General features: G+C 62.4%; 55 protein-coding genes and 1 tRNA gene (1 of these 56 cut by a window edge). 16 read left to right on the forward strand and 40 right to left on the reverse strand.

The window, feature by feature from the left end; translation table 11 throughout:
• Positions 1 to 72: 72 nt before the first annotated feature.
• A complete protein-coding gene (locus P0D87_RS30605) occupies positions 73 to 1,188 on the reverse strand; it encodes an AI-2E family transporter (RefSeq protein WP_258196196.1) in 1,116 nt (371 codons plus the stop codon).
• A 268-nt stretch (positions 1,189 to 1,456) separates the two neighbouring features.
• Between P0D87_RS30605 and P0D87_RS30610 the strand changes: the two genes are divergently transcribed.
• From P0D87_RS30610 to P0D87_RS30625, 4 genes are all read left to right on the forward strand, one after another.
• Entirely contained in the window at positions 1,457 to 2,671 is a 1,215-nt protein-coding gene (locus P0D87_RS30610) for a DUF2863 family protein (RefSeq protein ID WP_053857828.1), read from the forward strand.
• Positions 2,672 to 2,876: 205 nt separating this feature from the next.
• The gene (locus P0D87_RS30615) at positions 2,877 to 3,758 is read left to right on the forward strand and encodes a response regulator transcription factor (protein WP_029969763.1); all 882 of its coding nucleotides are present in this window, start codon (positions 2,877 to 2,879) and stop codon (positions 3,756 to 3,758) included.
• A 107-nt stretch (positions 3,759 to 3,865) separates the two neighbouring features.
• Positions 3,866 to 4,540 (forward strand): energy-coupling factor ABC transporter permease, encoded by a 675-nt coding sequence (locus P0D87_RS30620; protein WP_029969765.1) that lies wholly within the window; start codon positions 3,866 to 3,868, stop codon positions 4,538 to 4,540.
• A gap of 202 nt (positions 4,541 to 4,742) precedes the next feature.
• Complete coding sequence (locus P0D87_RS30625) at positions 4,743 to 5,372, forward strand: BspC domain-containing protein (RefSeq protein WP_029969766.1); 630 nt, start codon at positions 4,743 to 4,745, stop codon at positions 5,370 to 5,372.
• A gap of 208 nt (positions 5,373 to 5,580) precedes the next feature.
• Here P0D87_RS30625 and P0D87_RS30630 read toward each other — a convergent pair whose 3' ends face one another.
• A complete protein-coding gene (locus tag P0D87_RS30630; protein ID WP_053857827.1) occupies positions 5,581 to 6,744 on the reverse strand; it encodes a M14 family metallopeptidase in 1,164 nt (387 codons plus the stop codon).
• A 50-nt stretch (positions 6,745 to 6,794) separates the two neighbouring features.
• On the reverse strand, positions 6,795 to 7,577 hold the full coding sequence (gene yaaA / locus P0D87_RS30635) for a peroxide stress protein YaaA (protein ID WP_053857826.1): 783 nt from the start codon (positions 7,575 to 7,577) through the stop codon (positions 6,795 to 6,797).
• Positions 7,578 to 7,634: 57 nt separating this feature from the next.
• Here yaaA and P0D87_RS30640 point away from each other — a divergent pair, with 57 nt between their 5' ends.
• Both P0D87_RS30640 and P0D87_RS30645 read left to right on the forward strand, forming a co-directional pair.
• The gene (locus tag P0D87_RS30640) at positions 7,635 to 8,162 is read left to right on the forward strand and encodes a putative toxin-antitoxin system toxin component, PIN family (RefSeq protein WP_053857825.1); all 528 of its coding nucleotides are present in this window, start codon (positions 7,635 to 7,637) and stop codon (positions 8,160 to 8,162) included.
• A 122-nt stretch (positions 8,163 to 8,284) separates the two neighbouring features.
• Positions 8,285 to 9,457, forward strand: a complete 1,173-nt coding sequence (locus P0D87_RS30645; RefSeq protein ID WP_029969769.1) for a pyridoxal phosphate-dependent aminotransferase — start codon at positions 8,285 to 8,287, stop codon at positions 9,455 to 9,457.
• A gap of 145 nt (positions 9,458 to 9,602) precedes the next feature.
• Here P0D87_RS30645 and P0D87_RS30650 read toward each other — a convergent pair whose 3' ends face one another.
• Positions 9,603 to 10,250 (reverse strand): glutathione S-transferase family protein, encoded by a 648-nt coding sequence (locus P0D87_RS30650; protein ID WP_006052875.1) that lies wholly within the window; start codon positions 10,248 to 10,250, stop codon positions 9,603 to 9,605.
• 125 nt (positions 10,251 to 10,375) lie between these two features.
• On the opposite strand from P0D87_RS30650, the gene P0D87_RS30655 reads away from it, so the two are divergent.
• The 6 genes from P0D87_RS30655 to P0D87_RS30680 all read left to right on the forward strand — a co-directional run bounded on the left by P0D87_RS30655 (position 10,376) and on the right by P0D87_RS30680 (position 16,787).
• Positions 10,376 to 11,932: a 3-hydroxyacyl-CoA dehydrogenase gene (locus P0D87_RS30655; protein ID WP_053858989.1), complete on the forward strand. Its 1,557-nt coding sequence runs from the start codon at positions 10,376 to 10,378 to the stop codon at positions 11,930 to 11,932.
• Positions 11,929 to 12,717: an oxepin-CoA hydrolase, alternative type gene (locus tag P0D87_RS30660; protein WP_006052877.1), complete on the forward strand. Its 789-nt coding sequence runs from the start codon at positions 11,929 to 11,931 to the stop codon at positions 12,715 to 12,717. Before P0D87_RS30655 ends, P0D87_RS30660 begins: the two co-directional genes overlap by 4 nt.
• 9 nt (positions 12,718 to 12,726) lie before the next feature.
• Positions 12,727 to 13,443 (forward strand): histidine phosphatase family protein, encoded by a 717-nt coding sequence (locus P0D87_RS30665; RefSeq protein WP_006052878.1) that lies wholly within the window; start codon positions 12,727 to 12,729, stop codon positions 13,441 to 13,443.
• Positions 13,444 to 13,463: 20 nt separating this feature from the next.
• On the forward strand, positions 13,464 to 14,570 hold the full coding sequence (locus P0D87_RS30670) for a phosphotransferase (RefSeq protein WP_053857824.1): 1,107 nt from the start codon (positions 13,464 to 13,466) through the stop codon (positions 14,568 to 14,570).
• Positions 14,571 to 14,664: 94 nt separating this feature from the next.
• Entirely contained in the window at positions 14,665 to 15,924 is a 1,260-nt protein-coding gene (locus P0D87_RS30675; RefSeq protein ID WP_053857823.1) for an acyl-CoA dehydrogenase family protein, read from the forward strand.
• 161 nt (positions 15,925 to 16,085) lie between these two features.
• On the forward strand, positions 16,086 to 16,787 hold the full coding sequence (locus tag P0D87_RS30680; RefSeq protein WP_053857822.1) for a glutathione binding-like protein: 702 nt from the start codon (positions 16,086 to 16,088) through the stop codon (positions 16,785 to 16,787).
• Positions 16,788 to 16,908: 121 nt separating this feature from the next.
• Here the strand turns inward: P0D87_RS30680 and P0D87_RS30685 are convergent, their stop codons facing one another.
• From P0D87_RS30685 to P0D87_RS30830, 30 genes are all read right to left on the reverse strand, one after another.
• Positions 16,909 to 17,388 carry a MaoC family dehydratase gene (locus P0D87_RS30685; RefSeq protein ID WP_053857821.1) on the reverse strand — a complete coding sequence of 160 codons (480 nt, stop codon included), beginning with the start codon at positions 17,386 to 17,388 and terminating at the stop codon, positions 16,909 to 16,911.
• Positions 17,385 to 17,843 (reverse strand): MaoC family dehydratase, encoded by a 459-nt coding sequence (locus P0D87_RS30690; RefSeq protein ID WP_006052883.1) that lies wholly within the window; start codon positions 17,841 to 17,843, stop codon positions 17,385 to 17,387. The genes P0D87_RS30685 and P0D87_RS30690 overlap by 4 nt, the downstream gene beginning before the upstream one ends.
• Positions 17,844 to 17,879: 36 nt before the next feature.
• Positions 17,880 to 19,007 carry an acyl-CoA dehydrogenase family protein gene (locus tag P0D87_RS30695; protein ID WP_053857820.1) on the reverse strand — a complete coding sequence of 376 codons (1,128 nt, stop codon included), beginning with the start codon at positions 19,005 to 19,007 and terminating at the stop codon, positions 17,880 to 17,882.
• Between the two features lie 10 nt (positions 19,008 to 19,017).
• Positions 19,018 to 20,214, reverse strand: a complete 1,197-nt coding sequence (locus P0D87_RS30700) for an acyl-CoA dehydrogenase family protein (RefSeq protein WP_053857819.1) — start codon at positions 20,212 to 20,214, stop codon at positions 19,018 to 19,020.
• 48 nt (positions 20,215 to 20,262) lie between these two features.
• The gene (locus tag P0D87_RS30705; RefSeq protein ID WP_029969785.1) at positions 20,263 to 20,694 is read right to left on the reverse strand and encodes a DUF1178 family protein; all 432 of its coding nucleotides are present in this window, start codon (positions 20,692 to 20,694) and stop codon (positions 20,263 to 20,265) included.
• A 266-nt stretch (positions 20,695 to 20,960) separates the two neighbouring features.
• The gene (locus tag P0D87_RS30710) at positions 20,961 to 21,485 is read right to left on the reverse strand and encodes a helix-turn-helix transcriptional regulator (RefSeq protein WP_053857818.1); all 525 of its coding nucleotides are present in this window, start codon (positions 21,483 to 21,485) and stop codon (positions 20,961 to 20,963) included.
• A 38-nt stretch (positions 21,486 to 21,523) separates the two neighbouring features.
• A complete protein-coding gene (locus tag P0D87_RS30715) occupies positions 21,524 to 21,781 on the reverse strand; it encodes a hypothetical protein (protein WP_006052888.1) in 258 nt (85 codons plus the stop codon).
• Between the two features lie 331 nt (positions 21,782 to 22,112).
• On the reverse strand, positions 22,113 to 22,697 hold the full coding sequence (locus tag P0D87_RS30720; protein WP_006052889.1) for an NUDIX domain-containing protein: 585 nt from the start codon (positions 22,695 to 22,697) through the stop codon (positions 22,113 to 22,115).
• 43 nt (positions 22,698 to 22,740) lie between these two features.
• Complete coding sequence (locus P0D87_RS30725; RefSeq protein ID WP_006052890.1) at positions 22,741 to 23,037, reverse strand: DUF2818 family protein; 297 nt, start codon at positions 23,035 to 23,037, stop codon at positions 22,741 to 22,743.
• On the reverse strand, positions 23,037 to 24,509 hold the full coding sequence (gene nuoN / locus P0D87_RS30730) for an NADH-quinone oxidoreductase subunit NuoN (RefSeq protein ID WP_006052891.1): 1,473 nt from the start codon (positions 24,507 to 24,509) through the stop codon (positions 23,037 to 23,039). Before nuoN ends, P0D87_RS30725 begins: the two co-directional genes overlap by 1 nt.
• Positions 24,510 to 24,531: 22 nt before the next feature.
• Positions 24,532 to 26,022: an NADH-quinone oxidoreductase subunit M gene (locus tag P0D87_RS30735; RefSeq protein WP_029969790.1), complete on the reverse strand. Its 1,491-nt coding sequence runs from the start codon at positions 26,020 to 26,022 to the stop codon at positions 24,532 to 24,534.
• 14 nt (positions 26,023 to 26,036) lie between these two features.
• Entirely contained in the window at positions 26,037 to 28,115 is a 2,079-nt protein-coding gene (gene nuoL / locus P0D87_RS30740; RefSeq protein ID WP_029969791.1) for an NADH-quinone oxidoreductase subunit L, read from the reverse strand.
• 17 nt (positions 28,116 to 28,132) lie between these two features.
• Positions 28,133 to 28,438, reverse strand: coding sequence for an NADH-quinone oxidoreductase subunit NuoK (gene nuoK / locus P0D87_RS30745; protein ID WP_006052894.1), 306 nt, complete (start codon positions 28,436 to 28,438; stop codon positions 28,133 to 28,135).
• Positions 28,439 to 28,458: 20 nt separating this feature from the next.
• A complete protein-coding gene (locus P0D87_RS30750; RefSeq protein WP_006052895.1) occupies positions 28,459 to 29,145 on the reverse strand; it encodes an NADH-quinone oxidoreductase subunit J in 687 nt (228 codons plus the stop codon).
• 203 nt (positions 29,146 to 29,348) lie between these two features.
• The gene (gene nuoI / locus P0D87_RS30755; RefSeq protein WP_027801274.1) at positions 29,349 to 29,837 is read right to left on the reverse strand and encodes an NADH-quinone oxidoreductase subunit NuoI; all 489 of its coding nucleotides are present in this window, start codon (positions 29,835 to 29,837) and stop codon (positions 29,349 to 29,351) included.
• 15 nt (positions 29,838 to 29,852) lie between these two features.
• Positions 29,853 to 30,917, reverse strand: a complete 1,065-nt coding sequence (nuoH, locus tag P0D87_RS30760) for an NADH-quinone oxidoreductase subunit NuoH (protein WP_006052897.1) — start codon at positions 30,915 to 30,917, stop codon at positions 29,853 to 29,855.
• Positions 30,918 to 33,251, reverse strand: coding sequence for an NADH-quinone oxidoreductase subunit NuoG (gene nuoG, locus P0D87_RS30765; RefSeq protein ID WP_053857817.1), 2,334 nt, complete (start codon positions 33,249 to 33,251; stop codon positions 30,918 to 30,920).
• A 187-nt stretch (positions 33,252 to 33,438) separates the two neighbouring features.
• On the reverse strand, positions 33,439 to 34,767 hold the full coding sequence (gene nuoF, locus P0D87_RS30770; protein WP_006052899.1) for an NADH-quinone oxidoreductase subunit NuoF: 1,329 nt from the start codon (positions 34,765 to 34,767) through the stop codon (positions 33,439 to 33,441).
• A complete protein-coding gene (gene nuoE, locus P0D87_RS30775; protein ID WP_006052900.1) occupies positions 34,764 to 35,249 on the reverse strand; it encodes an NADH-quinone oxidoreductase subunit NuoE in 486 nt (161 codons plus the stop codon). Before nuoE ends, nuoF begins: the two co-directional genes overlap by 4 nt.
• A gap of 132 nt (positions 35,250 to 35,381) precedes the next feature.
• Positions 35,382 to 36,635 (reverse strand): NADH-quinone oxidoreductase subunit D, encoded by a 1,254-nt coding sequence (locus P0D87_RS30780; RefSeq protein WP_006052901.1) that lies wholly within the window; start codon positions 36,633 to 36,635, stop codon positions 35,382 to 35,384.
• Positions 36,636 to 36,644: 9 nt separating this feature from the next.
• Entirely contained in the window at positions 36,645 to 37,247 is a 603-nt protein-coding gene (locus P0D87_RS30785; RefSeq protein WP_006052902.1) for an NADH-quinone oxidoreductase subunit C, read from the reverse strand.
• Positions 37,248 to 37,268: 21 nt separating this feature from the next.
• A complete protein-coding gene (locus P0D87_RS30790) occupies positions 37,269 to 37,748 on the reverse strand; it encodes a NuoB/complex I 20 kDa subunit family protein (RefSeq protein ID WP_006052903.1) in 480 nt (159 codons plus the stop codon).
• 63 nt (positions 37,749 to 37,811) lie between these two features.
• The gene (locus tag P0D87_RS30795; RefSeq protein WP_029969798.1) at positions 37,812 to 38,171 is read right to left on the reverse strand and encodes an NADH-quinone oxidoreductase subunit A; all 360 of its coding nucleotides are present in this window, start codon (positions 38,169 to 38,171) and stop codon (positions 37,812 to 37,814) included.
• A 159-nt stretch (positions 38,172 to 38,330) separates the two neighbouring features.
• Positions 38,331 to 38,415 (reverse strand) — tRNA-Leu (locus tag P0D87_RS30800).
• 114 nt (positions 38,416 to 38,529) lie between these two features.
• Positions 38,530 to 38,916: a preprotein translocase subunit SecG gene (gene secG, locus P0D87_RS30805; RefSeq protein WP_006052905.1), complete on the reverse strand. Its 387-nt coding sequence runs from the start codon at positions 38,914 to 38,916 to the stop codon at positions 38,530 to 38,532.
• A gap of 79 nt (positions 38,917 to 38,995) precedes the next feature.
• The gene (gene tpiA / locus P0D87_RS30810; protein WP_053857816.1) at positions 38,996 to 39,775 is read right to left on the reverse strand and encodes a triose-phosphate isomerase; all 780 of its coding nucleotides are present in this window, start codon (positions 39,773 to 39,775) and stop codon (positions 38,996 to 38,998) included.
• A gap of 162 nt (positions 39,776 to 39,937) precedes the next feature.
• On the reverse strand, positions 39,938 to 40,954 hold the full coding sequence (locus P0D87_RS30815) for an NAD(P)H-quinone oxidoreductase (RefSeq protein WP_053857815.1): 1,017 nt from the start codon (positions 40,952 to 40,954) through the stop codon (positions 39,938 to 39,940).
• A gap of 256 nt (positions 40,955 to 41,210) precedes the next feature.
• A complete protein-coding gene (gene pnp / locus P0D87_RS30820; RefSeq protein WP_029969803.1) occupies positions 41,211 to 43,358 on the reverse strand; it encodes a polyribonucleotide nucleotidyltransferase in 2,148 nt (715 codons plus the stop codon).
• A gap of 390 nt (positions 43,359 to 43,748) precedes the next feature.
• A complete protein-coding gene (gene rpsO / locus P0D87_RS30825) occupies positions 43,749 to 44,021 on the reverse strand; it encodes a 30S ribosomal protein S15 (protein ID WP_006048211.1) in 273 nt (90 codons plus the stop codon).
• Positions 44,022 to 44,261: 240 nt separating this feature from the next.
• The gene (locus tag P0D87_RS30830; RefSeq protein WP_053858988.1) at positions 44,262 to 45,506 is read right to left on the reverse strand and encodes a branched-chain amino acid ABC transporter substrate-binding protein; all 1,245 of its coding nucleotides are present in this window, start codon (positions 45,504 to 45,506) and stop codon (positions 44,262 to 44,264) included.
• Between P0D87_RS30830 and P0D87_RS30835 the strand changes: the two genes are divergently transcribed.
• The 4 genes from P0D87_RS30835 (at position 45,415) to P0D87_RS30850 (ending at position 48,853) form a co-directional block, all read left to right on the forward strand.
• Positions 45,415 to 45,618, forward strand: a complete 204-nt coding sequence (locus tag P0D87_RS30835; protein ID WP_321175815.1) for a hypothetical protein — start codon at positions 45,415 to 45,417, stop codon at positions 45,616 to 45,618. The two genes, P0D87_RS30830 and P0D87_RS30835, sit on opposite strands and share 92 nt — an antisense overlap.
• Before the next feature lie 130 nt (positions 45,619 to 45,748).
• Positions 45,749 to 46,306 carry a hypothetical protein gene (locus P0D87_RS30840; RefSeq protein ID WP_114156022.1) on the forward strand — a complete coding sequence of 186 codons (558 nt, stop codon included), beginning with the start codon at positions 45,749 to 45,751 and terminating at the stop codon, positions 46,304 to 46,306.
• A gap of 238 nt (positions 46,307 to 46,544) precedes the next feature.
• Entirely contained in the window at positions 46,545 to 47,180 is a 636-nt protein-coding gene (locus tag P0D87_RS30845; protein ID WP_006048214.1) for a carbonic anhydrase, read from the forward strand.
• A 104-nt stretch (positions 47,181 to 47,284) separates the two neighbouring features.
• A complete protein-coding gene (locus P0D87_RS30850; protein WP_053857813.1) occupies positions 47,285 to 48,853 on the forward strand; it encodes a SulP family inorganic anion transporter in 1,569 nt (522 codons plus the stop codon).
• A 114-nt stretch (positions 48,854 to 48,967) separates the two neighbouring features.
• Here the strand turns inward: P0D87_RS30850 and P0D87_RS30855 are convergent, their stop codons facing one another.
• The 6 genes from P0D87_RS30855 to P0D87_RS30880 form a co-directional block, all read right to left on the reverse strand.
• A complete protein-coding gene (locus tag P0D87_RS30855) occupies positions 48,968 to 50,515 on the reverse strand; it encodes a 2-isopropylmalate synthase (RefSeq protein ID WP_053857812.1) in 1,548 nt (515 codons plus the stop codon).
• A 452-nt stretch (positions 50,516 to 50,967) separates the two neighbouring features.
• On the reverse strand, positions 50,968 to 51,837 hold the full coding sequence (gene pssA / locus P0D87_RS30860) for a CDP-diacylglycerol--serine O-phosphatidyltransferase (protein WP_006048217.1): 870 nt from the start codon (positions 51,835 to 51,837) through the stop codon (positions 50,968 to 50,970).
• A gap of 24 nt (positions 51,838 to 51,861) precedes the next feature.
• Positions 51,862 to 52,500, reverse strand: coding sequence for a phosphatidylserine decarboxylase (locus P0D87_RS30865; protein WP_053857811.1), 639 nt, complete (start codon positions 52,498 to 52,500; stop codon positions 51,862 to 51,864).
• A gap of 134 nt (positions 52,501 to 52,634) precedes the next feature.
• Complete coding sequence (gene ilvC / locus P0D87_RS30870) at positions 52,635 to 53,651, reverse strand: ketol-acid reductoisomerase (RefSeq protein ID WP_006048219.1); 1,017 nt, start codon at positions 53,649 to 53,651, stop codon at positions 52,635 to 52,637.
• A 109-nt stretch (positions 53,652 to 53,760) separates the two neighbouring features.
• Positions 53,761 to 54,252 (reverse strand): acetolactate synthase small subunit, encoded by a 492-nt coding sequence (gene ilvN / locus P0D87_RS30875; protein ID WP_025602412.1) that lies wholly within the window; start codon positions 54,250 to 54,252, stop codon positions 53,761 to 53,763.
• Between the two features lie 112 nt (positions 54,253 to 54,364).
• Positions 54,365 to 55,972, reverse strand: the 3' portion of a protein-coding gene (locus P0D87_RS30880; protein WP_006048221.1) for an acetolactate synthase 3 catalytic subunit. 156 nt of this gene lie beyond the right edge of the window; only the last 1,608 of its 1,764 coding nucleotides appear in the window; the start codon falls outside the window, past its right edge; it ends in the stop codon at positions 54,365 to 54,367.

Consider the following 55,972-nt stretch of genomic DNA (forward strand, 5'->3'; position numbering starts at 1 on the left):
CGGCGTCCGGAGCACGAAAGAGCGAGATTCTAGCGAGCCGGCTGGCGCCTTGCAAGCGTTATCTGCATTTATTCAAGGCGCCTTTTCTATACGGCCAATTTCTTCCGCAACAGGCGGTTTGGCGTCCGGCCTCAATGCGCCCGCAGCGGATGCTCCGATGGTCCAGTCATGCAGCACCGTGTATGCAACCGCCAGCAGCGTCGGTCCGATGAAGACCCCGAGGAAGCCAAACGCGAATGCGCCGCCGAGAATGCCCAACATGACGAGAATCAACGGCATGTCGCTGTTCTTGCCGATGAGAATCGGCTTGATCACATTGTCCGACATGCCCACAGCGAGCACGCCCCACACAACCAGGAAAATCGCCCAGCCGGTTGCACCGCCGTGATAGAGCCAGATGGCCGCGGGCAGCCATACGATCACAGGCCCGCCCGGTATTACCGAGAGAAAAAACGTAGCCAGTCCCAACAATGCAGGCGCCGGCACACCAGCGATCCAGCAGCCGAAGCCAGCCAGAATGCCCTGAACAAGCGCCGTGCCCAGAATTCCGTAGACCACGCCCTTGACGGTGCTGCCCGCCAGCGCCAGCAGATAGTCGGCGCGCTCACCCGCGATACGCCGCATGCCTGCGTTCAGCCACGCGCCGGCGCCCTCTCCTCCGGTGTAAAAGAAGAAGGCCAATATGATACTTAACGCGAGCAGGCCGAGACCGTGAGTCACGGCAATCCCTGCGGCAAGGATCCACTTACCGGCCGGCGCCGCAAGCGTACGCAACTGCGCGATCAGTTCGGAATTGCTGCTTGTCAGACTTTCCCAGAAACTCTGGATGCTCGAACCGACCACGGGAATTCGCGCCACCCAGGGCGGCAAATCCGGCAAGCCTGCTTCGAACAACCGCTGGACCAGCGCGACTATGTCGTGGACGTGCGCGCCAAACGCAAACCCGGCGTAGACGAACGGTCCCAGCACCACAATCAGGATGATGAGCACGATCAACGTCGCCGCCAGCTTGCGCCTTCCGCCAACCGCCGCGGTCAGTCGCCGGTAGAGTCCCCACGAGCTGTAGCTGAGAATCGCGCCCCACAAGAGAGCGGTCGTAAAAGGCGCGAGAACCAGCAACGAGCCGCCCACCAGGATAATCAGGGCAAACACCGCCGCGAGACGTTCAATCAATTGGTCCGATTTCACCATGAATCTCCTGTTGCGCCAGACCGAGGCGGCGAGCACGGACGCGCGTCGACGCCCGTAAAAAGCGGTCAGTATATATAAGCGACTTCCGCTTCCCCGCCCTCTTATATTATTTGACGAAGTCCCAACACAACGTACGTCGCACGTACGGCGCAGGTCTGATTTTTCATGCGGAAACGTCCTAATCGATCCCGCGCTGCGTCCCGAATAATATGGCGCGGCGTAAACGACTAGAATATAAGGTTCTGTGCACCCAACTTCCGGATTTATGCGCTCGCGAATCGCCAAACGTCTCCCCCCCGATGCCGACAAACTTGTCGGTCTTTCGCTCGCGCTTTTCGCGTCGGGCAGCCGCACCGAAGACCGCTTCTGGGAAGCGAAACTCGACGCGCTGCTGGCCAAGATCGTGCGCAACGCCAACCAGACCACGCTCGACGCAGCGCTCGACCACCTGCAGCAGAATCATCCCGATGCCTACGGCGCGCTTGCCGACATGGCCGAAACGCACAGCGAGTCGTTCGTCATCGAGCATGAAGGCGTGGCCTATGAAGCGCTGTTGATCGCCGCGCCGATCCTCGCGTGGACGCGCTACATGATTCCGTCGGGTCCGCTCAAAGCCGACGCAGCCGACGCCCTGCGCGCGCATCTGCAGGCTCACGTGCTCGCGGCCAACACGCGCGTCGCCATGGCTCCGTTCCTGTATAGCATCGACCAGTTGCCGCGCCATCACGTCGAAACCTGGCGCATTGCACAGCAGCTTGCACAAGCAGCCATGGCCAGCGGCAATCTCAAACTCAACTTCGGCGAATTGCCGGAAACGTCGCCGATTCTTGCCGACCCGCGCTTCCTCCTGGCGGTGGTCGCGGCCCCGGTCGGCGAGCCGACCTTTCGCTGGCAGGAGGAGGAACACGGCAGCCGGATCGAGCGCGGCCAATGTCTCGAGCAATGGGCAACGCAGGGCGGCGCCAACCTGTCGCTCGTGCTGCCGGGCTGCGAATTCGAGTGTCTGTTGCCGGATGCGTACTACTCCGCATGTCGCGACGCTGACGAACGCGTGCGTCCTCACACCGTCCGGACCGCCGTGCGTTATCTATTCGACACAATTGGCGCAGCGCCGCAAGAACTGCGCGCGGTGGTTGCCGGCTTCGGCGAGCGCCGCATCGACGAATACCGCGTCGGCTTCACGCGCCGCGGCAGCAACGAGGTGATTTACGGCGTCGTGTGGCCGCTTTACGGCCGCGAAAACGGAGAAGCAGGCATCGACGAAGAGCCGCAGGAAACTGCGCCGCCGGACGCTCCGCTCGAAGAAATCGTCGCGCTGCTCAAGGAAACCGGCGTGACTGACGTGCGTCGTCACGCAGGCCGGTTCGAGCCTGAATATTGCGATGACTGCGGCGTGCCGCTCTACGCCGACCCGCTCGGCGAAATCGTTCACGCCGAAATGCCCGAAGACGCCGAGCCCGCGCAGCCGCACTTTCACTAGGCAAGCGCGCCGCCGGCGCGTTGCAGTCCATCAAAAGCCTCGCCCTGTGCGGGGCTTTTTCATATGTCATTCCTCTTATGCCTTTTGGACAGGCCGTCAAACCGAAGGGAATTTGTCATGATAGAGACGGCGACGCATCGCAACGCCTGGCACAACGCGAGGCGACTGCATCGCGCCAATTCGCCCGACACATCTGGAGACATGCATGCGATTCTCGATACTCAACTCAGACGCGGAACGACGCGACGGCCTCAAAGCGCTGTTGCGGCAAATCAACCGGCTCGCGCGCTTTAACGAAGCACAAGACTGGCGCCAGGCCGAACGCACGCTCAAGCGTCAGTGGCCCGACCTGTTCGTCATCGACTGGCAGGACTGGATGTCGGTCAAGGACGTGCGGCATCTGCTTAGCCACTATCCGGACCTACGCATCGCGGTGCTGACCGACAGGATTTCGCCGAAGGCGGTGAGCGAACTCATGGACGAGGGCGTGCGCGGCGTGGTGCCGCGCGAAACCGACCCGTGCCTGATCGTGCGCGCCTTTGAAATGGTGCTGCTCGGCGGGCACTATGTGCCGTCCGGCGCGCTGCCGCTCAAGCCGCCGCTGCCGGCAGACACGGCAATCCGCCCGTTCGACGAAAAGAGCCCGCCGCCGCGCCGCGTCAGGTTGTCGAACGGACTGTCGCCTCGCCAGCAGCAGATCATGCGCTGCGTCCATATGGGCAGCACCAACAAGATGATTGCGCGCACGCTCGGCATCAGCGAGGGCACCGTCAAGATCCATCTGACGAGCATATTCCAGCAACTCGGCGCACCCAATCGCGCGGCCGCGGTCGCGCTTTACAACGGCTGGCTGGCGAACCATTTACAAGTACTGCGCAATAAAGGACAGAGCCTGCTTCGTCCGGTCATGGGTCAAGCGGGCCTGGTGCCGCTGCGGCGCGCAGCACTGCGGCGCTTCGAATACCCGTTGTCGGCTAACGAGACGGCGGCGCCCTTGCCGATGGCAGCCGAGCCCGGCACGGCATACGACGACGGCGAATCCGCCGCCGACCTTCCGCCAGAGCCCGTCACCGAAGGTTCGTCGTGAGGTGACGGACCGCGCGCGAGCGTGATGCGCGATTTCTGCCAGCGCGTGCATCGGCTGGCATGGAATCCGCTCACACCTTTTGTCGTCCAACGAGTAATATGAGACTCATGGGTTTCCTCTACACACCGCTTCCATTCTGGATCGCTGTCGGTGGCTGGATCGCCACTGCGATAGTGGTCGCGCTCGCGCTGTGGAAAAATCCTTTCAAACGACTTCAGGACGGCACGTTGCAGCACGTGTGGCTGGCGATCATCGTCGCCGTGTCTGTGCTGTGGGCAAGCAACGCGTGGCTCGACGACGGCACGGTCATGCATCTGCTCGGCGCAACGCTCGTCGTCACGCTGTTCGACTGGGCCCTCGCACTGCTTGCAATGGCGGTGGTCACCGGCCTCGCGGGTCTCATCTTCGACGCACCGTGGCAAGGCATCGCGCTGACTTTTCTCGTGTTCGGCGCGGTGCCGGTCGGTATTTCCACGTTGCTTCAGCGGGCCAGTATTGCGTGGCTGCCACGCAATCTCTTCATGTTTATCTTCGGCCAGGGCTTTCTGTCGCCGGCTATTGCCGTTTCGCTCACGGCGGCCGCGGCGCTCGGCGTTCACGTTGCGCTCGCCGGCGGTTCCGCGACTGTCATACCGGCGGGCTACGCGCTCAGCGTGCTTCTGCTGGCCACGGGCGAAGCCTGGTTCACGGGAATGTCCACCGCATTGATCGCGGTCTACCGCCCTGCATGGGTCACCACTTATGATGTCCGGCGATACCGGCTCGGCGGACCGCGCACTTGAGCGCGACGCAAGGTCGTAGCGCGCGGCTCGTATGTGCGGCTCGCGTGCGAGTGAGCTTGCCGCGCCGTTGCCAGCGAACGCGCGCCTCGCATAACAAAGCCCCGCAAAATAGCGGTCGAAAAATAGTTGCGGCACGATTGAACTCAACCATGCCGCCAGGCATCTTACGTGCCTCACGTCTTATTAGCGTCTAACGAACTTGATGGATTGCACCAACGCACCGCGCCGATTACTGCGGCTGGTCGGCCGGTTGGCAAGTTTCGCAGCGAGCCTCTCGCTCGCTTGCACCGCGCCCGCATTCGCCGACCAACTCGAACAGCACAACGATCTCGTCAACAGATTTGTCAATGAAATGCGCGCCGACCCGCTCGTCGCGGATTGCGCCGCGCATGGCAATTTTGTCGCGAGCACGTCGACCGCCTTTGATCACGTCGAGTTTCCTCCCAGTTCGTTCGACAGCGCACACGCGTCGATCACGCCGTGGAACGATTCGTTCGACGAGGGCAAGCAGCGTGTCAAAGTCGACAACATCGTCACCGTGGAAGGACTCGGCATCCGTCAGAACGGCGCAGGCGACGCAGCGGATCTGAAGTTCCGTTGCGGCTACGTCGGCTCGCAGATGCTCGCGTTTAGCTGGAACGACCCGGTGCCGCCTACGCGCGCACGCAGCGTGGAGCAGCCGCAGTCGCGCGCGACGTCGGGCAAGCATCGCGGAAGCAAGGGCAAGCAGGCGGCAAGTGGCAAGAGTGCAAAGAAGAGCACGGCCAAATCGTCGAAGAGCACGTCGAGTAAATCGTCGAGCAAGAAAGCGCCGGTGAAGAAGAAGCACTGAGACGGAGAAAGCTCTGACAGCGCGCGTCCGATGCCGGCGATACGCCGCGTATGACGGTCGTCGGCAACATGGCATTACGACCGGCCATTTGCGAGCGTCCGCGCGAATCCAAACTCAGCACCCTACTGCTCCCCTGACCCGCCAATAAAAAAGGCACACACGCAATCCGTGTGTGCCCTTCCCTTCTATTGCAATTGCGCGCGGCGAATCAGCCAAACGTCTCCAGATGCCGCAAGATCGCTTGCAGCATCGACGCGCCGAGCGACGCGCTGCGCTCGCCGTTCCAGCCCACGCGTTCGTCGGGCAAGTTGGCGTTGTCCTTAAAGGGCATCTCGAGCGTCAGCGACAGGCAACCGAATTCATTGCCGATATATTTCGAAGCGAGCTTGAGCGCATCTTCGCGATACTTGCTCGCAGCATAGCCGTACTTGTCCTGAAAATCAGGACTTGCCTGCTTGAAGGCTTCGATAAACGCTTTCTGTTCCTCGCGTTGCCGCTCGGTGAATCCCGGCAGCATCTCGGAACCGGCCACGAAAACATACGGCAGCGCCTCATCGCCGTGAATGTCGAAGAACAGATCGCAGCCGGTTGCGTGAATCGCGTCGCGTACGACGAGCACCTCGGGACTGCGCGCGGCATCCGGCTCCATCCACTCGCGATTCAGATTCGCGCCCGCCGCGTTGGTGCGCAGATTGCCGCGCACGCTGCCGTCCGGATTCATGTTCGGCACGATGTGGAACACCGCGTGATCGTAGAGCTTGCGCGCAACCGGATCGCCCGCCCAATCGCCCCAGCCGACGAGCCGCTTCACGAGTCCTTCGATAAACCATTCGGCCATCGTCTCGCCCGGATGCTGACGCGCGATCAGCCAGATCTTTTTCTTCGGCATCTTCAGCATATCGCCGCTTTGCGGTGTGCCGAGCGTGAGCAGGGAAACCGGCCGGCCTTCGACGGTCGTGCCCAGTTCGGTCAGCGTGGCCTGCGGCATCTGTTGAACTGCGCCCAAAAATTCGGCGTGGCGCTCCTCGCTATACGGCTCGAAGTACGCGTAGTAAATGCGGTCGAACTCCGGCGTGTGGTCGATGGTGAGCACCCGGCCGTCATACGATGTAGGCACGCGAAACCAGTTCACGCGATCGTAACTGGCCACGGCCTGGTAGTCGCGCCAGCCTTCCGCGAACGCGCACGCCGCCGCATTTTCGAAAGTCATCACGCAGCGCTCGCCGGCCGCGCCCGAGAGCCGGAAGTAGAACCACTGCGCGAACTCCGCGTGGCTGTCCGGCCGAACGCGCAAGCGGATACTGCCCGCGCTCGCGCAAGACAGCACCTCGATCGCGCCTGCGTCGAAGTTGCTCGTAATCGATAAACTCATGATGTGGTTCCCTGCATGATTGTGCGGCGCTCCGTCGGGCGGCAGTCAGCTTAGTCAGCGACGCGGCGGCGAAATACGTAAGTGGAATCGTTCGACGCTTTAGCGTCGAATGCATAGCCTTCGGAGTCGAACGTCTTCAGTTGTTCAGGCTTGTCGACGCGGTTCTCGACCGCATAGCGCGCCATCAACCCGCGCGCGCGCTTCGCATGAAAACTGATGATCTTGTAGCGGCCGCCCTTCCAGTCTTCGAACACCGGCGTAATGACCGGCGCGTCCAGCAGCTTCGGCTTGACCGACCTGAAATATTCGCCCGACGCGCAATTCACGAGAACCCGCGAACCTGCGGCGCGCTTCTTCAACTGCGCGTTCAGCGCCTGCGTGATGCGCTCGCCCCAGAACGCGTACAGATCCTTGCCGCGCGGATTGGCGAGGCGCGTGCCCATCTCCAGACGGTACGGCTGCAGCAGATCGAGCGGACGCAGCAGGCCATACAGTCCCGACAACACGCGCACATGGTTCTGCGCAAAGTCCAGATCCGCCGACGACAAGGTCTTCGCGTTGAAGCCCTCGTACACGTCGCCGTTGAACGCGAGCACGGCCTGCTTCGCGTTGTCCGTGCCGAAGCGCGGCGACCACTGCGCGTAGCGCTCGTGATTGAGGTGCGCGAGCTGGTCGGAAATGCTCATCAGCGAGGCGATCTGTTGCGGCGACAAACGGCGTAGACCGCTGATCAATTCGGCGGCATCGTCGATGAAATCGGGGATCGTGTGCTTCTTGACGTGAGGCGGGGTGTCGTAGTCGAGCGATTTCGCCGGCGACAGAACGATTATCATAGAGGCTTGCAGGCACGCCGTGCCTGGCGGTCAAAGACGAAAGCCAGATTGTAACGAATGCCCGGTTCCCATGCCTCACGCGGCGCTTTGCGCGTCGTTCTCGATTCCAATGTCTGGATCGACATTCTCGTGTTCGACGATCCGCACACGCGGCCGATTCGCGCCGCGCTCGAAAGCGGCGCGCTCGCCGCGCTGATCGACGCCCGTTGCCTCGCCGAACTGACTTACGTGCTCGACTATCCGCAATTCGTCGAACGCAACGTGGACAAGTCCGCGGCGCTGGCGGTCGTCGCGCGGCTCGCGCAGCTTGTGGAGGTCGCAGCGCAGCCGGAAGACGCGCGGCCGCTGCCGAAATGCAAGGACCGCGACGATCAGAAATTTCTGGAACTCGCGCACGCAGCGCAAGCGCACTGGCTGATTTCGAAAGACCGCGCCGTGCTGAAACTGGCGAAGCGGATCGCGCGCGATTTCGGCTTTCAGATCGCACAGCCGGCGCCGTTCGCAGCTTCGCTAAGTGAGGCGCCTGGCGGTTCGGCAAGCGCTTCCACGAACCCGGCGACCCCAGCCGTGGAAACCCCGGTATAACCCTGGCCTCGCGGCCGTCGGCACACAGCAGCCGCGCACGCGGCGCCGCGATTCCCTACAATCAGGCTTCGCCGGTTTCAAACGATGCCTTCGCCCACTCACCCGTTTCGCCGAACAGCGCCATGAATGCACCGCACGACACGCCCATGAGTCCCTCGTTTCCCTCGCGCCTGCCGAACGTCGGCACCACGATCTTTACCGTGATGAGCGCGCTCGCCGCCGAGAAAGGTGCGGTGAACCTCGGCCAGGGCTTTCCCGACTTCGGCTGCGATCCGCGCATCGTGGATGCGGTCGCGAACGCGATGCGCGACGGCCACAACCAGTATCCGCCGATGGCAGGCGCCGCGCCGCTGCGCGCAGCCATCTCCGAGAAGATCGCCAACCTGTACGGACGCCGCTACGACGCGACGACGGAAATCACCGTCACCGCCGGCGCCACCCAGGCGCTGTTGACCGCGATCTTGTGCACGGTCCATCCTGGCGACGAAGTCATCGTGATCGAGCCGACCTATGACAGCTATCTTCCGTCGATCGAACTGGCCGGCGGCAAGCCGGTATTCGTCACGCTCGACGCGCCGGACTACGCGATCCCGTTCGACAAGCTCGCCGCCGCCATCACGCCGAAAACGCGGCTCCTGCTGATCAACACGCCGCACAATCCGACCGGCACGGTCTGGCGCGCCGACGACATGCGCAAGCTGCAAGACATCGTGCGCGGCACCAACGTGCTGATTCTGTCCGATGAAGTGTACGAGCACATGGTCTACGACGGCGCGCCGCACGAAAGCGTCGCCCGTTATCCGGAACTGGCGCAGCGCAGCTTCGTCGTGTCGAGCTTCGGCAAGACCTATCACGTAACGGGCTGGAAAGTCGGCTACGTGGCGGCGCCCGCAGCGCTGACAGCGGAATTCCGCAAAGTGCACCAGTTCAACGTGTTCACCGTGAACACGCCGATGCAGATCGGTCTGGCCGACTATATGAAAGACCCGGCGCCCTACCTGGAGCTCCCGGCGTTCTATCAGAAGAAGCGCGATTTTTTCCGCGCCGGTCTCGCGAATTCCCGCTTCAAGCTGCTGCCTTGCACGGGCACGTACTTCCAGTGCGTCGATTACTCGGCCATCAGCGATCTGCCCGAAGCCGAATTCGCGCAGTGGCTGACCGGCGAGATCGGCGTCGCGGCGATTCCGGTTTCCGCGTTCTATCACGAGGCGCATGAGTCCGGCGTCGTGCGCTTCTGTTTTGCAAAGCAGGAAAGCACGCTCGCCACGGCGCTCGAGCGGCTGGCGCGGCTCTAGCATGTCGCGTGCGATGCTGCGAACGAACCCACGTTCCTCGCCATCGCGCGTAGCGGCTAATGCGTGTGGTGCGCGGCGCGGCTCGCTTCATGTCGCGCGTTGCATTGTGCGTGACGTCGTTCCTTGCATTGCGCGCCGCGTTGCATCAAGCCGGACGCGACGCCGCGATATACGCCTTACGGTCCTCGGTCACGCGCTGCGCGGCGGGCCGTCCGTTGATCGCCTTCACATAGCTTTTCCAGTCCACGCCGGCATCGAGCAAAAAGTCGCGGCCGTAAATAGCCTGCGTCGTCATGCCGACAAGCGGCAAGCTCACGAAGCCCGCGGCGTCCGCGATACTGAACCGTTCGCCGCGCAAGTACGGCGCGAACTTCGCGATCCGCCTGAAGCCCGCGATGTGATGCGCAAGCAGCTTCTCGACGCGGCCCTTGGTCGCGTCGGTGACGGTGCCGCCGAAAAACGCTTCCTTGTACAGATTGCGCGCCGTCAGCTCCAGATGCACGTCGACGAACGTGATCAACTCGCGCTCCTTCGCGGCCTCCCACGGATCGGCGGAGAAAATCCGCTTGTCGGGAAAGCGCGCGGCCAGGTATTCGACAATGCATTGCGACTCGCAAAGATCGCCGTCTTCCGTCTGCAGGTAAGGCACTTTGCCAAGCGGCGAATGCGCGACGACGGCCTCGTCCTGGCTCGGCTGCACGAACACTTCCTCGAACTCGATGCCGTGTTCCAGCAGAACGAACTTCACCTTGTTGTAGTAGTTCGAAAGCGCGAATCCGCAGAGCTTGATCATCGTTGTCTCCTCATTGCTTCGGTAGGTGAGGCCGCCGGTCCGAGCAGAGGCGGCGGCCGCCGCGCAACCATCGAGTAATTGCACGAGCGTGCTATTCTAAAATAACCATGGAGTCGAGCAACATCATGACCTCTCGCAACTTCAGCATCGAGACTATCGGCATTGTCGGCAGCGGCGCGATGGGCCGCGGCATTGCGCAGATCGCGGCGCTCGCGGGCCTGAGCGTGCGCCTGTACGACACCAATCCGGCTGCTATCGGCGCCGCGCGCGACTACCTCGCCGAAACGTTCGCCAAACTGACCGCCAAGGGCAAGCTCGACGAAGCCCGCTCGCTTGCTGCGCTCGCCAACGTCAAGGCCGCGCATGCGATCAGCGAACTGGTGGACTGCGATCTCGTGATCGAAGCGATCGTCGAAAAACTCGACGTCAAGCAGGCGCTCTTTCGCGAGCTAGAGACTGTGGTCAGCGGGCGTTGCGTACTCGCGTCGAACACGTCGTCGCTGTCCATCACGGCGATTGCCGCGGGCTGTACCGACCCGTCGCGCGTGGTCGGCTATCACTTCTTCAATCCGGTCCCGCTGATGAAAGTCGTCGAAGTGATCGACGGCCTGCGCAGCGACCGCGAGGCGGGCGACGCGTTGATGGACCTCGCGCGCCGCATGGGCCACACACCGGTCCGCGCGAAAGACATGCCGGGCTTCATCGTCAATCACGCGGGCCGCGGCATGAACACCGAGGGCCTGCGCGTGGCCGGCGAAGGCGTGGCGAGCTTCGTCGACATCGACAGGATCATGCGTGAGCAAGCGGGCTTTCGTCTCGGCCCGTTCGAGCTGCTCGACCTGACTGCGCTCGACGTCTCGCACCCGGTGATGGAGTCGATCTACCATCAGTTCTATGAAGAGCCGCGCTTCACGCCCTCGCCCATCACCGGCACGCGGCTCGCGGGCGGACTGCTGGGACGCAAGACGGGCGAAGGGTTTTATCGCTACGAAGACGGCAAACAGCAGGTGCCCGCGGAGGCGCCCGCGCCCGCGGCGCTGCCAGGCAGCGTGTGGGTCAGCAAGCGTTACCCAGGAGCCTACGATGCCGTCGTGCAACTCATCAGCAAGGCGGGCGTGAAACTCGACGAAGGCGCGACGCCCGCCGCCGACTCGCTGATCGTCGTCACGCCGTTCGGCCACGACGCAAGCACGGCCGCCGTGGACGAAACGCTCGACGCGAGCCGCGTCGTCGCGATCGACGCGCTCTTTCCGCTCGTCGGCGCGCAACGCCGCACGCTGATGACAACACCCGCGACCACACGCGCCGCGCGCGATGCGGGTCACGCGCTCTTTGCCGCCGACGGCGTGCCCGTCACCGTGATCCGCGACTCGACAGGCCTCGTCGCGCAACGCGTGGTGGCCACGATCGTCAACATCGGCTGCGACATCGCGCAGAAACAGATCGCGACGCCGCAAGACATCGACCTCGCCGTGACGCTCGGCCTCGGCTATCCGCGCGGCCCGCTCGCACTCGGCGACGCGCTCGGCGCGGCAACCATCCTCACCATTCTGCGCAACATGTACGACGTGCTCGGCGATCCGCGCTACCGGCCATCGCCGTGGCTCGCGCGCCGCGCGCAACTCGGCATGTCGCTCACGCAATGCGACGCCGCCGACAACCCCACGGAGACACAATCATGAGCGCCGAACTGCTGACCTCGCGCCCGCCCGAAAGCGAATCGACGCTGGTCCTCACGCTGTCCAATCCCGGCGCTCGCAACGCGCTGCATCCCGACATGTACGCGGCCGGAATCGAAGCGCTCGATTCGGTGGAACGCGATCCGTCGATTCGCGCCGTCGTGATCGCGGGCGCGGACAATTTTTTTTGCGCAGGCGGCAATCTGAATCGCCTGCTCGAAAATCGCGCGAAAGATCCTTCCGTGCAGGCACAAAGCATCGACCTGCTTGCCGAGTGGATTTCGGCGCTGCGGTTTTCATCGAAACCGATTATTGCGGCCGTCGACGGCGCCGCAGCCGGCGCGGGCTTTTCGCTCGCGCTCGCGTGCGATCTGATCGTCGCTGGGGAAGACGCCAAATTCGTGATGTCGTATGCACGCGTCGGCCTCACGCCCGACGGCGGCGGCTCATGGTTCCTCGCGCAGGCCCTGCCTCGCCAACTCGCAACGGAAGTGCTGATCGAAGGCAAGCCGATCGGCGCCGCGCGTTTGCACGAAGTGGGCGTCGTCAACAAACTGGCGAAGCCGGGCACCGCGCGCGACGCCGCCGTTGCGTGGGCCGACGAACTCGGCAAGATCTCGCCCAATTCGGTCGCGCGCATCAAGACGCTGGTGTGCGCGGCCGGCACGCAGCCGCTTTCCACGCATCTGGTTGCGGAGCGCGATAACTTCGTCGCTTCGCTGCATCATCGCGAGGGGCTCGAGGGCATTTCCGCGTTCCTCGAAAAACGCGCTCCCGTGTACAAGTGAACAAGGATCATGGCCGCCTATCAGCTACCCAAGCGCCGCCGCATTTACCTGATGCGTCACGGCGACGTGACGTACTTCGACGACTCCGGCCGCACGATCGATCCTGAAACCGTGCCGTTGAACGCCAACGGCCGCGAACAGGCGAGCGCGGCGGGCCGCGTGTTCGCTGAGCAGCAGGTGCGCTTCGATCGCGTGATCGTCAGCGGCTTGCCGCGCACGATCGAAACCGCGCAGCGCGTGCTGGCCGAGACCGGTCAGCAGATCGAACTGGAGATCGAGCCGGCCTGGCAGGAGATTCGCGGCGGCAAGCTGCGGCAGATTCCGCTGCAAGACCTCGAAGCGGCGTTTCTCGGCGTGTTCGACGGTATCGTGCCGGAAAGCACGCGCTTTCTCGATGGCGAGACGATCGGCGAGTTGTTCGATCGCGTCGTGCCCGCGGTCGCCGCGTTGCGCGAAGACAGTTCGTGGGACACGGTGTTGCTGGTGCTGCACGGCGGCGTCAATCGCGCGATTCTGTCGCATGCGCTCACCGCGGGCGGCCGCACTTTCTTCGGGCATCTCGCGCAGGCCACGGGCTGCATCAATGCGCTCGACGTAGGCACCGCACCACGCGACTGGGTGCTGCGTGCAATCAACTATTCGCCGCCGTCGCCGCTGCATCGCGACATCCGCAATACGACGATGGAAATTCTCTACGCACAATTCATCCAATCCACGCGTAGCTGAAACCGAACCGGAGGAGACACATGGCGCAAGCGTCACACAGCGGCGAGCCGGAACAGCAAGCGGATTACTCGGCCTTCGAGGGCACGCGCCCCGTCAACGAGCGTCAGCGCTTTGACGGCGACGCGCTCACCGCGTGGCTCGCGCAACACGTCGACGGTTTTTCGGGGCCGCTCACGGTTGAGCAGTTCGCCGGCGGCCAGTCGAACCCGACCTTCAAACTGGTCACGCCCTCGCGGGCCTATGTGATGCGCGCGAAGCCCGGACCGGCGGCGAAATTGCTGCCGTCCGCGCATGCCGTCGAACGCGAATATCGCGTGATGCATGCGCTTGCCGACACGGACGTGCCCGTCGCCCGCATGCTCGCGTTGTGCGAGGACGAAAGCGTGATCGGCCGGGCCTTTTACGTGATGGAGTTCGTCGAAGGCCGCGTGTTATGGGATCAGTCGCTGCCGGGCATGAGCGCCAATGAACGAGCCGCAGTCTACGACGAAATGAATCGCGTGATCGCCGCTCTCCACAGCGTCGAGCCGGATAGCGTGGGTCTTTCGGACTACGGCAAGCCGGGCAACTACTTCGCGCGTCAGATCGGCCGCTGGAGCAAGCAGTATGTCGCGTCCGAAACCGAACCCATCGACGCGATGCAGCGCCTGATCGAATGGCTGCCGCAGCATATGCCGGCCGAGACGGGGCAACGCGCGTCGATCGTGCATGGCGATTATCGGCTCGATAACCTGATCTTCGATCGCAAGGAACCGAAAGTGCTTGCCGTGCTCGACTGGGAGTTGTCGACGCTCGGCGATCCGCTCGCGGACTTCGCCTATCACTGCATGGCGTGGCACGTCGATCCCGCGCAGTTTCGCGGCATCGCGGGTCTCGACTGGGCAGCGCTGGGCATTCCCGACGAGCAGCAGTACGTCGAGCGCTATTGCAAACGTACCGGCTTCGAGATTCGCGGCGACTGGAATTTTTACCTCGCCTACAACATGTTCCGTATCGCCGCGATTTTGCAGGGAATCATGAAGCGTGTCGTCGATGGCACGGCGGCGAGTGCACAAGCTCTGGATGCAGGCCGTCGCGCGAGACCGATGGCCGAGCTCGCCTGGCGTTACGCGCAGAAAGTGCGCTGATGACCGGCGCGGCCGCCGCGCTTCATCACGCTTGCATGCTTGCACTTCAGGCAACGCCCACATTGAATGTCGTCCGTTATCCGCGAGGTCATAGATGAATTTCGATTACACCCCGAAGGTTCAGGCGCTGCGCGAAAAGCTGCTCGCGTTTTTCGACGAGCACATTTATCCAAACGAGCACGCGTTCTACGCGGAGATCGCGCAAAACCGGCAAGACGGCAACGCGTGGCAGCCGACGCAACTGATCGAAGAACTCAAGCAGAAAGCGCGCGACGCGGGGCTCTGGAATCTGTTCCTGCCCGACTCCGTGCGCGGCGCCGGGCTCAGCAACCTCGAATACGCGCCGCTGTGCGAAATCATGGGCCGCGTGCCCTGGGCGCCCGAGGTGTTCAATTGCAATGCGCCCGACACCGGCAACATGGAAACGATCGAGCGCTACGGCAGCGAAGAGAACAAACGCGAATGGCTCGAGCCGCTTTTGCAAGGGCACATTCGTTCGGCATTTCTGATGACGGAGCCGGAAGTCGCTTCGTCGGATGCCACGAATATCCAGACCAGCATCGTGCGCGATGGCGACTATTACGTGATCAACGGGCACAAGTGGTGGTCTTCGGGCGCGGGCGATCCGCGTTGCAAGATCTACATCGTGATGGGCAAGACCGATCCCGATGCGCCGCGCCATCAACAGCAGTCAATGATCCTCGTTCCCGCCGACGCCACCGGCATCACGGTGCGCCGTCCGCTTTCCGTTTTCGGTTACGACGACGCGCCGCACGGCCACATGGAAATCACGCTCGAGAACGTGCGCGTGCCGGCGACCAACATGCTGCTCGGTGAAGGCCGCGGCTTCGAGATTGCGCAAGGGCGCCTCGGACCCGGACGCATCCACCATTGCATGCGTCTCATCGGCCTCGCGGAGCGCGCGCTCGAATTGATGTGCAAACGATCGCTGCAACGCGTCGCCTTCGGCAAGCCCGTGGCGATGCAAGGCGTGACGCAGGAGCGCATTGCAGAAGCGCGCTGCATGATCGAACAGGCGCGCCTGCTCACGCTCAAAACCGCGTACATGATGGACACGGTGGGCAACAAGAGCGCGCGCGGCGAAATTGCGATGATCAAGGTGGTCGCGCCTAACATGGCGTGTCAGGTGATCGATTGGGCGATCCAGGCGCACGGCGCCGGCGGCATCAGCGACGACTTCCCGCTCGCGTACGCTTATGCGTCGGCCCGAACGCTGCGTTTCGCCGACGGTCCCGATGAAGTGCATCGTAATGCGATCGCCAAGCTCGAACTCGCGCGTTTTATGGAGCCGGGCGCGGCGGCTCGCGTCGAGACGCCGGTTACGCGCGTTTGATGTCTTGCGTGCGGGAAGCTGTTTTTTTGCTCCGTTGGCGGCGGCGTTTCGACTGCGCGGCGGTCGTGGCCGTCGCCAGCAGCATCGTGCGATCTATGCTCTAATTTTCGCGAAGCGCGGCGCCCCGGTGGCGCCGCTGTCATAAACGAAAAGGAGCGAGGATGATCGACGTCTATAGCTGGGCGACCCCAAACGGCCACAAGGTCCATATCATGCTCGAGGAGACGGGCCTCGAGTACAACGTGCACGCAATCAACATCGGCGCCGGCGATCAGTTCAGCGCCGAATTTCTGGACATCAGCCCGAATAACAAGATTCCGGCCATTACGGATTCCGAAGGCCCACAAAGCGCGGACGGCAAACCGTTCGCGTTGTTCGAATCGGGCGCGATACTGATTTACCTCGCCGAAAAAACCGGCCGCTTTCTGCCGACCGAGCCGGCTGCCCGCTATTCAGTGCTGCAATGGCTGATGTTTCAGATGGGCGGACTCGGCCCCATGCTCGGGCAGACGCACCACTTTCGCATCTACGCGCCCGAGCCGATCGAATACGCGGTCAACCGCTACACGAACGAAACGCGTCGCCTGTATGGCGTGATGGATAAGCAACTCGGCAAGACGCAATATCTCGCCGGGAACGACTATACGATTGCCGACATCGCATCGTTTCCGTGGACGCGTTCATGGCAGAACCAGGGCGTCGAACTCGACGCATTTCCGAACGTGAAGCGATGGCATGAAGAGATCGCCGCGCGCCCGGCGGTTATGCGTGGTGTCGAAGTGCTCGCGTCCGCACGCAAACCGCTGATGGACGACAAGGCTAAAGAGGTGCTGTTCGGCGCGACGCAGTACGCGAAGCATTAGGACGTAGCTGCGGCGTGTGCCTCGTGCCGTCCGCCTTGCGCGCTTTTCTTTCGCGCAGAGAGGCGCGAGGCGGCTCGCATGCCGCCCGCGCCGTGTGCTTTCGAAGCGGCCCGTCGAACGCTCAGAAATAGTGGCGCGTGATGAACTCGGCGACACACACTGGCCGGTCAGCGCCCTGCCGCTCCACGGCCACATTCCATATCACTTGCACGCCCGCATTGTCGACATCTTCGACCGACGCGACAGCGAACTGCGCGCGCAATTGGGAGCCCACCAATACCGGCGACGTGAACCGCACGCGGTTCAATCCATAGTTGACGGCCATGCGTTGCTCGAGCCGTACCGTTTTTTGCAGCAGCGCCGGAATCAGCGAAAGCGTCATGAAACCGTGCGCAATCGCACCGCCGAATGGTGACTCACGCCGCGCGCGCTCCGGGTCGACGTGGATCCACTGCTGGTCGCCGGTGGCCTCGGCGAAACGATCGACACTCGGCTGGTCGATCGTCACCCAGTCGCTAACAAGCGCCGCTCCGCCGACGAGCGCACGCAGCGCCGCACTATCGCGGAACACGGCACCAGGCGACGCGCTCGGCGCAGTCATGATGAAGCGCCCGGATTGCGCAAGCCGAACAGGCCTTTGGAGCGCACCGTGATCACCGTCTCGCCATGCTGATTGATGCCCGCCCATTGCGTGGACACGATGCCGCGATCCGGCTTGCTCTCCGACACGCGCTTGTCGAGCACCGAGTTCGTCATGGTGATCGTGTCGCCGACGCGAACCGGCTTCAGCCAGCGTATTTCGTCGATGCCCGGCGAGCCCATCGACGTGGAGCCCGCCAGCGCGTTGCGCACCAGCATGCCCATCATGACCGAACAGGTGTGCCAGCCGCTCGCCACCAATCCGCGAAATGCGGACGCTTCGGCGGCGGCTTCGTCGACATGGAACGGTTGCGGGTCGAACTTCTGCGCGAACTCGACGATTTCCTCGCGCGTGAAAGTGTGCTTGCCGATTTCGGTCGTCGAGCCGACCGTCATGTCCTCGTAACTCAGACCCATCTCTTTATCTCCTGGCTGGCCGATTCGGTCGGCTAATCAAACTTCCGTGCTGATAAACGCAGGCAGCGCGGCAAACCGTGCGAGGTGATGATCGACATCGCCCAACGTGGTTTCAATGATAGCGAGACGTTTGAACAGATGCGCGGCGGCGACCTCGTTCGTCACGCCCATTCCGCCGTGCAACTGCACCGCCTGCTGGCCGACGAAACGCGCAGCCTGCCCCACGCGTACCTTGGCCGCGGAAATGGCGTGGCGGCGTTCGTCGACGTCTTCGCTCGAATAGCGCATGGCGGCAAGATAAGTGACCGAACGCGCCTGCTCGGCGTGAATCAGCATTTCGACCATGCGATGCTGCAATGCCTGAAAGCGCGCGATGGGTTGGCCGAACTGCTGGCGCGTCTTCGTGTAGTCGACGGTTGCGGCGTTCAATGCGTCGAGCGCGCCGAGCGCTTCCGCGCACAACAGCAGCGTGCCGTAGTCCGCGATGTGCTCGAGGGCCGCCGCGCCCGAGTGCGGCCCGCTCAAACGGCGTGCCGGCGTGCCGTTGAATTGCAGGGTTGCGGCGCGTTGTCCGTCGATGGTGCGGTAGTCGGTGAGGGTCACGCCTGCCGCATCGCGCGCGACGACGAAAAGTGCGATCTCGCCATTGGCACGCGCGGGCACGATCCAGTGATGCGCCTGCGCGCCATGTATCACGACCGATTTCGTACCCGTAAGCGTGTGCTGTTCACCTTGTCCGCTCGCGGTGGTCGCGACGTCGAACAGATCGTAGCGCGCCCGCGGTTCGTGGAATGCGACCGCGAGCTTGATCTCGCCTTGGGCCGCACGCTCGAGCAGCGACACGTCTTCGCCCTGGCCCGTCCCGGCAAGCCGCAATGCCTCGATGCCCACTGCCGTCGCCCAATAAGGCTCGACCACCAAAGCGCGGCCGAGCTCCTGCATGACCACGAGCATATCGACGGGTCCGCCGTTGAAACCGCCTTGCGCTTCGGGCACCGGCAATGCGGTCAGGCCCAACTCGGTGAAAGCTGCCCAGTGAGCGTCCGACACACCGGCATCCGAACGCACGATCGCCTGGCGCGCTTCGAAGCCGTAGCTCTTGTCCAGATAGCGGCGCAGCGCGTCGGCGAATTGTTGCTGCTCGTCGTTGAAAGTGAAGTCCATGCGCCGCTCCTCAAAGTCCGAGAATCATCTGCGCGATGATGTTCTTTTGAATTTCATTCGAGCCGCCGTAAATCGACGTCTTGCGGAAGTTGAAGTAATACGCGGCCAGAGGCGCGGCATCGTCGTCTCCGGCAATGCTGTGCTCGCGCTCGCCCTCGAGGAACGGCACGTCGAACGGAGCGGCGAGTGGCCCGACGGCCTCGACCATGAGTTCGGTCAACGCCTGCTGCACCTCCGTGCCCTTGATCTTCAGCATCGACGCTTCCGGTCCCGGTCCGCGTCCGCCTGCTTCGTTAGCGACCACGCGTTGCACGGTGACTTCGAGAGCCATCAGTTCGATCTCGAGATTCGCGACTTTTGCAGCGAATACCGGGTCATTCAAAAGGGGCTTGCCGTTCTTTTTCTGATCGAGCGCGAGGCGCTTCAGAAAAACCAGTTCGCGTTTCGACTGGCCGACGCGCGCAATGCCGGTGCGCTCATGCCCGAGCAGATATTTTGCGTAAGTCCAACCGCGATTTTCCTCGCCGATCAGATTCTCGACCGGCACCTTCACGTCTTCAAAGAAAACTTCGTTGACCTCGTGGTCTTCGTCGAGCGTGATGATCGGCCGGACGGTAATGCCCGGCGTTTTCATGTCGATGAGCAGGAACGAAATGCCCTCCTGCTTCTTCGCGCCGCTGTCGGTGCGTACGAGACAAAACATCATGTCCGCGTGCTGCCCCAACGTGGTCCAGGTTTTCTGCCCATTGACCATGTAATGATCGCCGACCCGTTCGGCACGCGTGCGCAGCGATGCGAGATCGGAACCGGAGCCCGGCTCTGAATAGCCCTGACACCACCAGTCAGTGCCGTCGAGAATGCGCGGCAGGTAATAGCGTTTCTGCGCCTCGTTGCCGTACTTCATAAGAACCGGCGCGACCATCGACACACCGAATGGCAACACTGTCGGCGCGCCGACACGGGCGCACTCTTCGTCCCAGATATGGCGCTGCGTGGCATCCCAGCCGGGACCGCCGTATTCTGTCGGCCACGCGACAACCGACCAGCCGCGCGTGCCCAGCAGCTTGTGCCAGTTGGCGAAGTCGTCGCGGTTCAAACGCTTGTGGTTGAGTACCTTCTCGCTGAGTTCGCGAGGCAGATTGGCTTCGAGCCAGGCGCGGATCTCGGCGCGGAACGCCTTCTCAGCGGGGGAATAGTCCAGATTCATGCGTAGTGTCTCCTGGCCGCCACCACCCGCCGCCAGAGAGCCACTGCGCTATTGCAGAGGTTCCTTCAAGGCAGCCGGGACCGGCAGCGGCATCACTTCGATGCCTTCTTCGACCAAAGCTCGCGCGTCTTCCGGCGTTGTGACACCGCGAATATTGCGGGCGGGCGCTTCGTTGTAGTGAATGCGCCGCGCTTCCTCGGCGAAGCGGTCGCCCACGTTCTCGGTCTTTTCCAGTACCTCGCGCAATGCGCGCATGACACGCGCCTGCAATTCACCTGCGGCCGCGGGCGCTTTCGCTTTCGCCTCTACCCCATGAGAGAGATTCAGGCGCGGAGCCGACGGCAAACGGCTCACTTCTTTCGCTCCGCAAATCGGACATTCGACCAGCTTGCGGGACTGCTGCGATTCGAAGTCATCAGCCGAAGCAAACCACCCTTCGAACCGATGGCCGTGCGGACACTGTAAATCGAGGACCTTCATATGGAATCAGGGCTTGCGTGCCAGTTTAGCGCAAAACGAAAATTTGTGAACGGTCGTTCGCAAAAACTTCACGCGCAACGCGCGACGAGTTGGGCGCTGCCGGAAGATGAGGCGCGGTGGGCGATTTTAACGCTTTGCGCAGACCCCTGCCGAAGGCTGTATGACTCCGCGCAATGCGGCGTGCGTGCGTGAGCCAACGCCCAGCGCTTCGCCCCCAACGACGTATCAGCCTCACGCGTGCGAACCCCTCCGTTCACGATTGACGCTCACGCCACCAGGCATTCCAGCCGACGATTGAAGCGCGGTTCAAGCTCCCGCGCCTCTTTGGCAAGGTTGACCTGTTTAGCCGTTTTGGCGACGTCGAAAACGTCGGCCTTGATGTCGTAGCCACCGCGCGCGTTCAGCCAGTCCAGCACGTCCGACAGATGCCAGACTGACGCGCTTCCCTCGTGCACCGGCGGGGGAAATTCGACCGCATGGCTCAACATGAGCTTGCGCATGTTTTGCCGCGATACGCCGGCAATTTCGGCGACGTCGGTCAACCCGACGAAGTCGGGCCCGGCTTCGACAAGCCGTGCCGACGGCACCGCCTTTTTGACGTCTCCGAGCGCGCTGACCAGTGCCTCGACCGCCGACGGTGCTTCGCGCGAAAAGACGAGCGCCAGTCGCCCCGCTTGCCCCACGCCGACCGTGGCGTCGTCGCAGCCTGCGTCGCCCAGGCGTTCGACAATCGCGTCAAGATCACTGTCTTGCGCGGCAAGCTTATACTTCAACGTGAACGTATATTCCATTTGCTACTCCTGCTTTATTCGGCCACAACGTTGCCTACTCAATGCTTTTGCGAACGATGCGCCGTGCAATTGTCGACCACACGCCGCAAATGTCTGGCGTGGTTATCAGCATTCTTCGGCGTACTCCATACGCTTGAAATGCAGAATTCTCCGCAACGGCACTCCGCATCTTTGTAAGGGCAATACATTTTTCCCCAGGCGTGGCCCTTGCCTCCGCTCTGTATGCGCCACCCGCGCCGCTCGGCATAAGCCAGCGCAGCCTCTATCTCTTTCTTAGCGTGGACTCCACGAACCATCCTGTCCTCCAATTTAATACTCGCGAATCAGGTTGTCAAGTGACAACCTGATTTTTATCGCGGAGCTTAACCGCCTCACATGCTTCGTTATCCCGATTAATGCGGCAGTGAAGACGTTTGCCGGCCTTCCATACTAAAGTTGCCGCCGCGATCACGCGAGACTGCCGGATGGCATAGGACAAAGGCGCTCATATTCAGACACCGCACGCCGCGGTAAAGACAGAAGCCTTATCGCGCTTCAGAATGACGAAGCCCCTGCCGGTCGACGACCGGCAGGGGCTTCCTGGATGCGGCGCAAGCGTCGCCTGCGCGTTGGGAGACTCTGAAAAAACTACTGCGGCTGCGCCATCGGCCAGACGCCGGACAGCACTTTCTCCAGCCAGAACGTGCCGATAATCGTTTTCACGTCAGTGATCTTGCCGGTCCGCACCCACTCCGACACTTCGGGAACCGTAGCCGTAAACATTTCGAGGAACTCGCCGTCGTCGAGCTTGCGCTCGCCCGCAGTCAAGCCGCGCGCGAGGTAGATGTCGATGAACTCGGTCGAGTAGGAAATGATCGGGTGAACACGCGTCAGGTACACATACTCGCGCGCCGTGTAGCCCGTCTCCTCGCGCAATTCGCGAATGGCGCAAGCGAGCGCGCCTTCGTTCGGATCGAGCTTGCCGGCCGGATATTCGACCATGACCTTGCCCATCGGATAGCGATACTGGCTTTCCAGCAGCACACGGCCGTCGTCGAACAGCGGAATCACCATCACGGCGCCGGGGTGCTCCACATACTCACGGGTCGCATGCTTGCCGTCGGGCAGGCGCACGGTGTCGCACTTGAGCGTCAGGAACGGCCCCTGGTGGACCGTCTTACTGTCGACACAGGTCTCGGTAAGGACGGCGTCGTGGTCGGGAAGTTCAGCCATATGCGGACCTCGGGACAGCTTGGTGCGCGACGGCGAGACGCCGTCAGCGGCGTTTGACGAGATACTGGAAGGTGAAGCCGGGGAAGGCGAACACGACGAACAGCGCGAACGTGATCGCGTAGAACTGCCAACCCTGTTCGAAGCGGTTGCCGGCGCGCGCTTCGAGCAGAAAGCCCAGCGCGCCGACCACGAAGTACAGCACGATCAGCTCGGCAATCCGGACCCACGCGCTTTTCTTCGCCGCCTTCAACGGGACGGCGGCGAAGAGCCGCTGATTCAGGAACGGCAGATTGGCGCCAACCAGCGCCAACAGCACGATAAACCAGCCCGCTGCCGACATCAGAACGACAGCGTGTGCTGGATAGCCTGCAGGCAAGCCTTCAACAGCGGATCGGGCACGATACCCAGCACCAGCACGGCCACGCCATTGAGCGCGAGCAACGCGCGCGTGCCCGTGTCCGCGACGATCGCCGACTTGTCTTGCGGCTCGTCGAAGTACATGAGCTTCACGATACGCAGGTAGTAGAACGCGCCGAACAGCGACGTGATCACCGCGAGCACCGTGAGCCAGGTCAGGCCGGCGTTCATCGTGGCCTGCAGCACCGCGAGCTTCGCGTAGAAACCGACCGCAGGCGGAATGCCGGCGAGCGAGAACATCATCACCATCATGACGAACGCGAACACCGGGCTGCGTTGATTCAGCCCCTTGAAGTCGTCGAGCGTATCGGCTTCGAATTCACGGCGCGCAAGCAGCATGATGACGCCGAAGGTGCCCATCGTCGTGATCAGATAGACGATGCTGTAGTACATCGCCGAGCCATACGCGCTCGCAGCGCCCGTGGTCTTGTGATCGACCACGCCGGCCAGCAGGCCGAGCAGCACGAAGCCCATGTTCGAGATCGCCGAGTACGCGAGCATACGCTTGACGTTGCGCTGCACGATACCCGTGATGTTGCCGACGATCAACGACAGCGCCGCGAGAATCACCAGCATTTGCTGCCATTCGACTGCGAGCGGCAGCAGACCCATCACCAGGAAGCGCAGGCCCCATGCGAATGCCGCCACCTTCGGACCACCGCCGACCAGCAGCGTCATCGCCGTCGGCGCGCCCTGATAGACGTCGGGCACCCACATGTGGAACGGCACGGCGCCCATCTTGAACGCCACACCGGCGACGATGAAGATAACGCCGAACAGCAGCACGCTCGGATCGTAGTGGCTCTGACCGATCGCCTTGAACACTTCGTTCAGATCGAGCGAGCCGGTCGCGCCGTACAGCATCGAGATGCCGTACAGCAGGAAGCCGGAAGCCAGCGCGCCGAGCACGTAGTACTTCATGGCCGCTTCGTTCGACGGCGCGGCTTCACGACGCAGCGCGATCACGCCATAGAGCGACAGCGACATCAGTTCCAGACCGAGATACAGCGTCAGGAAGTTGTTGCCGGAGATCATGACGAGCTGACCGAGCAGCGAGAACATGCCGAGCAGGAAGAACTCGCCGCGATACAGCCCGCGATCTTCGAGGTAGCGGCGCGAATACACGATCGTGACCGCGTAGCCGAGCGTCACCACCGCTTTCATCAGACTCGCGAACGAGTCGACGACGTACATGCGGCTGAAGAAGTAGTGCACCGACGGGTCGAACGCATTGACCGCGAACCAGATGCCGGCGACGAGCGACGACAGGAACGCGATGAAATACGTGGTACGGCGACCGGCCTGGCCGACGAACGTGTCGTTGAGCCACGCGACGACAACGGCGAGCATCACCAGTGCGTCGGGCAACAGAGCAGTCATAGGGGCGTTTTGCATGGTCTTTAATTCCTCCTCTGCGTTACTGAGACAACGGCAGCTTCGACTGCGCAACGTGGGAGAGGAGGTTTTCCACGGATACGTGCATCACATCGGTAAAGGGCTTCGGATACAGGCCCATGAAGAGCGTCAGTGCGGCGAGCACTGCCAGCATGAAAAACTCGCGGCGGTTGATGTCGAGCAGGCCCTTCACGTGGTCGTTGGCGACCGCGCCGAAGTAGACGCGCTTGTACATCCACAGCGTGTAGGCCGCGCCGAGAATCAGCGTCACGGCGGCGCCGCCCGCGATCCAGAAGTTGTACTGGACAGCGGCCAGAATCACCATGAATTCGCCGACAAAACCCGAGGTGCCCGGCAAGCCGCAATTGGCCATCGAGAACAGCATCACGAACGCCGCGAATTTCGGCATCACGTTGACGACGCCGCCGTAGTCCGCGATCTGACGCGAGTGCATGCGGTCGTACAGCACGCCGATGCTAAGGAACATGGCGCCCGACACGAAGCCGTGCGAGATCATCTGCACGATCGCGCCTTCCACGCCGAGCTGATTGAAGATAAAGAAGCCGAGCGTGACGAAGCCCATGTGCGCGATCGACGAATACGCGACCAGCTTCTTCATGTCGGCCTGCACCATCGCGACGAGGCCGATGTAGATCACCGCGATCAGCGACAGCGTAATGACGACCGGCGCGAGGAAGTGGCTTGCGTCCGGCGCGATCGGCAGCGAGAAGCGCAGGAAACCGTATGCGCCGAGCTTCAGCATGATCGCGGCCAGCACGACGGAGCCGCCGGTCGGCGCTTCCACGTGAGCGTCAGGCAACCACGTGTGCACCGGCCACATCGGAACCTTCACGGCGAACGCCATGAAGAACGCTATGAACAGCAACACCTGCGGCGTCATCGCGATCTGCGCATGCTGCCAGGTGGCGAGATCGAACGTGCCGGTCTGGACGTACAGATAGAGCAACGCGACCAGCATCAGGAGCGAGCCCATCAGCGTGTACAGGAAGAACTTGAACGCCGCGTACACGCGATTCGCCCCGCCCCACACGCCGATGATGATGTACATCGGAATCAGCGTCGCTTCGAAGAACACGTAGAACAGCATGCCGTCGGCGGCGCTGAACACGCCGACCATGATGCCCGACAGGATCAGGAACGAGGCCAGATACTGGCCGACGTTCTTCGTGATGACTTCCCATCCGGCGATCACGACGATCACCGTGATCAATGCGGTCAACACGACGAACCACATCGAAATGCCGTCGACACCGAGGTGATATGTAATGTTGAATCGTTCGATCCAGTTGGCCTGTTCGACGAACTGAAGATCGGCGCTGCTCGAATCAAAACCGGTGATCAGCGGAATCGTGACGATGAAGCTGACGATCGAGCCGATCAATGCGACCCAGCGCGCGGGGCCGGGGTTACGGTCGGAGCCGATGGCCAGAACCAGCAGGCCGCAAAGGATCGGCAACCAGATGGCGAGACTGAGAATCGGATAAGCGTGCATTAGTGTCCCTCGCCTTATTTGCCGCCGAGCGTTACAAACAGGGTCAGGAGCCCCAACATGCCGATAATCATGGCGAACGCGTAGTGGTAGATGTAGCCGGATTGGAGGAAGCGGATCACGCCGGCGAACCAGCCGATAAAGCGTGCGCTGCCGTTGACGATGCCGTCGATCACGACGACGTCGCCTTCCTTCCAGAGACCACGGCCAATCGCCACGGCGCCCCGCGCAAACACGACTTCGTTGATCTTGTCCATGTAGTACTTGTTATCGAGCAGCGTGTAGATCGGCCCGAACGCGCGCTTGATGGTAGCCGGCAGTTCAGGACGAACCAGATACAGGAACCACGCGACGAGCACACCCGCGAGCGCGAGCCACACCGGCAGGCCCGCGACCGAGTGCAGGCCCATCGCGGCCCAGCCGTGGAACTCTTCGGCCATCTCGTGCAGCGCCGGATGGTTTTCGCCGATGAAGATCACCTTCTCGAACGCCACGCCGTGCTGGAAGAAGTCGCCGAACAGCATCGGGCCGACCGCGATCGCACCGATCACGACAGACGGAATCGCCAGCAGCACCAGCGGCAGCCACACGACCCACGGCGTTTCATGCGGTTCGTGCGCGTGACCGTGGTCGTCGTGACCGTGCGCGTCGTGACCATGTGCGTCATGGCCGTTGCCATGACCGTGTGCCGCGGCTTCGGCGCCCATCGGCGAATCCGGATGCTTCGGATCGCGGAAGCGCTCCTTGCCGTGGAACACCATGAAATACATACGGAACGAATACAGCGCGGTGACGAACACGCTTGCCACCACGGCGAAATAGGCGAAGCCCGAACCCGGCAGATGCGACAGCTTCACTGCGTCGATGATCGAATCTTTCGAGTAGAAGCCCGAGAAGAACGGCGTGCCGATCAGCGCAAGCGAACCGATCAGCGACGTGATCCACGTGATCGGCATGTATTTGCGCAGGCCGCCCATGTTCCGCATGTCCTGATCGTGGTGCATGCCGATGATCACGGAACCCGCGCCGAGGAACAGCAGCGCCTTGAAGAACGCGTGCGTCATCAGGTGGAACACGCCGACCGGATAAGCCGACACGCCGAGCGCGACTGTCATGTAGCCGAGCTGCGAGAGTGTGGAGTAAGCCACCACGCGCTTGATGTCGTTCTGGACAATCCCGAGGAAGCCCATGAAGAGCGCGGTAATGGCACCGATCACGGTGACGAACGAGAGCGCACTATCCGACAGTTCGAACAGCGGCGACATGCGCGTGACCATGAAGATACCGGCCGTCACCATGGTTGCCGCGTGAATCAGCGCGGAGATCGGCGTCGGGCCTTCCATCGAATCCGGCAGCCACACGTGCAGCGGAAACTGTGCCGACTTACCCATTGCGCCGATGAAGAGGCAGATACACGCCACCGTCAGCAGGCCCCAATCGGTACCCGGAAAGCTCAACGCGGCCAGTTCAGTGCGCTTGGCAAACACGTCGCCGTAGTTCATCGAACCGGCAAACGCGAACAGCAGGCCGATACCCAGCAGAAAGCCGAAGTCGCCGACGCGGTTCACGATGAACGCCTTCATGTTCGCGTAGATCGCCGACTCGCGCGTGTAGTAGAAACCGATCAGCAGGTACGACACCAGGCCCACTGCTTCCCAGCCGAAGAACAGCTGCAGGAAGTTGTTGCTCATCACGAGCATCAGCATCGAAAACGTGAAGAGCGAGATGTACGAGAAGAAGCGCTGGTAGCCGTCGTCGTCGGCCATGTAGCCGATCGTGTAGATGTGCACCATCAGCGACACGAAGGTCACGACGCACATCATCATGGCCGTGAGCGAATCGACGAGGAAGCCGACTTCGAACTTGGTCTTGCCGATGGACATCCATTCGTAGACGGTGGCGTTGAAGCTCGCGCCGTCCAGCACCTGGAAGAACACCATCATCGACAGAACGAACGAGATGGCAACGCCGAGGATCGTGACCGAGTGCGCACCCGCGCGCCCTACCGCCTTCCCGAACAGCCCCGCGATCAGGCAACCGGCCAGCGGTGCCAGCGGAATCGCCAGCAGCAGGTTTTCATTGAGTATCGTGGACATAACCGCTTTTCCTGAGATTAACCTTTGAGCTGATCGAGATCTTCGACATTGATCGTGTCGAGGCTACGGAACAGGGTCACCAGAATTGCGAGGCCGATCGCTGCTTCCGCTGCCGCTACGGTCAGCACGAAGAACACGAAAATCTGGCCATGCACGTCGCCGAGATAATGCGAGAAGGCGACGAAATTGGTATTCACCGCGAGCAGCATCAGTTCGATCGCCATCAGGATGATGATGACGTTGCGACGGTTCAGGAAAATACCGACGATGCTGATCGCAAACAGAATCGCGCCGAGCACGAGGTAATGGGCAAGGGTCAACATGATTTCTATCTCCTGTCCGCTCAGCTGTTCTTCGCAGACGCCGATTCGGCTGCTGCGGCCGCCGCTGCGGCTTCTTCCGCCGCGACGGTCGCCGGGCTCTTTTCCGACGGCATCTTCACGACGCGCACGCGGTCTTGCGCACGCACCTTGACCTGGTCGCTGATCTTCTGGCGCTTGCTGTCCTTCTTGTGGCTCGTGGTCAGCGCGATAGCCGCGATGATCGCCACCAGCAGCACGAGGCCGGCCACTTCGAACGCGAAGATGTAGTCGGTGTAAATCACTTTGCCGATCAGGCGGGTGTTCGACCAGTCGCCCATGCCGCCCGCCGCGGCGGTCGTGTCGGGCACCACCGTGCTCGTCGCGCCGTAGCCGTGCCACAGGATCAGCGCGGTTTCGAGCACGATGATCGCGCCCACCACCGTGGCCATCGGCACGAAGCGTCTGAAGTCCTTGCGCAGCACGTCGAGGTTGATGTCCAGCATCATCACGACGAACAGGAACAGCACCATCACCGCGCCCACATAGACCAGCACCAGCAGGATGGCGAGGAACTCGGCCTGCAGCAGCATCCAGATAGCCGCTGCGTTGAAGAACGCCAGCACGAGAAACAGTGCGGACGACACCGGGTTGCGCGAGGTGATCACCTTCAGCCCTGAAACCACCAGGAGCAGCGCGAAGATGTAGAACAGTACGGTCGTGAATTCCATGATTACCGGTTCATCGTTAGGCCATCGTCAGGCATTTTCTTTGGCACGGGCGTCCGGCCACAGCGTGACAACCGCCGGAACAGACGCACGCGTGCGCCGTGCCGCGGCTTGCATACCGCGGCGCTCGGCCCGACAACAGGCCGTATTACTGCTGCATTGACTTGATGCGCTACTGCCGCACCTACTGCTTGTACTTGGACGCTTTAACGATACGGTGCGTCGGCAGCCTTGTTCGCGGCGATCTCCGCTTCGTAACGATCGCCCACGGCCAGCAGCATGTCCTTCGTGAAGTACAGATCGCCGCGCTTTTCGCCGTGATATTCGAGAATATGCGTCTCGACAATCGAGTCCACCGGGCAGCTTTCTTCGCAGAAACCGCAGAAGATGCACTTGGTCAGGTCGATGTCGTAACGCGTGGTGCGGCGCGTGTTGTCTTCGCGCGTTTCCGACTCGATCGTGATGGCGAGCGCCGGGCACACCGCTTCGCACAGCTTGCACGCGATACAGCGCTCTTCGCCATTCTCATAACGTCGCAGCGCATGCAGTCCGCGAAAACGCGGCGAAATGGGCGTCTTCTCTTCCGGGAACTGCACGGTCACCTTGCGCTGGAACGTATAACGTCCGGTCAACGCGAGGCCCTTGACGAGTTCCGTCAAAAAGAAGGTCTTGAAAAAATTTTGGATTGCGGTCATGAGTTCATCCGCCCTTTATTTCCAGATATTCCACGGCGACATGATCCAGAAGCCGACCACCACTAGCCACACCACGCACACCGGAATGAAAATCTTCCAGCCGAGACGCATGATCTGGTCATAGCGGTAGCGCGGGAACGTGGCACGCGCCCAGATGAACACCGACAGCAGCAGGAAAACCTTGAGGACGAGCCAGAAGATGCCGGGGATAAACGACAGGAAGCCGAACGGAGCGCTCCAGCCGCCGAGAAACAGCGTCGACGCCAATGCCGAGATCACAATCATGTTGATGTACTCGGCAAGGAAGAACAGCGCGAACGCCATACCCGAGTAATCGATCATGTGACCCGCGACGATTTCCGATTCGCCTTCCACCACGTCGAACGGATGGCGGTTCGTTTCCGCGATGCCCGAGATGAAGTACACGACGAACATCGGCAACAGCGGCAGCCAGTTCCACGACAGGAAGTTCAGGCCGTGTGCGGCGAAGAAGCCGCGTTCCTGCGAACCGACGATGTCCGACAGATTCAGCGTGCCCGCCGTCATCAGCACGACGACCAGCGCGAAGCCCATCGAAATTTCGTACGACACCATTTGCGCCGCGGCGCGCATCGCGCCGAGGAACGCGTACTTCGAGTTCGACGCCCAGCCGGCCAGAATCACGCCGTACACGCCGATCGACGAAATCGCGATCGCATAGAGCAGACCCGCGTTGATGTCGCCGAGCACCGCGCCCGCCTGGAACGGAATCACCGCCCAGACCGCGAAAGCCGGCACCACCACCATGATCGGCGCGATCATGTAGATCCAGCGGCTTGCCTGGGTCGGCTGAATCACTTCTTTCAGCAACAGCTTCAGCACGTCGGCGATAGGCTGCAAAAGACCTGCGGGGCCGACGCGGTTCGGGCCGAGACGCACGTGCATCCAGCCGATCAGCTTACGCTCCCACAGAATCAGGTAAGCCACGCACAGCAGGATCACGACGGCCACCACCAGGATGCGCACCAGTGCCCACACCGTGGGCCATGCCACACCGAGAAGCTGGGTGCCGCCCGAGTTGATCGTATCGAACAAGCTCATTTACGCCTTCTCCACCACCAGTTCACCGAACAGGCTGCCCAGCGCTGCACCGGCAGGCGTAGCCGCCGATACGCGGACGACCGTCTCCGCAAGATTCGCGTCGCGCACGGCCGGCAACTGCACCGATTGCTCGCCCTGGCGCACGCGCACCGCGTCGCCTTCCTTCAAACCCAGTTTGTCGAACAGCGCAGCCGGCAGGCCGACGTTGTTCGCAGCACGCGCGGCTGCGGTCAGATGCAGCGATTCCGCGCGACGAACCAGCGCGTCGGCATGGTAGATCGGCACGTCGGCGATGCGCTCGAACTTGCCTTCCGCTGCCTTCGCCGTCTTGCCGCGAGCAACCGTTACGCCCGTGCGGTTCGACAGGCGCGATTGCAGTTCGCCGTCGCCGAGCGCCGCGCTGCGCACTTCTTCCGCCGTGTCGTATTCGAAGCCGGGCGCGCCCAGCAGGCTGCCCAGCACGCGCAACACCTTCCATGCGGGGCGCGTCTCGCCAAGCGGACGCACGACGCCGTTAAACGTCTGCACCGTGCCTTCCGCGTTGACGAACGTACCGGCCGTTTCAGTGAACGGCGCGATCGGCAGCAGCACGTCCGCGTATTCGGCGCCCGTCTGGAACGGCGACATCACCACGACCATCTCAGCCTGGTTCAACGCAGCCAGAGCCTGCGCCGGATTGGCCGTGTCGAACTCCGGTTCGAAGTTCATCAGCACATAACCCTTGCGCGGTTGTTCGAAGACTTCGCGAGCGTTCAGGCCGCCTTCGCCCGGCAATGCGTTCACCAGATGCGCGCCGACCGTGTTCGCGCCTTCCGTCAGGAAGCCGAGCGTTGCGCCGGTTGCGTCTGCGATCCACTGAGCCGCCGCGTGAATGACCGCGAAATCCGGATGACGCACCGCGCCGTTGCCGAGCAGCACCAGGCGACGCTCGCCCGTAGCCAGCGACCTGGCGACTTCCTTGTCGGCGTCCGACGCTTGCGCGCCAGAGAACGCTTCCGGCAGCGCCGTGCCGTTCGCTTGCGAGACCGCCGACGCGATGCCGGCGAGTGCGTCGAGCCATGCCGACGGCGCCGCAGCGATACGCCGCGCTTGCGGGATCAGCGCGTCGTCGCCGGTGGCTTGCACCAGCGTGAGCTTCGCGCCGCCCTTGGCCGCCTGACGCAGACGCGCGGCGAACAGCGGATGATCGCGGCGCAGATCGGAACCGATCACGAGCGCCGAGTCGATATTCGACAGGTCGGCAATAGCAGTACCGAGCCACGGCGTGCCGTTGACCGGCGCCGAGAAGTCCGACTGACGCAGACGGAAGTCGACGTTAGGCGTGCCGACCGCTTGCGCCAGTTGCTTCAACAGGAACAGTTCTTCGACCGTGCTGTGCGCGCTGCCAAGCGCGGCCAGCGCATTTGCGCCGTGGTCGCCCTTGATGCCCTTCAGACCTTTGACCACATAGTCGAGCGCGGTCTGCCAGTCGGTTTCGACCCACTTGCCGCCCTGCTTCAGCATGGGCTGCGTCAGACGTTCGGGGCTGTTCAGGCCTTCGTACGAGAAGCGATCCTTGTCCGAAATCCAGCATTCATTGATTGCTTCGTTTTCGAACGGCAGAACCCGCATCACGCGGTTGTTCTTCACCTGCACGACGAGATTGGCGCCGACGGAATCGTGCGGGCTTACCGACTTGCGGCGCGACAGTTCCCACGTACGCGCGCTGTAGCGGAACGGCTTGCTGGTCAGCGCGCCGACCGGGCACAGGTCGATCATGTTGCCCGACAGTTCCGAGTCGACCGTCTTGCCGACGAACGACGTGATTTCCGAATGCTCGCCGCGGCCCAGCATGCCCAGTTCCATCACGCCGGCCACTTCCTGGCCGAAGCGCACACAGCGCGTGCAGTGGATGCAACGGGACATCTCTTCCATCGAGATCAGCGGGCCGACGTTCTTGTGGAACACGACGCGCTTTTCTTCGCTGTAACGCGACGACGACTTGCCGTAGCCCACCGCCAGATCCTGCAACTGACACTCGCCGCCCTGATCGCAAATCGGGCAATCCAGCGGGTGGTTGATCAGCAGGAATTCCATCACGGATTGCTGGCCCTTCACCGCCTTTTCGGACTTCGTGCGCACGATCATGCCGGCCGACACGGGCGTCGCGCATGCGGGCACGGCCTTCGGCATCTTTTCGACATCGACGAGACACATCCGGCAGTTGGCCGCAATCGACAGCTTCTTGTGATAGCAGAAGTGAGGAATGTACGTGTCGACCTTATGCGCAGCCTGGATCACCATGCTGCCTTCGGGCACTTCTACTTTCTTGCCGTCTATTTCAAGTTCAACCATGATGGTCAATCTTCCTTAACCTGTTACCGCTCAATCGTTCGCCCCGTTCATCGCCCGCTCGGCAATGAATCCCGTGGTTGACGTGTTCTGGTGCATACCTGTCCGGCGTGCCGCTTGTCCGGGAGCTTGCCCGAGCGCCTGTCCGTGCGCGCCTCGGGCGACTTGCGAGGTCGCTCAGCAACCTCGCTCAGGCAGCCACTGTTTCCGCTGCCGCCGCAGCGCCCGCATGACCGCCGACGAGGCAATGCTTGTGGGCGACGTGATATTCGAATTCGTCCCAGTAGTGCTTGAGCATGCCGCGAACCGGCATGGCCGCCGCATCGCCGAGCGCGCAGATCGTGCGGCCCATGATGTTTTCCGCGACCGAGTTCAGCAGATCCAGATCTTCCGGACGGCCAAGACCGTGCTCGATACGATGCACGACGCGATACAGCCAGCCCGTGCCTTCGCGGCAAGGCGTGCATTGACCGCACGACTCTTCGTAATAGAAGTACGACAGACGCAGCAGCGAACGCACCATGCAACGCGTTTCGTCCATGACGATGACCGCGCCCGAGCCGAGCATCGAGCCCGCCTTGGCGATCGAGTCATAGTCGAGGTCGGTCTGCATCATGATGTCGCCCGGAATGACCGGCGCCGACGAACCGCCAGGAATCACGGCCTTGATCTTGCGGCCGCCGCGCATGCCGCCGGCGAGGTCCATCAGCGTGGCGAACGGCGTGCCGAGCGGAACTTCGTAATTGCCCGGACGTTCGACGTCGCCCGAGATCGAGAAGATCTTCGTGCCGCCGTTGTTCGGCTTGCCGATTTCCAGGTAATTTTGCGGGCCGATGGCGAGCAGGAATGGCACCGCGGCAAACGTCTCGGTGTTGTTGATCGTGGTCGGCTTGCCGTACACGCCGAAGCTCGCCGGGAACGGCGGCTTGAAGCGCGGCTGGCCTTTCTTGCCTTCGAGCGACTCGAGCAACGCGGTTTCTTCGCCGCAGATGTAGGCGCCGTAACCGTGATGCGCATGCAGCTCGAACGAGAAGCCCGAACCCATGATGTTTTCGCCGAGGAACCCGGCGCGGCGAGCTTCGTCCAACGCTTCTTCAAAGCGTTTGTAGACTTCCCAGATTTCGCCGTGGATGTAGTTGTAGCCGACCGTAATGCCCATTGCGTACGCGCCAATGGCCATGCCTTCGATCAGCGAATGCGGATTGAAGCGCAGGATGTCGCGGTCTTTGAACGTGCCCGGCTCGCCTTCGTCCGAATTGCAGACGAGGTACTTCTGGCCCGGGAACTGACGCGGCATGAAGCTCCACTTCAGGCCGGTCGGGAAGCCCGCGCCGCCACGGCCGCGCAGACCCGACGCCTTGACGTCGGCGATCACCTGCTCGGGCGGAATTTTTTCTTCCAGAATGCGGCGCAGCTGGGCGTAACCGCCGCGCGCCACATAGTCTTCGAGATGCCAGTTGTCGCCGTTCAGGCCGGCGAGAATCAGCGGTTTGATGTGACGATCGTGTAAAGACGTCATTTCGAAAGTTCCTCGAGCAGCTGGTCGATCTTCTCGCGGCTCATGAAGCTGCACATGCGATGGTTGTTCACCAGCATCACCGGCGCGTCGCCGCACGAACCCATGCATTCGCCTTCTTTCAAGGTGAATTTGCCGTCGGCCGTGGTTTCGCCGAAGTCGATGCCGAGCTTCTGCTTCAGATATTCAGCGGCGCTGTCCGAGCCGCCGTCCGGGCCGAGTTGACACGGCAGGTTCGTGCAGAGCGTGATCTTGTGCTTGCCGACCGGCGACGTCTCATACATCGTGTAGAAGGTGGCGACCTCCTGCACGGCGACTGCCGGCATGCCGAGATAGTCCGCGACGAACTGCATGAGTTCGGGCGACAGCCAGCCATGCTCTTCCTGAGCAGTGGCCAACGCCGACATCACGGCGGACTGTTTCTGATCGGCGGGATACTTCGCGATCGCACGATCGATTTCTTTCAGGCCTTCAGCTGAGATCATTTTCAGACACGACTCTTTCAATTCCTACCGAACGAAAACCCGTCGCTCACTTCGTGCTGCGACAGACCCGGCGTTCCTTTGCTTGACGCACGCTTCGGACCAAACATGAAGACGCGCGCCGATGAATACGTCCTAGCGATCTACTTCGCCGAACACGATGTCTTGCGTGCCGATGATCGTCACGGCGTCGGCGATCATGTGGCCGCGCGCCATTTCGTCGAGCGCGGACAGATGCGCATAGCCCGGCGCGCGAATCTTGAGGCGATACGGCTTGTTCGCGCCGTCGGAAATCAGGTAGATGCCGAATTCGCCCTTCGGATGCTCGACGGCGGCATACGACTCGCCTTCCGGCACGTGGAAGCCTTCAGTGAACAGCTTGAAGTGGTGAATCAGTTCTTCCATGTTCGACTTCATGCCCACGCGCGACGGCGGCGCAACCTTGTGATTGTCGATCATCACAGGGCCCGGATTCTTGCGCAGCCACTCAATGCACTGTTTCACGATCCGCGTGGATTGACGCATTTCTTCGACACGGACCAGATAGCGGTCGTAGCAGTCGCCATTCACGCCGACCGGAATGTCGAAGTCCAGCTTTTCGTACACTTCGTACGGCTGCTTCTTGCGCAGATCCCACTCGATACCCGAGCCGCGCAGCATTGCGCCGGACATGCCCATTTGCAGCGCGCGCTCCGGGCTGACCACGCCGATGCCGACCAGACGCTGCTTCCAGATCCGGTTGTCGGTGAGCAGCGTTTCGTATTCGTCGACGCACTTCGGGAAGCGCGTGAAGAAGTCGTCGATAAAGTCGAGCAACGAGCCCTGACGGTTCTCGTTCATTCTCGACAACGCCTTCGCATTGCGAATCTTCGACGCCTTGTATTGCGGCATTGCGTCAGGCAGATCGCGATAAACGCCGCCGGGGCGGTAATACGCCGCATGCATGCGCGCGCCGGACACCGCTTCGTACACGTCCATCAGATCTTCGCGCTCGCGGAACGCGTACAGGAACACGGCCATTGCGCCAACGTCGAGCGCGTGCGCGCCGATCCACATCAGGTGGTTCAGCACGCGCGTGACTTCGTCGAACATCACGCGGATGTATTGGGCGCGCACCGGCACGTCGATGCCGAGCAGCTTTTCGATCGCCATCACGTAGCCGTGCTCGTTGACCATCATCGACACGTAGTCGAGACGGTCCATGTACGGCACCGACTGAATGAATGTTTTCGTTTCGGCGAGCTTTTCAGTCGCGCGATGCAGCAGGCCGATGTGCGGATCGGCGCGCTGGATGACTTCGCCGTCGAGTTCCAGCACGAGGCGCAGCACGCCGTGCGCCGCCGGGTGCTGAGGACCGAAGTTGAGCGTGTAGTTCTTAATCTCTGCCATGGCGTTCTCTTAGTGTTTCAGACCGCCATAGCGATCTTCGCGGATCACGCGCGGCGTGATTTCCCGCGGCTCGATCGTCACAGGCTGATAGACGACGCGCTTCTCTTCCGGGTCGTAACGCATTTCGACGTAGCCGGAGACGGGGAAATCTTTACGGAACGGGTGACCAATGAAACCGTAGTCGGTCAGAATGCGGCGCAGATCCGGATGGCCTTCGAAGACGATGCCGTAAAGGTCGAACGCCTCGCGCTCGTACCAGTTCGCCGAATTCCAGATATCGACGACGGACGGCAGAATGGGCATGTCGTCATTCGGCGCGAACACGCGAAGCCGCAGACGCCAGTTATTCTGCACCGACAACAAATGCAGAACGGCCGCGAAACGCGGACCGTCGTAAGCGCCGTCGGCATAGGTTTGATAGTCGACGCCGCACAGGTCCATCATCTGCTCGAAACCGAGCGAGCGGTCGTCGCGCAGACGCGTTGCCACGTTGAGGTAGTCGCTCGCTTTCACGACGATCGTCAACTCACCGATTGCCTCGGTAGTGCTCAACAGGAGGCCGCCAAAGGCCGCCTCGAGGTTCGCTTTCAGGGTCTCGAGTTTGCTTGCCATATTGTGGGGAGAGGCGTTGCCTTATTGACGGGCGATTGTGTTGGTGCGGCGAATCTTGGCCTGCAACTGGATCACGCCGTAGACCAGCGCTTCCGCTGTCGGCGGGCAACCCGGCACGTAGACGTCGACCGGCACGATGCGATCACAACCGCGCACTACCGAATACGAGTAGTGGTAATAGCCGCCGCCGTTCGCGCACGAACCCATCGAAATCACCCAGCGCGGCTCGGCCATCTGGTCGTACACCTTGCGCAGAGCCGGCGCCATTTTGTTGCACAGCGTGCCGGCGACGATCATCACGTCCGACTGACGCGGACTCGGACGAAACACCACGCCGAAACGGTCGAGGTCATAACGGGCCGCGCCCGCATGCATCATCTCGACCGCGCAGCACGCCAGACCGAACGTCATCGGCCACAGCGAACCGGTGCGCGTCCAGTTGATCAGTTTGTCAGCCGTCGTGGTGACAAACCCTTCCTTCAAGACCCCTTCGATACTCATTTGCTTTCCACTCCAGACGGGGCGGCAAGCCTTGGCCACCCACGCAAACCGGCGATTAAACCATCATTCCCAGTCGAGGCCGCCCTTCTTCCAGATATAGGCGAAGCCCAGCAGGAATTCGAGCAGGAAAATCATCATCGCCATGAAGCCAGGCCAGCCGATGTCGCGCAGGGCGACGCCCCACGGGAACAGGAACGCGGTTTCAAGATCGAAAATGATGAAGAGAATGGCGACGAGGTAATAGCGCACGTCGAACTTCATGCGCGCATCTTCGAATGCTTCGAAGCCGCACTCGTACGGTGCGTTTTTCTCGGTATCGGGCTTGTTGGGACCGAGGATCTTGCCGATACTGACCAGTGCTACGCCTAAACCGGTGCCCACAACGAGGAACATCAAGACGGGGAAATAGGCTGCGAGGTTCAAGACTATCCTCAATCGGTTGGTTCTGAATGCCGTCAGGAGCATAGCACCCCTGACGCGAAATCACTTCTGAGACGTACACGCCGCAGACCAACGCAAACCGCGCGCCAGAAGTGAAAATGCCAGCCGAAGCGAAGCAAGCGGCTGGCATTAGATAACATTTGGTGCCGACGGCGAGACTCGAACTCGCACAGCTTTCGCCACTACCCCCTCAAGATAGCGTGTCTACCAATTTCACCACGTCGGCACTGTATGCAATCCGGGAAAACAACTTATAAAACCCGCGAATCGCTTCAAGACTTAGATTCTAACTGGTTCAAACAGTTTGTTCAACGCACAAAAGCACTTTCTACGAAAAATTTTATTTCGGTACGTCGGTGGCCGGAACCGATGCAGCCGACGCCGCGAGCGCAGCCGAACCGCCTGCCGGAGCGGACCCAGCCGGTGCCGCCGAAGCCGCCACGGGCGCGGTAACCGCGGCGCCCAGCACGCCGGCTGAAGGCTTGGCCCGATAAGCGCCGAGGTACGTGAGCGTGAGCGTGGTGACGAAAAACACCGCGGCGAGCACTGCGGTCGTACGCGACAGGAAGTTTGCCGAGCCGGTCGCGCCGAACAGGCTGCCCGATGCACCGCTACCAAAAGCCGCGCCCATATCGGCGCCTTTGCCGTGCTGCAGCAAAACGAGGCCGATGACCCCGAGTGCCGACAACAGCTGAACGACGATAATCAAAGTTTTCAAATACAGCATTGCACTCACCTGAGTCTTTTATTTAGCCGAGACCCGCGGACTGCGGGCCCGGAATGGGTCATTCCGAGAGGCGCCCTGCTCAACCAGCGGCTGTCGTTGCAGCCGCCGCCTTGCAGATCGCCAGAAAATCCTGGTCCTTCAGCGACGCGCCGCCGATCAGGCCGCCGTCGATGTCCTGCTGACGGAATAATTCTTCCGCGTTGTCCGGCTTCACGCTGCCGCCGTACAGCAACGGCACGCCGGCAACTTCGGCGCCCTTCGCGGCGAGACGCCCGCGCAGGAACGCGTGCACCGCTTGCGCCTGGCCGGCCGTCGCGCTCTTGCCGGTGCCGATCGCCCAGACCGGCTCGTATGCGACAACGATACGCGCCGCTTCCTGCACCGACAATTTGGCCAGCACTTCGTCCAGCTGCGCGCCGACCACCTGCTCTGTCGCCCCGGCCTCGCGCTCCTCGAGCGTTTCGCCGACGCAGACGATCGGCGTCAAACCGGCTTCGAGCGCACGCTGCGTCTTCACTGCGACAAGCTCAGCGCTTTCACGGTGATACGCGCGGCGCTCCGAATGCCCGACGATGGCAAACGTCGCGGCAAAATCCGTCACCATTTGCGCCGAGACTTCGCCGGTGTACGCGCCTTGCGTGAACGCGGAAACGTCCTGCACGCCCCACATCACCCGGCTGCCATCGAGCAACGACTGCGCTTGCGCGAGATACGGCGTCGGCACGCACACACCTACGCGCACATCAGCCGGCAGTTCACCCGCGCCTCTCGCTACGGCCTGCAGCAGCGCCGCGTTTTCGGCGAGGCGCCCATGCATCTTCCAGTTACCGACTACCAGTTTGGCTCGTTGTGTCGACATCGTCTCGTCTTGTCTTGGTGGCGGGCCGTGTTGCGCTAGTCGTTCGCGCTTACAGTCCGCCTATCGGATTCATGCGGCGCGCGCAAAACGCGCAATTTTACTTCGTGGGGGAGATCGGGTCAAACAAACCGGCGCGCACCGACTCCTGCCGACGGCCGCGCATCAGGCGTCGTCGCCCCAGGTCAGCACGATCTTGCCGACGTGCGTGCTGCTCTCCATCAGCGCGTGGGCGTCGGCGGCCTGCGCGGCCGGAAACACGCGATGCACGACCGGCTTGATCCGCCCGCCCTCGAGATGGGGCCACACCTGCTCCTTGAGCTGTGCGGCGATTTTCGCCTTGAATTCGATTGGCCGCGGACGAAGCGTCGAACCGGTCACGGTCAAACGGCGGCGCAGCACCTCGTTCAGATTCAGTTCCGCCTTCGCGCCGCCCAAAAGCGCAATCAGCACGATGCGCCCGCCGTCCGCCAGCGCGGTCAGCTCGCGCGACACATAGCTGCCTGCCACCATGTCGAGGACCACGTCGACGCCGCGGTCGTTGGTCAACGACTTGATGACTTCGACGAAATCTTCCGTCTTGTAGTTGATCGCCCGCTCGGCGCCCAGCGCTTCGCACGCGCGGCACTTGTCGTCCGAGCCGGCGGTTGCGAACACACGAAAGCCCAGCGCATGCGCAATCTGGATCGCGGTCACGCCGATGCCGCTCGAGCCGCCCTGCACCAGCAAGGTTTCGTTCGGCCCGCCCTCGCCCTTGCCGAGCTGCGCGCGATCGAACACGTTGCTCCAGACCGTGAAGAAGGTTTCCGGCAGCGACGCCGCCTCGACATCCGACAAACCGCCCGGCACCGGCAAGCATTGCAATAGGGGCGCGACGGCATACTCGGCATAGCCGCCGCCCGCCAGCAGCGCGCACACGCGATCGCCGATTTTCAGACCGAACGGATTATTCTTCCCGTCGATGTCGCCGCCGACGATTTCCCCCGCCACTTCCAGCCCGGGCAAGTCCGACGCGCCCGGAGGCGGCGCATACGCGCCCTTGCGCTGAAACACGTCGGGACGGTTGATGCCGGAAGCCGCCACCTTGATCAGCACCTCGCCCGCTTTCGGCTGCGGCGTGGGCCGCTCCGCGAGCTTGAGAACTTCCGGCGCTCCGAATTCCGTGATTTCGATCGCTTTCATCTGCGTCAACTCCAAGATTGGATTGCGTTGCCTACTGCGTTCGTCCGCGCTTGCCGGGACCTCATTCGCATTGTCGCCGGATCGCGGCAATCACGTGCGACACGCGCGAAAAGCGCGATTTTCGCGCGGCCACGCGATGCAAGCAGCGTACCCCTTGCACCACGCTTCAGCATCCATTTGCAACGCAATCCACCCTGTCCACCATGAAAAACGGCCGGCGCGCATTCGCGCTGCCGGCCGTTGTCCCGCTACCGCTTTACTGCGGCGTCGGTTCGCCTTGCGGCGCGCTCGACGCGCCGTCGTTCAGCAACGCCTTCGCCGACAAACGCACACGACCCTTCTCGTCCGTCTGGATGACCTTGACCTTCACTTGCTGGCCGTCCTTCAGGTAGTCGTTGATGTCCTTGATGCGCTCGTTCGCGATCTCGGAGATATGCAACAGACCGTCCTTGCCCGGCAGAATGTTCACAATCGCGCCGAAATCCAGCAGCTTCAGCACCGTGCCTTCGTACACCTGGCCCACTTCGACTTCGAGCGTGATGTTCTCGATACGCTTCTTCGCTTCGGCCATGCCTTCGCTGCTCGTGCTGGCGATGGTCACGACGCCGTCGTCGGAAATATCGATCGTCGTGCCGGTTTCTTCCGTCAGCGCGCGGATCACCGAACCGCCCTTGCCGATCACGTCGCGGATCTTTTCCGGATTGATCTTGATGGTGATCATGCGCGGCGCGAACTCGGACAGTTGCGTGTTAGCACCCGACACGGCCGACGTCATCTTGCCGAGGATATGCATGCGGCCTTCCTTCGCTTGCGCGAGAGCGACCTGCATGATTTCCTTCGTGATGCCCTGGATCTTGATGTCCATCTGCAGCGCGGTCACGCCTTGTTCCGTGCCCGCCACCTTGAAGTCCATGTCGCCGAGGTGATCTTCGTCGCCGAGAATGTCGGTCAGCACGGCAAACTTGTTGCCTTCGAGAATCAGGCCCATCGCGATGCCGGCGACGTGCGCCTTCATCGGCACGCCGGCGTCCATCAGCGCGAGGCAGCCGCCGCACACCGAAGCCATTGACGAAGAACCGTTCGATTCCGTGATTTCCGACACGACGCGAATCGAGTAGCCGAATTCGTCGGCGCTCGGCAGGCATGCGGCCAGCGCGCGCTTGGCGAGACGGCCGTGACCGATTTCACGGCGCTTCGGCGAACCGACGCGGCCCGTTTCGCCGGTCGCGAACGGCGGCATGTTGTAGTGGAGCATGAAGCGCTCGCGGTACTCGCCTTCGAGTGCGTCGATGTTCTGCTCGTCGCCCTTCGTGCCGAGCGTGGCCACCACCAGCGCCTGCGTCTCGCCGCGCGTGAACAGCGCCGAACCGTGCGTACGCGGCAGCACGCCGGTACGGATTTCGATCGGGCGCACGGTGCGCGTGTCGCGGCCGTCGATACGCGGTTCGCCGTTCAGGATCTGCGTACGGACGATCTTCGCTTCGATGTCGAACAGCACATTGCCGACCGTTGCCTTGTCGGCCGCCACGGTGCCGCTTGCCGCGGCTTCTTCTTCCAGCTTCGCCGAAACCGCTGCGTAGACTTCCTTCAGCTTGCTCGAACGTGCCTGCTTGTCGCGAATCTGGTAAGCCGCGAGCAGTTCGGCTTGCGCCAGTTCCGTCACGCGTGCGATCAGCGGCTCGTTCTTCGCGGCCGGCTGCCAATCCCATTCCGGCTTGCCGCCTTCACGGACCAGATCGTGGATCGCGTCGATCGCGATCTGCATTTGCTCGTGGCCGAACACCACGCCGCCGAGCATCACCTCTTCGCTCAGTTGCTGCGCTTCCGATTCCACCATCAGCACCGCGCGTTCCGTACCGGCGACGATCAGGTCGAGCGCCGATTCCTTCATTTGCGGACGCGTCGGGTTCAGCACGTATTCGTTGTTGATGTAAGCCACGCGCGCTGCGCCGACCGGGCCGTTGAACGGCAGACCGGACACGGCCAGTGCCGCCGACGCGCCGATCAGCGCGGGAATGTCAGCGGGAACGTCCGGATTCAGCGACAGAACGTGAATCACAACCTGGACTTCGTTGTAGAAGCCTTCCGGGAACAGCGGACGCAGCGGACGGTCGATCAGGCGCGAGATCAGCGTCTCGCCTTCCGACGGACGGCCTTCGCGACGGAAGAAGCCGCCCGGAATCTTGCCGGCGGCGTAAGTCTTCTCGAGATAGTCGACGGTCAGCGGGAAGAAGTCCTGGCCCGGCTTGGCGGTCTTGGCGCCGACCACGGTCGCCAGGATAACGGTGTCTTCGACGTCGACGATCACCGCGCCGCTCGCCTGGCGGGCGATTTCGCCGGTTTCCAGGCGAACGTTATGTTGTCCCCACTTAAATTCTTTGACGATCTTGCTGAACATAGTCATTGCTTTTCCTCATCGTAATGCCGCGCGGACCAGAAGCGGCGCGGCAACGCCAGAACCGGCGCCGCATGGGAAGAGGTGTGTTATGCCATTCCAGAGAGCCACGCGCCGCGCCGCCTGCATGGCGAACGCGCGCGAACCGCTGGAATGACACAAAGCTCCGCCCTGAAGCCCGGCCATGTTTCTATTTCTGCTTCTTCTGCTTGCTCTACTGCTGCTTTTCTACTGCATTTGTCGTGCTTATTACTGCATTTACCGCTTCCTGCCCCGCCGCGCGAACCAGCACGCCGCCGCGGAATTCAGGCAGTGCGCGTCACACGAAGCGCACCGTGCAAAAACAAAATGCCTGCATCAGCGGAACTGACACAGGCATCTTGCTGAACGACTGGCCGATTACTTACGCAGACCCAGCTTCTCGATCAGTGCGCGGTAACGATCCGCGTCCTTACCCTTCAGGTAGTCGAGCAGCTTGCGACGGCGGCTCACCATGCGCAGCAGACCGCGGCGGCTGTGGTGATCTTTCGCGTGTGCCTTGAAGTGAACGGTCAGTTCGTTGATGCGGGTCGTGAGCAGCGCGACCTGAACTTCGGGGGAGCCGGTGTCGTTAGCTGCGCGTGCGAATTGCGCGACGACTTCGGACTTCTTGCTTGTATCAACTGCGGACATGTCGATTTCCTTGAGAACTAGACAGGCGGTCACGAAAGAAAGGCCGTGCCGTGGGTTACCCGTGCAACCAGCGCCGCAAAGCGCTCTTTTGGAGAGCTTGCCGACGTCCAGCACCGCAACGGGACGCGTATTGTAGCACAGTGCGATCCCGCCGCGAATCCCGCGGCGCCGGGCTCAATGGCGGTTCCAGACGGCCTCGCGACGACGCAGCGCAGCGGCCGATCTGGCCACTCTCGCCGCTCACGGCCTTTTCATCTTGCAGACGGTCGGCGGCACCGTGCGTTCCGCCGGCAACGCGAGCACCGTGCGAAACCCGAAACCCGAGCCTTCGTTATCGAAATGCACGCCGCGCGTGCCGGCTTTATCCATCTCCATCACGTACAGGGGCTGGATCAGTTGATGATCGTCCGCCCTCATCCACGACGCGTGAAAGCCGTTGTCGAACCGGATGCCTTCGAGCGCCCGCGCAACCGCCGTGGGATCGGCGCTCTGCGCGCGGTTCATCGCGGCGGCGAGCGTTTCGATCATCAGCGGCATGCGCAATACCGGGTAGTCGTCCTGTGCGGCCGGGAAACGCGCGCGGAACGCTTCGTACCACGCATCAGAGGCCGCGCCGCCCGCGTTCGGATGCCAGTCGGCCACGGCGATCACGCGTCCCACGCCCGCCTCGCCGAGCGCCGCCGGCGCGCCGAGACTGTTGCCGTAGAACGTGTAGAACTTCGCATCGAAACCTTGTTCGCGCGCCGCCTTCACGAGCAGCGTCAGGTCGTTGCCCCAGTTCCCGGTGATCACCGCATCGGCGCGGCTCGCGCGCATTTTCGCGACGTAGGGCGCGAAGTCCTTGACGCGGCCAATCGGATGGAATTCGTCGCCGACCACGGCGATGTCCGGGCGCTTCGCTCGCAGCGCGGAACGCGCGAGGCTGCTGACGTCATGGCCGAAGCTGTAGTCCTGGTTCAGCAGATACACCTTCTTCACGGCCTTGTCGCGCTGGATCACGTCGGCGAGCGCGTCCATGCGCATGCCCGCGTGCGCGTCGAAGCGGAAGTGCCAGAAACTGCAGTTGGCGTTGGTCAGCGCGGGGTCGTCGGCGGAATAATTGAGAAACAGCTCGCGGTTGCCCGGCTCGCGGCTGTTCTGCTTGTGGATCGCGCCGATGAGCGCCGCCGCCACCGCCGAGCTGTTGCCCTGCAGGATGTAGCCGATGTGACGATCCGCCGCCGCGCGCAGTTGCGTGAGTGCCTCTTCGGTGCCGCCCTTGCTGTCGAGCACGACGAGTTCCAACGGATGCGCGCCGTCGGCGAGCTTCACGCCGCCGCGCGCGTTGACCTGCTCGACGCCAAAGCGCAGATTGCGCTCCACAGCCGCGCCGGCGTTCGCGAACGGACCGGACATGCCCTCGATCAACGCGAGCTGGATCGGCGCGCCGGCGGGCCTGGGCGCCGTTTCGGCCGCGACGGCGCAGGTTGCCGACATCGCCGCCATTGCCACCGACATTGCCACCGATACCGCCGCCGTCTTGCTGTGCCAGTTCGCCATCGTCCGCGTCCGTCTGATTCGTCAAAGCGCGGATCATAGGGCGCGCGCGATGGAATAAGCAAGCCGCGCGAGCCGTTATCGTGCAAGCCGGCCAACCAGCGCGCGGGCGGGCACATGTTCCCGGCGCCGCGTGTCAAAATGTTCTGTATCGACAAGAAAAACCGCCACTCAAGCCATTGGAGGAAGTCATGTTCAACCGCCATCACCGCAAGGCGGCCTCGACCGGGGCGCCCGCTGACGCGCGCGGGCGCGTGCGCCGCACGGCGCTCGTGTGCCTGAGCGTGCTCGCGCTCGCCGGCTGCGCGCAGCCCTGGCAGCAATATCAGGCCGGCGCGGATGAATCGACGATCGTCGCGCGCCTCGGCCCGCCGCGCGAAAGCTACGACCTGCCGAACGGCGGCAAGCGGCTGATGTGGCCCACGCAGCCGATGGGCGAAACCACCACCGCGGCCGACATCGACGCGTCCGGCAAGATCGTCAATGTGCGCCAGGTTTTGCAGCCGAACGAGTTCTACCGCGCCGAAGTCGGCAAATGGACGAGGGGCGAGGTGCTGGTGAATTTCGGCCGCCCGGTCGAAACGTCCTACTTCCCGTTGATGAAGCGCGAGGTCTGGACCTATCGCTATCTCGAGGACAACTACTGGTACATGATGTTCAGCTTCTATTTCGACGACCAGGGTGTGCTGCGTCTCACGCAGAAAACGCCCGATCCGCTGCACGATCCAGATCGCCGGAACCTGTTCTAGCCCGCGCTGTCATTCACTACGCACGAATCTCCAAAAGCCGCTCACCCAAGCGGCTTTTTTTTATTTATTTCGCATCACGACGAATTTTATTTCACACACAGACGATTAATTTTTTGATAGAAAGGCTTTTGTAAGCATTGAACCGGTGCTGGTCGATCTGCCCAACGACGAGCGCGACCACACGGCACGGCCGTGATTCCTGCACCGGACGATGCGCCCCTTTTTGGAGCCGCTATCGATGAATCGTCCTAAACGTCTTCTCGTCGCCAACGTCGCATGGGCACACGACACCGCCGAGCGCAACCCCGAGTTCTTCCGTGAACTGGCGCGCGGTCAGAATCCGCATGTGCTGTGGATCGGCTGCTCGGACAGCCGCGTGCCCGCCGAAACCATCACGCATTGCGAGCCGGGCGACCTGTTCGTCCATCGCAATATCGCCAACCTCTTCAATCCCGACGACGACAACTCCGCCAGCGTTCTCGAATACGCGGTGCGCGTGCTGAAGGTCGCTCACGTGATCGTCTGCGGACATTACGGCTGCGGCGGCGTGCGTGCGTCGCTGCTGCCGCCCGATCCGAGCCTGCCGCATGTGAACCGCCGCATCGCGCCGCTCTGCTCGCTCGCGAGGACCCATCACGACGAACTGGACGCGCGCGCAAGCGAACGTGAGCGCGTCGACCGCCTGGCCGAACTGAACGTGCTCGAACAGGTGCGCCAGCTTCGCGCGAATCCGATCGTGCGCGACGCGGAGCAGGCGCCGCTTGTGCACGGCTGGATCTTCGCGCTCGAAGACGGACGCCTCAAGGTGCTCACGTCCGGCTACGAGGCCGACGACGCGATGACCTGCGAGACAGCCGCCCACAGCGCGGCGTAGCGCGCAGCGCAAGCGTGGCACGCGTCCGTGCCGCCGCCGCGCGCATGCCTATCCGGTTCAGCCTTCGCCTCTTACCAGGCCTCACCTATTTCTGCACCGACACCATGAATCTTCGAGCTTATTTTTCGACATTTCAGCGCGACATGCTTGCGGGCATCGTCGTTTTTCTGGTGGCTCTACCGCTATGCCTCGGCATTGCGAACGCGTCGGGCGTCGAGCCGTTTGCCGGGCTCGTCTCGGGCATCGTCGGCGGGCTGGTCGTCGCGGTTCTGAGCGGCTCGCGCCTGAGCGTGAGCGGACCGGCGGCGGGTCTTGTCGTGATCGTCGTCGACGGAATCGCGCAGCTCGGCAGCTTTTCCGCGTTCCTCGCGGCCGTGCTGTTGTCCGGCGCGATCCAGTTCGGCTTCGGCGTGCTGAAGGCGGGGCGCTTTGCCGCGTATGTGCCGTCGCCGGTCATCAAGGGCATGCTTGCCGCGATCGGCATTCTGCTGATCGTCAAGCAGTTCCCGCTCGCGCTTGGGCTCGTCAACGGCCAAGCGCCGGGCGCCGCGCCAGCAGGCGGCACGATCATGGCGCCGTTCGGCGCGGTGTCGCTGGTCGCGTGCGTGATCACGCTGCTGTCGCTCGCGATCCTGATGGCCTGGGAAACGCGGCCGATGCGCCGCTTCGCGCTGGTGCGCATCGTGCCCGCGCCGCTTGCGGTCGTCCTGCTCGGGATCGGCGCAACGTTGCTGCTGACGATGCTCGCGCCGTCGCTCGCGCCGGCCGCCGAGCATCGCGTGGCGTTGCCGTCGCTCGAATCGTTCGCGGCGTTGAGCGTGGCGCTCGAGTGGGCCGATTTCGGGCCGCATTTCGCGCAGCTCGTCAATCCGGACGTGTGGCGCGTCGCGATCACGCTCGCCATCGTCGCCAGTCTCGAAACCTTGCTGAGCCTCGAGGCGGTCGAGCAGATCGACCCCGAACGCCGTCCCGCGCCGCCGGATCGCGAGCTCAAGGCACAAGGCGTGGGCAATCTGATTGCGGGTGCGATCGGCGGGCTGCCGATCACCGCGGTGATCGTGCGCAGTTCCGCGAACGTGCATGCCGGCGCGCAAAGCCGTCTGTCGGCGATCATTCACGGCGTACTGCTGCTGGTCAGTGTGTTTGCGTTGACGAGCGTCATCAACCTGATTCCGCTCGCCTGTCTCGCGGCCATTCTTATTTTCACGGGCGTGAAGCTCGCCAAGCCGTCGCTGTTCGTCGCGGTCGCGAAGCAAGGGTTCGCGCCCTTCGCACCGTTTATCGTCACGCTGGTCGGCGTGCTCGCGACCGACCTGCTGATCGGCATCGTGCTCGGCATTCTGTGCAGCGTGCTGCTCGCGCTATATGCGAATCTGCGCCGCCCGATCGTGCTCGCGCAACACGGCGATCACTTTCTGCTGTCGTTTCGCAAGGACGTGTCGTTTCTCGGCAAGGTGCCGCTCAAACACTACCTGCAGCAGATTCCCGACGGCGCCACGCTGATCGTCGATGCGACGCGCGCGGATTTCGTCGATCACGACGTGCGTGAACTGCTCGATAGCTTCGTCGAGGATGCGCCTCGCCGCGGCATTTCGGTCGAAGTGCGGCATCAGGTGCGCACGCAGGCGCGCGCGGCGCGCGGCTGGTCGATGCGGCGCCCCGCCACGGAGTAACGTGGGGAGACCGCGGCGTGCGAGCGGCATGCGCACGCCGCATTAAAAAAGCCCCGCGCCATTGAAGGCGCGGGGCTTCATCTTTCTATCTATCGACAAACGCTCCGTGCGAGCTCACTCCGACCGCTGCGGATTCAGCTTGTCCGAGTTCGAATGCAGTTTGTTGAGCGCCGAGATATACGCCTTCGCCGACGCAGCCACGATGTCCGGATCGGTGCCGACGCCATTGACGATACGCCCGCTCTTCGAAAGCCGCACCGTCACTTCGCCCTGCGCCTGCGTGCCGGTGGTGATCGCGTTCACCGAGTAAAGCAGCAACTCCGAACCGCTGCCCACTTCGGTTTCGATTGCGTTGAGCGTGGCGTCCACGGGACCGTTGCCGCGCGCCTCGCCGGTGATCTCCTTGCCGTCCACCGCGAACACGATTTTCGCGTGCGGCTGCTCGCCGGTCTCCGAATGCTGCGACAGCGACACGAACTTGTAGTGCTCTTTCTGCTGCGCCTCAGCCGATTCCTCGGTGACGATCGCAATGATGTCCTCGTCGAAAATCTCCGACTTGCGGTCCGCGAGTTCCTTGAAGCGTACGAATGCCGTGTTGAGTTCTGATTCGCTGTCGAGCGCGATACCCAGTTCCTGCAGACGCTGCTTGAACGCATTGCGGCCCGACAATTTGCCGAGCACGATCTTGTTCGCACTCCAGCCCACGTCTTCCGCGCGCATGATTTCGTAGGTGTCGCGCGCCTTCAAAACACCGTCCTGGTGGATGCCCGACGCGTGCGCGAACGCGTTTGCGCCGACCACGGCCTTGTTCGGCTGCACGACGAAACCGGTGATTTGCGACACCAGCTTCGAAGCCGGCACGATCTGCGTCGTATCGAGACCGAGTTCGAGCCCGAAATAATCCTTGCGCGTTTTCACGGCCATCACGATTTCCTCGAGCGACGTATTGCCCGCCCGCTCGCCGAGACCATTGATCGTGCACTCGACCTGACGCGCGCCGCCGATCTGCACGCCCGCGAGCGAATTGGCAACCGCCATGCCGAGGTCGTTATGACAATGCACCGAGAACACCGCCTTGTGCGAGTTCGGAATGCGCTCGCGCAGCGTCTTGACGAGATTGCCGTACAGCTCCGGCACGCCGTAACCGACCGTATCGGCGATATTGATGGTGGTTGCGCCTTCCGCAATCACCGCTTCGAGCACGCGGCACAGGAAGTCCATGTCCGAGCGGCTGCCGTCTTCCGGCGAAAACTCCACGTCGTCCGTGAATTTGCGTGCGAAGCGCACGGCAAGCTTCGCTTGCTCGAACACCTGGTCGGGCGTCATGCGCAGCTTCTTTTCCATGTGCAACGGCGACGTCGCGATAAACGTGTGAATGCGGAAACGCTCGGCGGGCTTGAGCGCGTCGGCCGCGCGCTGGATGTCCTTGTCGTTCGCGCGGGCGAGCGAGCAGACGGTGCTCTCCTTGATCAACCCGGCGATGGTCTGGATCGAGTCGAAGTCGCCGTTCGAACTCGCCGCGAAGCCTGCCTCGATCACATCCACTTTCATCCGCTCGAGTTGCTTGGCGATGCGGATTTTTTCTTCTTTCGTCATCGATGCGCCAGGCGATTGTTCGCCGTCACGCAGCGTCGTGTCGAATATGATCAGTTTGTCGGACATGAGGAGTCTCCTGCGGAGTCGTTCGATTGTGGGAGTCGGATATTGGAATGGATGCGGTTGCCGTTAGCGCTCCGAGGCACTCGACCGCGGACCGCGAGCCGCGACTCTAGCGGTTGGCGCGTCGACACACGGCGCACGCACGGTTAGCTGACTTTATTCTGCGATTCAAACTGCGGCTTGCATTACGCTCGGCGCGCACTGCACTGCCATTCGCCGAACCGCCTGGCCTCGCGCCGTTGCTGCGGAAGAAAGCATCGCCGGCACAGTCATCCAACGACTATAGCGGCATTCCACCCGCCGTGCAATTCACGCCAGGCGCGGCTGGCAAGCGCCTCGCCGGTGTCCGCGGACAGCATCGCAATGGTGGCTTGCCAAAGAACAAACGGCGCCCCGAAGGACGCCGTTCTCTCATGCAGCACAAGCTTCGAGCGACACGCGCGCGAGGCAGCGCGCTACCTGTCGTGCGCGACCGAACGAGCGGGATTGCCCCGGCCACGCAGCACCTGGTAACCCCAGAACACATACCCCGACAAACCGTACAGCACGAACAGGCCGAACAGCATCAGCGGCGGATCGGACGAAACGAGCACGAACGCGACCACCACAAGCAGAATCACGCCGAACGGTACGCGATGCCGCACGTCGAGCGCCTTGCCGCTATAGAACGGCGCGTTCGAGACCATGGTCACGCCCGCATAGATGGTCAGCACGAACGCGACCCACGGCAGCCAGACGAGTTTGAGCGGCACGCGGTTGTCGGTGGCGAGCCACACGAAGCCCGCAATCAGCGCCGCCGCCGCCGGGCTGGGCATGCCCTGGAAGAAGCGCTTGTCGACCACGCCGATGTTCGTGTTGAAGCGCGCGAGGCGCAACGCCGCGCCCGAGCAATAGACGAACGCCGCGAGCCAGCCCCATCGGCCGAGGTCTTTCAGAATCCACTCATACATGACGAGCGCCGGCGCGACGCCGAACGACACCATGTCGGACAGACTATCGAACTGCTCGCCGAACGCGCTTTGCGTATGCGTCATACGGGCGACGCGGCCGTCCATGCCGTCGAGCACCATGGCCACGAAGATCGCGATGGCCGCGATTTCGAAGCGCACGTTCATGGCCTGCACGACGGCGAAGAAACCGCAGAACAGCGCGGCCGTGGTGAACGCGTTCGGCAGCAGATAAATGCCGCGCTTCCTCAGGAATTGCTGACGCTGCGCGCGCCGGCTGTCCACGGCCGGCGACTCCGCGACAATCGGCTTGTTGCGACGGAACGGACGCGGCAGCGGTCCACTGTTGCGCGGTCGGCGCGGTTTGAATGCGGCCATTCGGACAATCTCCTTTGTGCCGCTTTACAGGTCAGCGAGAATCGTGGACGACGCCGACACCTTCTCGCCGATCGACACACGCGGACGGCTGCCCACCGGCAAATAAACGTCGACACGCGAGCCGAAGCGGATAAAACCATACCGTTGACCGCGCGTAAGCGGCTCGCCTGCACGGACGTAGCAAAGAATACGCCGCGCGATCAAACCGGCAATCTGCACGGACGTCACCGTTTGCCCGCCGGCCATTTCGATCACGATTGCATTGCGCTCATTTTCGACCGAGGCCTTGTCCACCGCGGCGTTCAGATACGCGCCGGGGAAATATTCGACCTTCGAGATCGCGCCGTCCACGGGCGAGCGCTGCGAATGCACGTTGAATACATTCATGAACACGCTGATTTTCAGCGCTTCACGATTGGCATACGGATCGTGCGCGGTTTCCACTGCGACGATGCGGCCGTCCGCGGGACACAGCACGGCATTCGCCTGAGTCGGAATCGGGCGCGCCGGGTCGCGGAAGAACTGCACGACGAAGATCAGGATCAGCCAGAAGATCCAAGCAAAGCCGAACCCCGCGAAAGCGTGAACCAGTAAGGCAACAACGGCCGCGATGGCGATAAACGGCCAGCCTTCTCGCGCGATGATCGGATGTGGGTAATTCATGGATGGCTTCGATATTTTTGTAAAACCGTAGGATAGCAAAAGCCGCCCGGGGTTCAGCACCCTCGGGCGGCTTTTTGCATGACCGGCGCATGCGGCGGTGCGCCGCGCCGGTTTCAGGCGATAAAACGGACTTCTTAGTTCTTCGACTGGTCGACCAGCTTGTTCTTCGCGATCCACGGCATCATGGCGCGCAGCTTCGAGCCGACCTGCTCGATCTGGTGCTCGGCCGTCAGACGGCGGCGCGATTGCAGCGTCGGTGCGCCGGCCTTGTTCTCGATGATGAAGCTCTTTGCGTACTCGCCCGTCTGGATGTCGGTCAGCACGGCCTTCATCGCCTTCTTCGTTTCAGCCGTCACGATGCGCGGACCCGTCACGTACTCGCCGTATTCGGCGTTGTTCGAGATCGAGTAGTTCATGTTCGCGATGCCGCCTTCGTAGATCAGGTCGACGATCAGCTTCAGTTCGTGCAGGCATTCGAAGTACGCCATTTCCGGCGCGTAGCCCGCTTCCACCAGCGTTTCGAAGCCGGCCTTGATCAGGTCGACCGTACCGCCGCACAGCACGGCTTGTTCGCCGAACAGGTCGGTTTCCGTTTCTTCGCGGAAGTTCGTTTCGATGATGCCGGCACGGCCGCCGCCGTTCGCCGCCGCGTACGACAGCGCGATGTCACGTGCTGCGCCCGACTTGTCCTGCGCAACCGCGATCAGGTGGGGCACGCCGCCGCCTTGCGAGTAGGTGCCGCGAACCGTGTGGCCCGGCGCCTTCGGCGCGATCATGATGACGTCGAGGTCGGCGCGCGGAATCACCTGGCCGTAGTGCACGTTAAAGCCGTGCGCGAATGCCAGCGCAGCGCCTTGCTTGGCGTTTGCGTGCACTTCCTTTGCGTAGACTTCTGCGATCTGCTCGTCGGGCAGCAGCATCATGACGACGTCCGCGCCCTTCACGGCTTCCGCCACTTCCTTCACTTGCAGGCCGGCATTCTCAGCCTTGCTCCACGATGCGCCGCCCTTGCGCAGACCGACCGTGATGTTCACGCCGCTTTCCTTCAGGTTCAGCGCGTGCGCATGGCCTTGCGAGCCATAGCCGATGATGGTGACCTGCTTGCCCTTGATGAGGGAGAGATCGGCGTCCTTGTCGTAGAAAACTTTCATGTCGGTTCCTTGGCTAAATTCGATGATTCGAGAGATTCAGATACTGCGAATGTTGTGCTGCAAGGCCGGATAGTGATGAGCGCCACCGGCCCGGATCGGACGCTGCGCGTTACACCTTCAGAATGCGCTCGCCGCGGCCGATGCCCGAACTGCCCGTGCGGACCGTTTCGAGAATTGCCGTGGAGTCGAGTCCTTCGATGAAGGCGTCGAGCTTGTCGCTCGCGCCCGTCAGTTCGATCGTGTAGGTCTTTTCGGTGACGTCGATGATGCGGCCGCGGAAAATATCCGACATCCGCTTCATCTCTTCACGTTCCTTGCCGACCGCCCTCACCTTGATCAGCATCAGCTCGCGCTCGATGTGGGCGCCCTCGGTAAGGTCGACCACTTTCACCACCTCGATCAGGCGGTTCAGATGCTTCGTGATCTGTTCGATCACGTCGTCCGAGCCAATGGAGACGATGGTCATGCGCGACAGCGAACGGTCTTCGGTCGGAGCCACCGTCAAGGTTTCGATGTTGTAGCCGCGTGCCGAGAAGAGACCGACGACGCGCGACAACGCGCCCGGTTCGTTTTCGAGCAGGACGGAAATAATGTGTCTCATGATTCGCTTCTTCCAGATGTTTTGTCGATGTCTGCGAACAGTCCGGCGCCGCTTCGTCCGACTGCGTCTTTTTTGAAGACGTTCGTGACGAAGCCGGCGCTACAAACCGTCGTTATAGATCTTCCGAACCCATGAGCATCTCGGTGATGCCCTTGCCGGCCTGGACCATCGGCCAGACGTTTTCGGTGGGGTCGGTCTGGAAGTCGAGAAACACGGTGCGATCTTTCAGGCGCAGCGCTTCCTTGAGCGCCGGCTCGACGTCGGCCGTGCGTTCGATACGCATGCCCACGTGACCGTACGCTTCGGCGAGCTTCACGAAATCGGGCAGCGCGTCCATGTACGAATGCGAATAGCGCTTGCTGTACTCGATCTGCTGCCACTGGCGCACCATGCCCAGATAGCGGTTATTCAGCGAGATGATCTTCACGGGCGTCGCGTACTGCTTGCAGGTGGACAGCTCCTGAATGCACATCTGAATGGAGCCTTCGCCCGTGATGCACAGCACGTCGTCGTCCGGGTGCGCCATCTTCACGCCCATCGCCGCCGGCAGGCCGAAGCCCATCGTGCCCAGGCCGCCCGAGTTGATCCAGCGGCGCGGCTTGTTGAAGCGATAGAACTGCGCCGCCCACATCTGATGCTGGCCGACGTCGGAGCAGACGAACGCGTTGCCGTCGGTCAACTCCCACGCCTTTTCCACCACGTACTGCGGCTTGATGATGTCGCTCTTGCGGTCGAACTTCAGGCAGTCTTTCGCGCGCCAGGCTTCGATGTCCTTCCACCAGTCGGCGAGCGCCGCGGTGTCCGGGCCATGCTCGGCTGTTTGCAACTGCTCGATCAGCTCCTTCAACACTTCCTTCACGTCGCCGACGATAGGAATGTCGACCTTGACGCGCTTGGAAATGGAAGAAGGATCGATGTCGATATGGATGATCTTGCGCGGACGCGACGCGAAGTGCGCCGGGTCGCCGATCACACGGTCGTCGAAGCGCGCGCCGATGGCGATCAGCACGTCGCAGTGCTGCATGGCCATGTTGGCTTCGTACGTGCCGTGCATGCCGAGCATGCCGAGGAATTTCTTGTCGCTCGCGCGGTAGCCGCCCAGACCCATCAACGTATTGGTGACGGGATAGCCGAGCAGATCGGCGAACTGGTTCAACTCACGCGATGCGTCCGCGAGAATGATGCCGCCGCCGGTGTAGATGTACGGGCGCTTCGCCGACAGCAGCAGCGACACGGCCTTGCGAATCTGGCCAGAGTGGCCCTTCGTGACCGGGTTGTACGAGCGCAGCGACACGCTCTTGAGCGGCTCGTACTGGCAAGGCGCTTTCGACACGTCTTTCGGAATGTCGATCAGCACCGGGCCGGGACGGCCGGTACGGGCAATGTAGAAGGCTTTCTTGACGGTGGCGGCGAGGTCGCGCACGTCCTTCACGAGGAAGTTGTGCTTCACGCAAGGACGCGTGATGCCGACCGTATCGCACTCCTGGAACGCATCCTGGCCGATCGCGGCAGTCGGCACCTGGCCGCTGATCACGACCATCGGGATCGAATCCATATAGGCGGTGGCGATGCCGGTCACCGCATTGGTGACGCCGGGGCCGGAGGTCACGAGGCACACACCGACCTTGCCGGTGGAACGCGCATACGCGTCGGCGGCGTGAACCGCGGCCTGTTCGTGGCGCACGAGGATGTGCTCGAACTTGTCCTGCTTGTACAGCTC

The sequence above is a fragment of the Paraburkholderia sp. RL17-368-BIF-A genome, assembly GCF_046054045.1.
GTDB classification, from domain to species: domain Bacteria; phylum Pseudomonadota; class Gammaproteobacteria; order Burkholderiales; family Burkholderiaceae; genus Paraburkholderia; species Paraburkholderia graminis.

Coding starts and splice junctions, on each gene's coding strand:
- yaaA (WP_053857826.1), bottom strand. CDS start 7,577: ATGATAATCGTTCTGTCGCCGGCGAAATCGCTCGACTACGACACCCCG.
- nuoN (WP_006052891.1), bottom strand. CDS start 24,509: ATGCAAAACGCCCCTATGACTGCTCTGTTGCCCGACGCACTGGTGATG.
- P0D87_RS30690 (WP_006052883.1), bottom strand. CDS start 17,843: ATGGGTCTGAGTTACGAGGACATGACGGTCGGCTCGACGACCGAAATC.
- P0D87_RS30700 (WP_053857819.1), bottom strand. CDS start 20,214: ATGAATCTGGACTATTCCCCCGCTGAGAAGGCGTTCCGCGCCGAGATC.
- nuoF (WP_006052899.1), bottom strand. CDS start 34,767: ATGACGTCTTTACACGATCGTCACATCAAACCGCTGATTCTCGCCGGC.
- P0D87_RS30835 (WP_321175815.1), top strand. CDS start 45,415: ATGCCCTCGATCAACGCGAGCTGGATCGGCGCGCCGGCGGGCCTGGGC.
- P0D87_RS30725 (WP_006052890.1), bottom strand. CDS start 23,037: ATGTCGGCAGCGGGCTGGTTTATCGTGCTGTTGGCGCTGGTTGGCGCC.
- P0D87_RS30790 (WP_006052903.1), bottom strand. CDS start 37,748: ATGAGTATCGAAGGGGTCTTGAAGGAAGGGTTTGTCACCACGACGGCT.
- P0D87_RS30845 (WP_006048214.1), top strand. CDS start 46,545: ATGAATCGTCCTAAACGTCTTCTCGTCGCCAACGTCGCATGGGCACAC.
- P0D87_RS30710 (WP_053857818.1), bottom strand. CDS start 21,485: ATGGAATATACGTTCACGTTGAAGTATAAGCTTGCCGCGCAAGACAGT.
- P0D87_RS30715 (WP_006052888.1), bottom strand. CDS start 21,781: ATGGTTCGTGGAGTCCACGCTAAGAAAGAGATAGAGGCTGCGCTGGCT.
- nuoL (WP_029969791.1), bottom strand. CDS start 28,115: ATGTCCACGATACTCAATGAAAACCTGCTGCTGGCGATTCCGCTGGCA.
- P0D87_RS30670 (WP_053857824.1), top strand. CDS start 13,464: ATGGCGCAAGCGTCACACAGCGGCGAGCCGGAACAGCAAGCGGATTAC.
- P0D87_RS30780 (WP_006052901.1), bottom strand. CDS start 36,635: ATGGCAGAGATTAAGAACTACACGCTCAACTTCGGTCCTCAGCACCCG.
- nuoK (WP_006052894.1), bottom strand. CDS start 28,438: ATGTTGACCCTTGCCCATTACCTCGTGCTCGGCGCGATTCTGTTTGCG.
- P0D87_RS30855 (WP_053857812.1), bottom strand. CDS start 50,515: ATGTCCGACAAACTGATCATATTCGACACGACGCTGCGTGACGGCGAA.
- P0D87_RS30655 (WP_053858989.1), top strand. CDS start 10,376: ATGACCTCTCGCAACTTCAGCATCGAGACTATCGGCATTGTCGGCAGC.
- pssA (WP_006048217.1), bottom strand. CDS start 51,837: ATGGCCGCATTCAAACCGCGCCGACCGCGCAACAGTGGACCGCTGCCG.
- P0D87_RS30705 (WP_029969785.1), bottom strand. CDS start 20,694: ATGAAGGTCCTCGATTTACAGTGTCCGCACGGCCATCGGTTCGAAGGG.
- P0D87_RS30750 (WP_006052895.1), bottom strand. CDS start 29,145: ATGGAATTCACGACCGTACTGTTCTACATCTTCGCGCTGCTCCTGGTG.
- P0D87_RS30695 (WP_053857820.1), bottom strand. CDS start 19,007: ATGGACTTCACTTTCAACGACGAGCAGCAACAATTCGCCGACGCGCTG.
- tpiA (WP_053857816.1), bottom strand. CDS start 39,775: ATGTCGACACAACGAGCCAAACTGGTAGTCGGTAACTGGAAGATGCAT.
- P0D87_RS30610 (WP_053857828.1), top strand. CDS start 1,457: ATGCGCTCGCGAATCGCCAAACGTCTCCCCCCCGATGCCGACAAACTT.
- nuoE (WP_006052900.1), bottom strand. CDS start 35,249: ATGATCTCAGCTGAAGGCCTGAAAGAAATCGATCGTGCGATCGCGAAG.
- P0D87_RS30830 (WP_053858988.1), bottom strand. CDS start 45,506: ATGGCGGCGATGTCGGCAACCTGCGCCGTCGCGGCCGAAACGGCGCCC.
- P0D87_RS30640 (WP_053857825.1), top strand. CDS start 7,635: ATGCCCGGTTCCCATGCCTCACGCGGCGCTTTGCGCGTCGTTCTCGAT.
- P0D87_RS30850 (WP_053857813.1), top strand. CDS start 47,285: ATGAATCTTCGAGCTTATTTTTCGACATTTCAGCGCGACATGCTTGCG.
- P0D87_RS30630 (WP_053857827.1), bottom strand. CDS start 6,744: ATGAGTTTATCGATTACGAGCAACTTCGACGCAGGCGCGATCGAGGTG.
- P0D87_RS30675 (WP_053857823.1), top strand. CDS start 14,665: ATGAATTTCGATTACACCCCGAAGGTTCAGGCGCTGCGCGAAAAGCTG.
- P0D87_RS30650 (WP_006052875.1), bottom strand. CDS start 10,250: ATGATCAAGCTCTGCGGATTCGCGCTTTCGAACTACTACAACAAGGTG.
- P0D87_RS30660 (WP_006052877.1), top strand. CDS start 11,929: ATGAGCGCCGAACTGCTGACCTCGCGCCCGCCCGAAAGCGAATCGACG.
- secG (WP_006052905.1), bottom strand. CDS start 38,916: ATGCTGTATTTGAAAACTTTGATTATCGTCGTTCAGCTGTTGTCGGCA.
- P0D87_RS30735 (WP_029969790.1), bottom strand. CDS start 26,022: ATGCACGCTTATCCGATTCTCAGTCTCGCCATCTGGTTGCCGATCCTT.
- nuoG (WP_053857817.1), bottom strand. CDS start 33,251: ATGGTTGAACTTGAAATAGACGGCAAGAAAGTAGAAGTGCCCGAAGGC.
- P0D87_RS30720 (WP_006052889.1), bottom strand. CDS start 22,697: ATGGCTGAACTTCCCGACCACGACGCCGTCCTTACCGAGACCTGTGTC.
- rpsO (WP_006048211.1), bottom strand. CDS start 44,021: ATGTCCGCAGTTGATACAAGCAAGAAGTCCGAAGTCGTCGCGCAATTC.
- nuoH (WP_006052897.1), bottom strand. CDS start 30,917: ATGAGCTTGTTCGATACGATCAACTCGGGCGGCACCCAGCTTCTCGGT.
- P0D87_RS30815 (WP_053857815.1), bottom strand. CDS start 40,954: ATGAAAGCGATCGAAATCACGGAATTCGGAGCGCCGGAAGTTCTCAAG.
- P0D87_RS30615 (WP_029969763.1), top strand. CDS start 2,877: ATGCGATTCTCGATACTCAACTCAGACGCGGAACGACGCGACGGCCTC.
- ilvN (WP_025602412.1), bottom strand. CDS start 54,252: ATGAGACACATTATTTCCGTCCTGCTCGAAAACGAACCGGGCGCGTTG.
- P0D87_RS30785 (WP_006052902.1), bottom strand. CDS start 37,247: ATGGCAAGCAAACTCGAGACCCTGAAAGCGAACCTCGAGGCGGCCTTT.
- pnp (WP_029969803.1), bottom strand. CDS start 43,358: ATGACTATGTTCAGCAAGATCGTCAAAGAATTTAAGTGGGGACAACAT.
- P0D87_RS30620 (WP_029969765.1), top strand. CDS start 3,866: ATGGGTTTCCTCTACACACCGCTTCCATTCTGGATCGCTGTCGGTGGC.
- P0D87_RS30680 (WP_053857822.1), top strand. CDS start 16,086: ATGATCGACGTCTATAGCTGGGCGACCCCAAACGGCCACAAGGTCCAT.
- P0D87_RS30865 (WP_053857811.1), bottom strand. CDS start 52,500: ATGAATTACCCACATCCGATCATCGCGCGAGAAGGCTGGCCGTTTATC.
- P0D87_RS30665 (WP_006052878.1), top strand. CDS start 12,727: ATGGCCGCCTATCAGCTACCCAAGCGCCGCCGCATTTACCTGATGCGT.
- P0D87_RS30685 (WP_053857821.1), bottom strand. CDS start 17,388: ATGACTGCGCCGAGCGCGTCGCCTGGTGCCGTGTTCCGCGATAGTGCG.
- P0D87_RS30625 (WP_029969766.1), top strand. CDS start 4,743: ATGGATTGCACCAACGCACCGCGCCGATTACTGCGGCTGGTCGGCCGG.
- P0D87_RS30645 (WP_029969769.1), top strand. CDS start 8,285: ATGAATGCACCGCACGACACGCCCATGAGTCCCTCGTTTCCCTCGCGC.
- P0D87_RS30840 (WP_114156022.1), top strand. CDS start 45,749: ATGTTCAACCGCCATCACCGCAAGGCGGCCTCGACCGGGGCGCCCGCT.
- ilvC (WP_006048219.1), bottom strand. CDS start 53,651: ATGAAAGTTTTCTACGACAAGGACGCCGATCTCTCCCTCATCAAGGGC.
- nuoI (WP_027801274.1), bottom strand. CDS start 29,837: ATGACCGCAATCCAAAATTTTTTCAAGACCTTCTTTTTGACGGAACTC.